The sequence below is a fragment of the Vibrio sp. Vb1729 genome (assembly GCF_033338655.1).
GTDB classification, from domain to species: domain Bacteria; phylum Pseudomonadota; class Gammaproteobacteria; order Enterobacterales; family Vibrionaceae; genus Vibrio; species Vibrio alginolyticus.
In genome coordinates this window covers 1-57,671 of the sequence record NZ_JAWOTB010000005.1, presented here as the reverse complement: position 1 = coordinate 57,671, position 57,671 = coordinate 1, and the positions used below count along the sequence as shown (strand labels likewise).

General features: G+C 44.5%; 51 protein-coding genes, 1 rRNA gene and 1 other annotated feature (1 of these 53 running past the window's edge). Of the genes, 32 read left to right on the top strand and 20 right to left on the bottom strand.

What is annotated here, in order from left to right; all coding sequences use genetic code 11:
* Nucleotides 1–42: the 5' portion of a flavodoxin FldB gene (fldB, locus tag R7E29_RS02530; RefSeq protein ID WP_005381790.1), read on the bottom strand. Its footprint begins 477 nt before the window's first position; 42 of the gene's 519 nt are visible here — the first part of the coding sequence; the start codon lies at nt 40–42; its stop codon lies beyond the left edge, outside the window.
* 157 nt (nt 43–199) lie between these two features.
* Here fldB and xerD point away from each other — a divergent pair, with 157 nt between their 5' ends.
* The 7 genes from xerD (at nt 200) to R7E29_RS02495 (ending at nt 8,930) form a co-directional block, all read left to right on the top strand.
* Nucleotides 200–1,117 carry a site-specific tyrosine recombinase XerD gene (gene xerD / locus R7E29_RS02525; protein ID WP_005381788.1) on the top strand — a complete coding sequence of 306 codons (918 nt, stop codon included), beginning with the start codon at nt 200–202 and terminating at the stop codon, nt 1,115–1,117.
* A 59-nt stretch (nt 1,118–1,176) separates the two neighbouring features.
* The gene (dsbC, locus tag R7E29_RS02520) at nt 1,177–1,965 is read left to right on the top strand and encodes a bifunctional protein-disulfide isomerase/oxidoreductase DsbC (RefSeq protein WP_017635069.1); all 789 of its coding nucleotides are present in this window, start codon (nt 1,177–1,179) and stop codon (nt 1,963–1,965) included.
* 43 nt (nt 1,966–2,008) lie between these two features.
* Entirely contained in the window at nt 2,009–3,748 is a 1,740-nt protein-coding gene (recJ, locus tag R7E29_RS02515; RefSeq protein ID WP_017635068.1) for a single-stranded-DNA-specific exonuclease RecJ, read from the top strand.
* Between the two features lie 173 nt (nt 3,749–3,921).
* Nucleotides 3,922–5,020, top strand: a protein-coding gene (prfB, locus tag R7E29_RS02510; protein WP_100068604.1) for a peptide chain release factor 2 whose coding sequence is annotated in 2 segments (ribosomal slippage) — nt 3,922–3,996 and nt 3,998–5,020 — 1,098 coding nt in all. Because the reading frame shifts where the segments join, the coding sequence is not laid out codon by codon here.
* Nucleotides 5,021–5,054: 34 nt separating this feature from the next.
* Entirely contained in the window at nt 5,055–6,572 is a 1,518-nt protein-coding gene (lysS, locus tag R7E29_RS02505) for a lysine--tRNA ligase (RefSeq protein WP_005382861.1), read from the top strand.
* 242 nt (nt 6,573–6,814) lie between these two features.
* Nucleotides 6,815–8,149, top strand: a complete 1,335-nt coding sequence (gene vpsR / locus R7E29_RS02500; protein ID WP_017635067.1) for a cyclic-di-GMP-binding transcriptional regulator VpsR — start codon at nt 6,815–6,817, stop codon at nt 8,147–8,149.
* Nucleotides 8,150–8,678: 529 nt separating this feature from the next.
* On the top strand, nt 8,679–8,930 hold the full coding sequence (locus tag R7E29_RS02495; protein ID WP_005381776.1) for a hypothetical protein: 252 nt from the start codon (nt 8,679–8,681) through the stop codon (nt 8,928–8,930).
* 131 nt (nt 8,931–9,061) lie between these two features.
* Here the strand turns inward: R7E29_RS02495 and R7E29_RS02490 are convergent, their stop codons facing one another.
* A complete protein-coding gene (locus tag R7E29_RS02490; RefSeq protein ID WP_005381774.1) occupies nt 9,062–10,096 on the bottom strand; it encodes an NADP(H)-dependent aldo-keto reductase in 1,035 nt (344 codons plus the stop codon).
* 154 nt (nt 10,097–10,250) lie between these two features.
* Between R7E29_RS02490 and R7E29_RS02485 the strand changes: the two genes are divergently transcribed.
* Nucleotides 10,251–10,562 (top strand): DUF6482 family protein, encoded by a 312-nt coding sequence (locus tag R7E29_RS02485; protein ID WP_005381772.1) that lies wholly within the window; start codon nt 10,251–10,253, stop codon nt 10,560–10,562.
* A 15-nt stretch (nt 10,563–10,577) separates the two neighbouring features.
* Here R7E29_RS02485 and mutH read toward each other — a convergent pair whose 3' ends face one another.
* Nucleotides 10,578–11,258: a DNA mismatch repair endonuclease MutH gene (gene mutH / locus R7E29_RS02480; protein ID WP_017821501.1), complete on the bottom strand. Its 681-nt coding sequence runs from the start codon at nt 11,256–11,258 to the stop codon at nt 10,578–10,580.
* 619 nt (nt 11,259–11,877) lie between these two features.
* Between mutH and rppH the strand changes: the two genes are divergently transcribed.
* From rppH to R7E29_RS02455, 5 genes are all read left to right on the top strand, one after another.
* Nucleotides 11,878–12,399 carry an RNA pyrophosphohydrolase gene (gene rppH / locus R7E29_RS02475; protein WP_005381953.1) on the top strand — a complete coding sequence of 174 codons (522 nt, stop codon included), beginning with the start codon at nt 11,878–11,880 and terminating at the stop codon, nt 12,397–12,399.
* A 2-nt stretch (nt 12,400–12,401) separates the two neighbouring features.
* Entirely contained in the window at nt 12,402–14,648 is a 2,247-nt protein-coding gene (ptsP, locus tag R7E29_RS02470; RefSeq protein ID WP_054574288.1) for a phosphoenolpyruvate--protein phosphotransferase, read from the top strand.
* 6 nt (nt 14,649–14,654) lie between these two features.
* Entirely contained in the window at nt 14,655–15,446 is a 792-nt protein-coding gene (locus R7E29_RS02465) for a sulfite exporter TauE/SafE family protein (RefSeq protein WP_005385965.1), read from the top strand.
* 87 nt (nt 15,447–15,533) lie between these two features.
* On the top strand, nt 15,534–16,355 hold the full coding sequence (lgt, locus tag R7E29_RS02460; protein ID WP_005381948.1) for a prolipoprotein diacylglyceryl transferase: 822 nt from the start codon (nt 15,534–15,536) through the stop codon (nt 16,353–16,355).
* Between the two features lie 9 nt (nt 16,356–16,364).
* A complete protein-coding gene (locus tag R7E29_RS02455; RefSeq protein WP_017636170.1) occupies nt 16,365–17,216 on the top strand; it encodes a thymidylate synthase in 852 nt (283 codons plus the stop codon).
* Nucleotides 17,217–17,286: 70 nt separating this feature from the next.
* Here R7E29_RS02455 and R7E29_RS02450 read toward each other — a convergent pair whose 3' ends face one another.
* Both R7E29_RS02450 and R7E29_RS02445 read right to left on the bottom strand, forming a co-directional pair.
* Nucleotides 17,287–18,429, bottom strand: coding sequence for a flavohemoglobin expression-modulating QEGLA motif protein (locus R7E29_RS02450; RefSeq protein WP_017636169.1), 1,143 nt, complete (start codon nt 18,427–18,429; stop codon nt 17,287–17,289).
* A 147-nt stretch (nt 18,430–18,576) separates the two neighbouring features.
* The gene (locus tag R7E29_RS02445; RefSeq protein ID WP_025768431.1) at nt 18,577–19,722 is read right to left on the bottom strand and encodes a Na/Pi symporter; all 1,146 of its coding nucleotides are present in this window, start codon (nt 19,720–19,722) and stop codon (nt 18,577–18,579) included.
* 386 nt (nt 19,723–20,108) lie between these two features.
* Here R7E29_RS02445 and nhaR point away from each other — a divergent pair, with 386 nt between their 5' ends.
* Both nhaR and R7E29_RS02435 read left to right on the top strand, forming a co-directional pair.
* Nucleotides 20,109–20,999, top strand: a complete 891-nt coding sequence (gene nhaR, locus R7E29_RS02440) for a transcriptional activator NhaR (RefSeq protein WP_005381942.1) — start codon at nt 20,109–20,111, stop codon at nt 20,997–20,999.
* 288 nt (nt 21,000–21,287) lie between these two features.
* Nucleotides 21,288–21,596, top strand: coding sequence for an ArsR/SmtB family transcription factor (locus tag R7E29_RS02435; RefSeq protein WP_005381940.1), 309 nt, complete (start codon nt 21,288–21,290; stop codon nt 21,594–21,596).
* Between the two features lie 304 nt (nt 21,597–21,900).
* Here the strand turns inward: R7E29_RS02435 and rpsT are convergent, their stop codons facing one another.
* Nucleotides 21,901–22,161, bottom strand: a complete 261-nt coding sequence (gene rpsT, locus R7E29_RS02430) for a 30S ribosomal protein S20 (RefSeq protein WP_005381938.1) — start codon at nt 22,159–22,161, stop codon at nt 21,901–21,903.
* A 305-nt stretch (nt 22,162–22,466) separates the two neighbouring features.
* Here rpsT and murJ point away from each other — a divergent pair, with 305 nt between their 5' ends.
* From murJ to ispH, 6 genes are all read left to right on the top strand, one after another.
* Nucleotides 22,467–24,029, top strand: a complete 1,563-nt coding sequence (murJ, locus tag R7E29_RS02425) for a murein biosynthesis integral membrane protein MurJ (protein WP_025998736.1) — start codon at nt 22,467–22,469, stop codon at nt 24,027–24,029.
* A gap of 69 nt (nt 24,030–24,098) precedes the next feature.
* Nucleotides 24,099–25,034, top strand: a complete 936-nt coding sequence (ribF, locus tag R7E29_RS02420) for a bifunctional riboflavin kinase/FAD synthetase (protein WP_017636167.1) — start codon at nt 24,099–24,101, stop codon at nt 25,032–25,034.
* A 64-nt stretch (nt 25,035–25,098) separates the two neighbouring features.
* Entirely contained in the window at nt 25,099–27,927 is a 2,829-nt protein-coding gene (ileS, locus tag R7E29_RS02415) for an isoleucine--tRNA ligase (RefSeq protein ID WP_017636166.1), read from the top strand.
* A 73-nt stretch (nt 27,928–28,000) separates the two neighbouring features.
* Entirely contained in the window at nt 28,001–28,507 is a 507-nt protein-coding gene (gene lspA, locus R7E29_RS02410; protein WP_005385948.1) for a signal peptidase II, read from the top strand.
* Between the two features lie 144 nt (nt 28,508–28,651).
* Nucleotides 28,652–29,083, top strand: coding sequence for an FKBP-type peptidyl-prolyl cis-trans isomerase (fkpB, locus tag R7E29_RS02405; protein WP_005381922.1), 432 nt, complete (start codon nt 28,652–28,654; stop codon nt 29,081–29,083).
* Between the two features lie 24 nt (nt 29,084–29,107).
* Nucleotides 29,108–30,073, top strand: coding sequence for a 4-hydroxy-3-methylbut-2-enyl diphosphate reductase (ispH, locus tag R7E29_RS02400; protein WP_005381920.1), 966 nt, complete (start codon nt 29,108–29,110; stop codon nt 30,071–30,073).
* A gap of 46 nt (nt 30,074–30,119) precedes the next feature.
* On the opposite strand, the gene R7E29_RS02395 is transcribed toward ispH, so the two are convergent.
* The 4 genes from R7E29_RS02395 to R7E29_RS02380 form a co-directional block, all read right to left on the bottom strand.
* Nucleotides 30,120–30,593, bottom strand: coding sequence for a low molecular weight phosphatase family protein (locus R7E29_RS02395; protein ID WP_054576673.1), 474 nt, complete (start codon nt 30,591–30,593; stop codon nt 30,120–30,122).
* A 71-nt stretch (nt 30,594–30,664) separates the two neighbouring features.
* Nucleotides 30,665–31,393: a two-component system response regulator BtsR gene (btsR, locus tag R7E29_RS02390; RefSeq protein ID WP_005381917.1), complete on the bottom strand. Its 729-nt coding sequence runs from the start codon at nt 31,391–31,393 to the stop codon at nt 30,665–30,667.
* 31 nt (nt 31,394–31,424) lie between these two features.
* Nucleotides 31,425–33,095, bottom strand: coding sequence for a sensor histidine kinase (locus R7E29_RS02385; RefSeq protein ID WP_054576674.1), 1,671 nt, complete (start codon nt 33,093–33,095; stop codon nt 31,425–31,427).
* 193 nt (nt 33,096–33,288) lie between these two features.
* Entirely contained in the window at nt 33,289–34,773 is a 1,485-nt protein-coding gene (locus tag R7E29_RS02380; protein WP_005381914.1) for a carbon starvation protein A, read from the bottom strand.
* Nucleotides 34,774–35,053: 280 nt separating this feature from the next.
* Here R7E29_RS02380 and R7E29_RS02375 point away from each other — a divergent pair, with 280 nt between their 5' ends.
* Nucleotides 35,054–35,395 carry a DUF2799 domain-containing protein gene (locus R7E29_RS02375; RefSeq protein ID WP_047103915.1) on the top strand — a complete coding sequence of 114 codons (342 nt, stop codon included), beginning with the start codon at nt 35,054–35,056 and terminating at the stop codon, nt 35,393–35,395.
* 114 nt (nt 35,396–35,509) lie between these two features.
* Nucleotides 35,510–35,782: a hypothetical protein gene (locus tag R7E29_RS02370; protein WP_005381911.1), complete on the top strand. Its 273-nt coding sequence runs from the start codon at nt 35,510–35,512 to the stop codon at nt 35,780–35,782.
* Between the two features lie 51 nt (nt 35,783–35,833).
* Here R7E29_RS02370 and murQ read toward each other — a convergent pair whose 3' ends face one another.
* Together murQ and R7E29_RS02360 are read right to left on the bottom strand one after the other, a co-directional pair.
* Nucleotides 35,834–36,763 (bottom strand): N-acetylmuramic acid 6-phosphate etherase, encoded by a 930-nt coding sequence (murQ, locus tag R7E29_RS02365; RefSeq protein ID WP_047103912.1) that lies wholly within the window; start codon nt 36,761–36,763, stop codon nt 35,834–35,836.
* Nucleotides 36,764–36,799: 36 nt separating this feature from the next.
* Entirely contained in the window at nt 36,800–37,912 is a 1,113-nt protein-coding gene (locus R7E29_RS02360; RefSeq protein ID WP_017821495.1) for an anhydro-N-acetylmuramic acid kinase, read from the bottom strand.
* A gap of 99 nt (nt 37,913–38,011) precedes the next feature.
* On the opposite strand from R7E29_RS02360, the gene nagZ reads away from it, so the two are divergent.
* The 3 genes from nagZ to tyrA all read left to right on the top strand — a co-directional run bounded on the left by nagZ (nt 38,012) and on the right by tyrA (nt 41,428).
* A complete protein-coding gene (gene nagZ / locus R7E29_RS02355) occupies nt 38,012–38,995 on the top strand; it encodes a beta-N-acetylhexosaminidase (protein WP_017821494.1) in 984 nt (327 codons plus the stop codon).
* A gap of 207 nt (nt 38,996–39,202) precedes the next feature.
* The gene (locus R7E29_RS02350) at nt 39,203–40,279 is read left to right on the top strand and encodes a 3-deoxy-7-phosphoheptulonate synthase (RefSeq protein WP_005381904.1); all 1,077 of its coding nucleotides are present in this window, start codon (nt 39,203–39,205) and stop codon (nt 40,277–40,279) included.
* Nucleotides 40,280–40,300: 21 nt separating this feature from the next.
* The gene (gene tyrA, locus R7E29_RS02345; RefSeq protein WP_054576675.1) at nt 40,301–41,428 is read left to right on the top strand and encodes a bifunctional chorismate mutase/prephenate dehydrogenase; all 1,128 of its coding nucleotides are present in this window, start codon (nt 40,301–40,303) and stop codon (nt 41,426–41,428) included.
* A gap of 77 nt (nt 41,429–41,505) precedes the next feature.
* Here tyrA and R7E29_RS02340 read toward each other — a convergent pair whose 3' ends face one another.
* The 3 genes from R7E29_RS02340 to ettA all read right to left on the bottom strand — a co-directional run bounded on the left by R7E29_RS02340 (nt 41,506) and on the right by ettA (nt 44,804).
* Nucleotides 41,506–42,507 carry a M23 family metallopeptidase gene (locus R7E29_RS02340; RefSeq protein ID WP_053304360.1) on the bottom strand — a complete coding sequence of 334 codons (1,002 nt, stop codon included), beginning with the start codon at nt 42,505–42,507 and terminating at the stop codon, nt 41,506–41,508.
* Between the two features lie 39 nt (nt 42,508–42,546).
* Nucleotides 42,547–42,906, bottom strand: coding sequence for a PilZ domain-containing protein (locus tag R7E29_RS02335; protein ID WP_017636157.1), 360 nt, complete (start codon nt 42,904–42,906; stop codon nt 42,547–42,549).
* Between the two features lie 230 nt (nt 42,907–43,136).
* Nucleotides 43,137–44,804 (bottom strand): energy-dependent translational throttle protein EttA, encoded by a 1,668-nt coding sequence (ettA, locus tag R7E29_RS02330; protein ID WP_005381894.1) that lies wholly within the window; start codon nt 44,802–44,804, stop codon nt 43,137–43,139.
* Between the two features lie 364 nt (nt 44,805–45,168).
* Here ettA and sltY point away from each other — a divergent pair, with 364 nt between their 5' ends.
* Nucleotides 45,169–47,115: a murein transglycosylase gene (gene sltY, locus R7E29_RS02325; RefSeq protein WP_031812891.1), complete on the top strand. Its 1,947-nt coding sequence runs from the start codon at nt 45,169–45,171 to the stop codon at nt 47,113–47,115.
* A 13-nt stretch (nt 47,116–47,128) separates the two neighbouring features.
* A complete protein-coding gene (trpR, locus tag R7E29_RS02320) occupies nt 47,129–47,437 on the top strand; it encodes a trp operon repressor (protein WP_005381892.1) in 309 nt (102 codons plus the stop codon).
* A 110-nt stretch (nt 47,438–47,547) separates the two neighbouring features.
* On the opposite strand, the gene yjjX is transcribed toward trpR, so the two are convergent.
* The 5 genes from yjjX to bamD form a co-directional block, all read right to left on the bottom strand.
* Entirely contained in the window at nt 47,548–48,081 is a 534-nt protein-coding gene (yjjX, locus tag R7E29_RS02315; protein ID WP_005381891.1) for an inosine/xanthosine triphosphatase, read from the bottom strand.
* 24 nt (nt 48,082–48,105) lie between these two features.
* On the bottom strand, nt 48,106–49,284 hold the full coding sequence (pheA, locus tag R7E29_RS02310) for a prephenate dehydratase (protein ID WP_054576676.1): 1,179 nt from the start codon (nt 49,282–49,284) through the stop codon (nt 48,106–48,108).
* Between the two features lie 12 nt (nt 49,285–49,296).
* Nucleotides 49,297–49,418, bottom strand: a sequence feature (Phe leader region).
* 108 nt (nt 49,419–49,526) lie between these two features.
* Entirely contained in the window at nt 49,527–49,853 is a 327-nt protein-coding gene (hpf, locus tag R7E29_RS02305) for a ribosome hibernation-promoting factor, HPF/YfiA family (RefSeq protein WP_005381889.1), read from the bottom strand.
* 313 nt (nt 49,854–50,166) lie between these two features.
* Nucleotides 50,167–51,660 (bottom strand): lytic transglycosylase F, encoded by a 1,494-nt coding sequence (locus R7E29_RS02300; protein WP_309474429.1) that lies wholly within the window; start codon nt 51,658–51,660, stop codon nt 50,167–50,169.
* Between the two features lie 148 nt (nt 51,661–51,808).
* Nucleotides 51,809–52,537, bottom strand: a complete 729-nt coding sequence (bamD, locus tag R7E29_RS02295) for an outer membrane protein assembly factor BamD (protein WP_005381876.1) — start codon at nt 52,535–52,537, stop codon at nt 51,809–51,811.
* A 136-nt stretch (nt 52,538–52,673) separates the two neighbouring features.
* Here bamD and rluD point away from each other — a divergent pair, with 136 nt between their 5' ends.
* The 4 genes from rluD to R7E29_RS02275 all read left to right on the top strand — a co-directional run.
* Nucleotides 52,674–53,651, top strand: a complete 978-nt coding sequence (rluD, locus tag R7E29_RS02290; protein ID WP_005381875.1) for a 23S rRNA pseudouridine(1911/1915/1917) synthase RluD — start codon at nt 52,674–52,676, stop codon at nt 53,649–53,651.
* Nucleotide 53,652: 1 nt separating this feature from the next.
* Nucleotides 53,653–54,381, top strand: coding sequence for a peptidoglycan editing factor PgeF (gene pgeF, locus R7E29_RS02285; protein ID WP_017636152.1), 729 nt, complete (start codon nt 53,653–53,655; stop codon nt 54,379–54,381).
* A gap of 144 nt (nt 54,382–54,525) precedes the next feature.
* Complete coding sequence (gene clpB, locus R7E29_RS02280) at nt 54,526–57,099, top strand: ATP-dependent chaperone ClpB (protein WP_005381873.1); 2,574 nt, start codon at nt 54,526–54,528, stop codon at nt 57,097–57,099.
* Nucleotides 57,100–57,604: 505 nt separating this feature from the next.
* Nucleotides 57,605–57,671 (top strand): 16S ribosomal RNA (locus tag R7E29_RS02275); the annotation flags it as partial.

The following is a 57,671-nucleotide window of genomic DNA, read 5'->3' as shown; positions in this document are numbered from 1 at the left end:
GGTGTAGCAGGTCGTTGAGCCGTAAAAGAGTCCGATTTTCATTATATTCGTCGTTATTTGTGTTGCTGTTGTGGAAGATTCTAACCATAAATTGAGGAAGATTGCAGCGAATATCCTATGTGGGATGATTTTTTATGGTATTGGATTGGCAGGTGCTTTAATCTAAATACTGTAAATATAAACAGATAAGGAAGCATTCATGACGGCACAACAGCCTGTCAATCAACAAGATTTTTCGCTTGTTGAGCAATTCTTAGATGCGATGTGGATGGAGCGTGGTCTATCAGAGAACACGTTGGCTTCCTACCGAAACGATTTAATGAAGCTGCTCGTGTGGATGGAAAAACATCGATACCGTCTTGATTTTATCAGTTTGTCTGGCTTGCAAGAATATCAAAGCCACCTTGTAGACTTAGATTACAAACAGACGTCCCGTGCGCGTATGTTGTCGGCTATTCGTCGTTTATTTCAATACCTGCATCGTGAGAAGGTGCGCGCTGATGACCCGAGTGCGCTCTTGGTTAGCCCTAAACTGCCACAACGTTTACCCAAAGATATTAGTGAAGAGCAAGTGGACGCGTTGCTCGAAGCGCCAGACCCGAATGACCCTATAGAATTGCGCGATAAAGCGATGCTAGAGCTACTCTACGCGACAGGGTTGCGTGTGACAGAGCTCGTCAGTTTGACCATGGAAAATGTTAGCTTGCGCCAAGGGGTGGTGCGCGTGACTGGTAAAGGTGGTAAAGAACGCCTGGTTCCTATGGGGGAAAACGCGGTCGATTGGATCGAGACGTTCATTCAACAAGGGCGCCCTGCGTTACTTGGTGATACATCATCTGATATTGTTTTTCCTAGTAAACGCGCAAGACAGATGACTCGTCAGACGTTTTGGCACCGTATTAAATACTATGCTTTGATAGCAGGGATTGATACTGATCAGCTGTCGCCGCACGTACTGCGTCATGCCTTTGCCACGCATTTATTGAACTATGGCGCAGATCTCAGGGTCGTACAGATGCTTTTAGGACATAGTGACTTATCGACCACGCAAATTTATACTCACGTGGCGACTGAACGATTGAAGCAGATCCACAGTCAACACCACCCAAGAGCATAACAATGGTTAGATTCATCCATGTCCTCTTGGAAAAACGATTTTACATTAAGGTGAATTTCATGAGCGTATTACGCCGACTAACTCTGCTGACTTTACCATTTTTTGTTACCGCTTGTGGTGCAGAAGAAAGTCAGGCTCAAACGGAGACTCCTGCGCAACAAGTGGCGCCAGCTGCACAAAGCGGCTTTGATGAAGCAGCATTAAAAACTAAGTTCTCAAAGCTTGGTTTATCTATCGTTGATATTCAACCATCAGACGTCGCTGGCTTATTGGAAATTCAAACCAATGGCGGGATCCTGTTTGCTTCAAATGATGGTAGCCATTTTATCGCCGGTACGCTTTATGCCATTAATGATGATGGCAGTTACAAAGATGTCATAGCAGAGCGTCAAGCGCCGCTTAACGCCGAGAAAATTGCGCAGTTCTCCGATAGCATGATCGAATACAAAGCCGACGATGAAAAGTACGTTGTGACCGTATTCACCGATATCACATGTGGTTACTGTGTGCGTCTGCATAGCCAAATGCAAGGCTATAATGAGCTAGGTATTACAGTGCGTTACATGGCTTACCCTCGCCAAGGTGCAACTGGCCCTGTGGCAGAACAAATGGCAACGATTTGGTGTGCTGAAGATCCGGCGTCGGCAATGCACAACGCGAAAGTGAATCGTACATTTGATAACCCTGCGAAAGACCTGAAACAGTGTAAAGAAACCATCCAGGCGCATTACAATCTAGGTCGCCAATTGGGTATTTCTGGTACGCCAGCAATCTTCTTACCGAATGGCGAAATGGTTGGTGGCTACCTACCACCTGCAGAGCTATTGAAACGTTTAAAGCAACTATAATCCATTAGGAGCAGAGTCGGCAAAGTTGTCGGCTCTTTTAAGCATGATAGAAATTCAACGACGTCCTGAACCTGATCTTTCCCTTCTTCCTGATTCCATTCCTCCGATTCTTAAACGTATCTACATCAACCGTGGGATAACGGATCTTTCACAATTAGAAACGTCGGCCCGTGGGTTGCATTCATATCAAAAACTCGGGGGGATTGAGCAAGCTGTCGATCTTTTGTTTCAGGGGATAAAAGAACAAAAACGCATCATCGTTGTCGGTGATTTTGACGCTGATGGTGCGACAAGCTCAGCATTATCAGTACTCGCGCTGCGTATGCTTGGTAGTCACAATGTGGATTACCTAGTGCCAAATCGTTTTGAAGACGGTTATGGGTTAAGTCCAGAAGTCGTTGACCAAGCCTTAGAGCTTGGCGCTGAGATGATCATGACGGTGGATAACGGCGTCTCATCAATCGAAGGCGTGCGTTACGCAAAAGAAAATGGCATTACTGTGCTTGTTACCGATCACCACTTGCCAGGACAAGTGTTGCCTGATGTGGATGCAATGGTGAACCCAAACCTTGAGAGCTGTAGCTTTCCATCTAAAGCGCTTGCGGGTGTGGGGGTCGCGTTTTATCTCATGATGGCACTATGCGTTCATATGCGAAAACACAATTGGTTTGCAGAACAGGGGATGCAAGAGCCCAAGTTGATGGAACTGATTGACCTTGTTGCACTGGGTACCGTCGCCGACGTCGTTCCATTGGATGAAAACAACCGCATTCTTGTACACCAAGGTTTGCAACGTATTCGTGCGGGCAAAGCGCGTCCCGGCATCCAAGCGTTAATTGAGGTCGCGAAGCGCGATGCGCGTCGTTTAGTTGCGTCCGATTTTGGCTTTGCTTTAGGTCCACGTATTAATGCTGCAGGTCGTCTTGATGACATGTCTTTCGGTGTTGAACTGCTGATGTGTAACAACATCCACGCTGCTCGTCGCATGGCAAGTGAATTGGATGGCTTGAACCAAACACGTAAAGAGATTGAAGAAGGCATGAAGCAAGAAGCGATGGCTTTCTGTGAGCGCCTTCAGTTTGGTGAAGGCAATGAGCTTCCTTATGGCCTAGCCTTGTTCCAACGTGATTGGCATCAAGGTGTGATTGGTATTTTGGCTTCGCGTATTAAAGAGAAGTTTCACCGTCCAGTCATTGCATTTGCTGATGGCGGAGAAGGGACGATTAAAGGCTCGTGTCGTTCTATTCCGGGGCTACACATGCGCGATGCGTTGGATTTCATCGACACGCAAAACCCGGGTTTGATCATCAAGTTTGGTGGACACGCCATGGCAGCAGGCTTAACGATTAAAGAGCAGGATTTTGAGCGTTTCAGTCGTTTGTTTGATGAAGTGGTAAAAAAGGAACTCGATGAAGCGGCGCTAAAAGGCGTGATCATGTCAGATGGTGAACTTAAGCCGGAAGAGTTCTCTATGCATGTTGCTGAACAGCTGCGATCGGGTGGCCCTTTTGGACAAGCTTTCCCAGAGCCAATCTTTGATGGTGAGTTTAAAGTACTGCATCAAAAGCTGGTGGGTGAGAAGCATCTTAAATTGATGTTAGAGCCGCTTTATAAAGGTCACCCTACCAATGTGATGATCGACGGCATTGCATTCAATGTTGATCTACGCCGATGGCCAGATGCATCGGTTAAAACAGTACGTCTCGCGTATAAGTTGGATGTGAATGAATTTCGTGGTAATCAATCATTGCAATTGATGATCGATCATATCGAAGCTAAGTAATACCTAGATTAACCTTTCTTATAGAGTACGGTTGCCCCGAAGTGGGTGTAAAATTTTATGACCGTGCTCTCTCTCACCGCAATCTGATTTCTCATCCGAAATTTTCCTGTATCTCGGTCACATTTTTCAGTAGAATTTCTCGGTTAAATTCTATTCTAAAATGTTGAGTAAACATGTTTGAAATCAATCCAATTAAAAACCGTCTGCAGGACGTGTCTCAGCGCACAAATGTCCTGAGGGGGTATCTTTGACTATGACGCGAAGAAAGAGCGTCTAGAAGAAGTCAACGCAGAACTTGAACAACCAGATGTATGGAACGAACCTGAGCGTGCGCAAGCACTGGGTAAAGAGCGTGCATCACTAGAAGCGGTTGTTGAAACCATTGATCAACTAGAGCAAGGTGTGGAAGATGTAGAAGGTCTTCTTGAGCTGGCTGTAGAAGAAGAAGATCAAGAAACATTTGACGAAATTGAACCAGAACTTGCTGAGTTGGAAGAGAAGCTAGAAAAGCTTGAATTCCGTCGTATGTTCTCTGGCGACCACGATAGCTCTGATTGTTACATCGATTTGCAAGCTGGCTCTGGTGGTACAGAAGCACAAGACTGGACTAACATGCTGCTGCGTATGTACCTACGTTGGGCAGAAGCGAAGGGCTTCAAAGCTGAAGTGATTGAAGTCTCTGAAGGTGAAGTCGCGGGTCTTAAGTCGGCAACAGTTCGCATCTCTGGTGAGTATGCGTACGGTTGGTTACGCACTGAAACGGGCGTTCATCGTCTTGTTCGTAAATCTCCGTTCGATTCAGGCGGTCGTCGCCATACGTCATTTGCTTCTGCGTTCATCTATCCAGAGATTGATGAAAACATCGACATCGACATTAATCCTTCCGACCTACGCATTGACGTTTACCGTGCGTCAGGCGCAGGTGGTCAGCACGTAAACACCACAGAATCTGCGGTACGTATTACGCACGTACCTACGAACACAGTGGTTCAGTGTCAGAATGACCGTTCTCAACATAAGAACAAAGATCAGGCAATGAAACAGCTTCGAGCGAAGCTATTTGAGCTTGAATTGCAAAAGCAAAATGCGGAAAAACAAGCTAATGAAGACGCTAAGTCTGACATTGGCTGGGGTAGCCAGATCCGTTCTTACGTATTGGATGACTCACGTATTAAGGACCTCCGTACGGGCATTGAAAACCGTAATACTCAAGCGGTTCTTGATGGCGATCTGGACAAATTTATTGAAGCTAGCCTGAAATCAGGTCTATAAAGCTTTTCACCGACAAAAACAGGATACATCGAAAATGACTGATGCTGTTCAAAACGAAACTGTACTAGAAGAAAATAAGCTGATTGCTGAACGCCGCGCTAAACTGGATGCAATCCGAAAGAGCTGCAAAGCGAACGGCCATCCAAACGACTTCCGTCGTGACGCACTAGCGGGCGACCTTCAGAAAGAGTTCGGTGAAAAGACGAAGGAAGAGCTAGAAGAGCTTAACCACGTAGTAGCAATCGCAGGCCGTATCATGGCTAAACGTGGTCCATTCTTGGTAATTCAAGAAACTTCTGGCCGTATCCAAGCTTATGCTGACAAAGCGGTTCAAAAAGTACTTAAAGAAAAATACCAAGGTCTAGATATCGGTGACATCATCGGTGTTAAAGGTGCACTTCATAAGTCTGGTAAAGGTGACCTATACGTGAACATGGAAGAGTACGAGTTGCTAACCAAAGCACTACGTCCACTTCCAGAGAAGTTCCACGGTCTAACTGACCAAGAGATGCGTTATCGCCAACGTTACGTTGACCTGATCGTTAACGAAGACTCTCGTCAAGCGTTTGTAGTACGTTCTAAAGTAATGTCTGCAATCCGCAACTTCATGATCTCTAAGCAGTTCATGGAAGTTGAAACGCCAATGATGCACGTTATCCCTGGCGGTGCGAGTGCGCGTCCATTTATCACGCACCACAACGCACTAGACATGCCAATGTACCTACGTATCGCGCCAGAGCTATACCTGAAGCGTCTAGTTGTTGGTGGTTTTGATCGCGTATTCGAAATCAACCGTAACTTCCGTAACGAAGGCCTTTCTCCACGCCACAACCCAGAATTCACAATGATGGAATTCTACATGGCGTACGCAGACTACAAAGATCTGATGGACCTAACTGAAGAACTACTAAGCTCAGTGGCGCAAGAAGTTCTAGGTTCAACGTCAATGCCTTACGGTGATGAAACGGTTGAGTTTGGTGGTACTTACACTCGTATGAGCATGTTCGAAGCAATCAAGCACTACAACCCAGACCACGCGCAAATCCAAGCGCTAACAGAAGAAGACCTACAAAACCGTGATCTAATGGTTTCTATCGCGAAATCTGTTCACGTTGAAGTAGAACCTTTCTGGACATGTGGTCAGCTTCTTGAAGAGATCTTTGGTGAAACAGCAGAACCTAAGCTAATGCAGCCTACGTTCATCACTGGTTACCCAGCAGATATTTCTCCACTAGCTCGTCGTAGCGACGATAACCCGTTCTTTACAGACCGCTTTGAGTTCTTTATCGGTGGCCGTGAAGTAGCGAACGGTTTCTCAGAGCTTAACGATGCTGAAGACCAAGATGCACGCTTTAAAGCACAGGTTGAAGCGAAAGAGTCTGGTGACGACGAAGCAATGTTCTACGATGCAGACTACATCACTGCTCTAGAGCACGGCCTACCGCCAACAGCAGGCCAAGGTATCGGTATCGACCGTTTGGTTATGCTACTGACTAACACGCACACTATCCGTGACGTGATCCTATTCCCTGCAATGCGTCCGCAAGCGTAATTCGATAGGATGAGTAAAAAACCACCTTCGGGTGGTTTTTTTTGCCTTTTAGTTAAGTTAATTCAAGTTGTTGCATTTGCTTTTTAATGGGATATGCAAATAAACATTCGCCAAATCTCAATCTATTGCATAGTCTTAATACTGAGACAGACGTGAGGGGGCGGAGTCTCGATAATGTTACCCGCTCGCAAAGATAAGTTTGTGGCACAAAATTTCTATTAACAATGAAAAAGGGTTAGAGAATGGCTGGGCAGTTTAAGATGGATTCCATCCCGGGATCGCTTGTGGTAGTTGGCGGTACTTATGAGCCTTGGTTATCGGTACTGGAGCAAGTGGGCTGGAAGTGTCACCAAGTAGGTGACTTACGCAAAGCTAATACGCTGTTAGAAGATATTGGTCCATGTATCGGTATTGTTGATCTCAGCCATGACGAGTTCAGCTTGAATGGTTTGGCGAACTTAGTCAGCTCTCACAAACACGTACGTTGGTTAGCGTTTATTCGTGAATCTCAGCTTGGCACTGACACCATATGCCAGTTCATTGTTAACTTTTGTATCGATTTTTTCACAGCGCCGATCCCAGATGCACAGTTATTAAGCACAATAGGTCACCAGCTTGGCATGCTTAAGTTGGAGAAAAAAGTTTGGCCTAGTTTTGGTAGCAGTTTAGATATGGGTTTGATTGGTGAATCTATCCCGATGAAACGTTTACGCGATCAAGTGAAGCGCATTGGTCCAACGGACGTCAGTATTCTGATTTCTGGGGAAAGTGGGACTGGTAAAGAGGCGGTTGCTAGGGCCATCCATAAAGTCTCTTCACGCTCTCATAAACCGTTTATGGCAATTAACTGTCGCGCACTCAATGAACAACGTTTCCAAGCTGAAGTATTTGGTATTAACGCCGATGAAGATATGGAAGCATGCCTGCTTGAACAAGCAGATGGCGGCACCGTGTTGTTTAACGACATTCTTACCATTTCAAAAGAGCAGCAAATGAATCTGCTGAGATTCTTGCAAGAAGGCACCATTGATACCAAAGATGGCGTAAAAGCGGTTAACGTGCGTATTCTTGCTGCTAACTCGTCAGATGTTGAAAAAGCTTTGATTGACGGTGACTTCAATGAAGAGCTTTACCATTACATCAACGTTTTGCGCATCAATGTCCCTAGCTTGAAAGAACGTGCGAGTGACATCGCATTGCTGGCTCGTTTCTACTTACAAGAGTTCTCAAAAGAGTACAACTCGCAAGCAAAAAGCTTTTCTGAGGATGCATTCAAGGCACTGACACGTTATTTCTGGCCTGGAAATGTGCGTGAGCTGATGAACCAAGTGAAGCGAGCGGTATTAATGTCCGACAGCGTAATGATTGAAGAGCATCACTTAGATTTACCTCAACGTAATGACTCAAAGCGCAGCTTGAAATCAATCCGAGAGAAGAGTGAACGTGATGCGTTGCTGGTTGTTTTGGAATCTCATTCTGGTCAAGTTTCAAATGCGGCGAAAGAGCTCGGAGTTTCGCGTGCAACCATGTATCGACTACTTAATAAACATAACTTGATTTCCGAACAAGCCATGTAGTTGGCCTTTCCCTGTGTTAAATAGGCGAATAAATACAATAAAAGAGAGTGGCCACAGAGCCGCTCTTTTTATTTTTTGTTTGGTTTGATTTATAAAATCCGCAAATTTATATATTCCTCAGGTGAATATGTTATACATAAAAGTATATGAAACTAAATTGCGGTGTATTGATTTGTTTTTAATCAAAAAGGCAAAAAATGTTTGATATATATTCATCAAAGCTTACAATTTAACCGTAACTCAGTGAGTTATACCTTTCATAAACGGATTAATTTTTAGCTAGGAGGCGCAAGATGAAACATTACGTTGTTAACACCACTGCTTGCGCTGATCGTATGCCTATCGCTCCGATAACCCTTAAATCGGATGATACCAATACCACTGGCTCACAAGATAAAAATTAATCCGTAACCTATCATATTTATTACTAGGCTGCGGAAAAGTAGCGGCTTAGTATCAACAGAATATTTCTGTTCATTTTACGCACTATTTTTCCCAGTCGAATACATCGATAATCGGAGAAAATATTATGCGTCACTCTATTTACCTACAATTGGCCACTTTGCTATTGAAAGCAGACCTTAAACGCGAAGAAAAGCAATGGCAGCGCACCATACGCCGAACTGCTCATGATATTCCATGGACGAATGTTCATCTATTGAGAGATATTGGTTTAGATCGCGATGGTCGTTCTACACGTGCCAATGTTCCGGATGCAGTAAAAGTTGAACGTCGAGTTCGTCACCTTCGTCGAGTCTTAACGTCGCGAATAATGACGTAATCGTTAGCGTGTTGGGCTGACTGAGTTGCTAACGAGTCATTCAACACGCTTAACTTTTTATATGAAGTATGACTTCATTGGATAAACAGCTGATCTTGAAGATCAGCTGTTTTCGTTTGAAGGTGGTACTGTTAAGGGCAAGGATTCGAGTAAGTTGTACCTATTGCTTGAATTTCAGTAAGTAGTTCGTCGCTAAGTTGCAAATCAATACTGTCGATATTGGCTTTTAATTGGTCTAGGTTTGTTGCTCCGATAATGTTAGAAGCAACAAATGGACGCTGATTGACAAACGCGAGCGCCATTTGTGCAGGGTTTAGACCATGCTCTTGAGCTAAATTGACGTAAGCTTCGGTCGCTTTAACACCTTGTGGAGTGAAGTAGCGCGCAAAACGCTCCCACTTAGTACATCGAGCGCCTTCAGGTTTTGCCCCGTTTAGGTATTTACCACTCAGGCAGCCAAATGCCAAAGGAGAGTAGGCAAGTAACTGAACGCCTTCGTAATGGCTGATTTCAGACAAGCCAACTTCGAAGCTGCGGTTCAATAAGTTATATGGGTTTTGAATGGAGACAATTCTTGGCAAATCGTGTTTTTCTGCCAAACGCAGTAGCGACATTACACCCCAAGGCGTCTCGTTGGATACGCCGATATAGCGCACTTTACCTGCATTCACTAATTCAGTAAGCGCTTCCAACGTTTCAATTAACGTGACTTCTTCTTGTTTGTCAGGGTATGGGTAGTTGAGTTGACCAAAGCAGTTGGTTTGACGCTGCGGCCAATGTAGTTGGTACAAATCGACATAATCGGTTTGTAGACGATTAAGGCTGTCATCAATTGCTGTATGGATGTGGCGACGATTAAGGCTCATGTTGTCTCTAATGTGAGGAACATTGCGAGGGCCTGCCACTTTTGTTGCCAGTACTACTTTTTCTCTTTTGCCGCTTTTTGCCAACCAATTACCGATGTATTGCTCGGTGAGCCCTTGTGTTTCCGAGTTTGGCGGTACAGGGTACATCTCTGCGGTATCGATGAAGTTCACCCCATGATCGAGGGCAAAGTCGAGCTGTTCAAAGGCGTCCTTTTCTGTGTTTTGCTCGCCAAACGTCATAGTGCCGAGGCAGATTTTACTGATCTCAAGTGATGAGTGCGGTAGTTTTGTGTATTGCATATCACGTCCTTGAAGAGTTACCGACTAAATAAGTGACTCCAATATAGGGGATTTTTAGCCGCAATCGCAAATGATTTACGTATAAAGGAAGAGCAAACTCGAAAGCTACAGTTAGCCTAACTACACTTAAATGATCGTGTGAAGGAGGTATGTTATGCAGAAGCATCAATTGGACATGTGGCTACATGGTCCACATAAAGATACTTATAAAACTCCCAAAGTATTTGTGATTGGGTGTTCTGATGTCTCTGACTATCTTTTAGCTGTGGAGTACAAGCATCAACTTGAGCCGATTAAAGACGGTGAAGACCCGATACATTTTGGCTCTCTAGACTTAGTAAAAGAAGAACTATTGAGGCTAGGGGTCGATAAAGCGTATTTAAGGCTGCGCAATGCGTATGACGAATGTGGCACTGAAGAGGCAGCCTCGTACTGCGATATTGAGTTATCGCTCGTGACGCACTAAATAGCTGATATGGTTTTATTCTGGTTGAGTGTTAATGTAGTGCTTGAGTAAGATCTGTTCAGTAAACTGTGTTCTAAGGTAAAAGCCTCGGGGCAGAGTTTTCATCGGCTTACCATTTGAGTTGTATGCTTCGGTGAGCGCTTTTGCATTTGCGGCTTTAGGGCGAAGATGCAGCGCTTCTCCGTGTCTGGCGGAAATTTGATCAAATCTTCCCAAGACGATCATCTCCATTAACTCTTCCCAGTCATTTCGCAAAATCCGCTCTTCTTCTTCATCTGGTGACCAAATGAGTGGACTGCCCACACGTCTTTCAGCGAGTGGGATTTCTCGTTCTCCTTCTACGGGTACCCAAAGCACACGAGATAGCTTGTTTCGAACATGACTTGTTTCCCATGTAAGACCATGAACACCAGTGAGGGGGGCCACAGAAACAAAGGTTGTTTCTAAAGGTTTGCCAGAATAACTGATCGGAATACTTTTCAACTCGATCCCTAGTTTTGCGAAATCTTGTTGAGGTTTACTGCCAGCTGGAGCGCCCAAGTGCCATTCGAGTAATTGACCCACCCAACCTTTATCACGTTTTAAGTTTTCAGGAACAATCATATTCGCCTCGGCGGCCAACTCAGCAAAACTGAGTCCTGCCATATCATGCGCTCGTTCCAATAGCTCTGCTTCTGTTTGTGGTTCTGGTTTCATAGTTACAAGGTGGTATTACAAAAAATATAGTTTATCAAACTCCGACCAAATCTACTGTTTAAGATTTCACCGAGGCGGTGTAAGAACGATCAATTCATAACTTATCCACAGGTGGAGGAGGTATTGATAAGATCCTGACGAGGTCTGTATGAATAAACAGGGGTTAAAATGCATTTTTGGGGTTGATTTTGTTGTAATCATCTAAACGAATAGCAGGTGAGTGTGGATAAATAGCCTGTTGGTGGATCTTTGACCGATCTGAGTTTGGTGAAAAGATCATCAAGAAACTGAAGATCGAATTATCGTTATTTTTAAAAATAAATGCTTTTTTATCAATATGTTATGTTTGTTTTTTTGTTTCTTCATTTGTTTTGCTTTTGATGGGATTGAACTGAATTACTCATTTGAATTGAATTCTTCACAAAGTTATTCACAGAAAAGGTGAATAAATGTGGGCAATGTCTCACTCTTGTGTTGATAAGGTATGGTTTGATTAAAAGATATCCAAAAATGGTGAAAAGGTAATAAATCTTGCTCATATCACATCAGTAAGTTTGCTAGTAATGGGGATATGTGGAAAAATCACGGTAATAAAAAATTTATTCATAGAGGTTAGCCAGTGATAGATGGCGATGGTTACCGACTTAATGTTGGTATTGTGATATGTAATAACCATGGTCAGGTCTTCTGGGCTAAACGATACGGGCAACACTCATGGCAATTTCCACAAGGTGGGATTGACGAAGGTGAAACCCCTGAACAAGCCATGTTCAGGGAGTTATACGAAGAAGTCGGTTTAACGAAAAAAGACGTTAAGATCATTGCAACAAGTCGTCATTGGTTAAGATATAAGCTACCAAAGCGATTGGTGCGTTGGGACTCCAAGCCTGTTTGTATCGGCCAAAAACAGAAATGGTTTCTGCTGAGATTAGAATGCGATGAGTCTCGCATTAATATGCAACGCGGAAAATCCCCTGAATTTGATGGTTGGCGCTGGGTAAGTTACTGGTATCCAGTTAGGCAAGTTGTTTCTTTCAAGCGAGATGTTTATCGACGAGCGATGAAAGAATTTGCATCCTTAGCCATGCCTTTTCGAGAGAGAAAAGCGAAAGGGAAAAGAAAAAAGCAACGTAGAGGATAATCATGCTCAGTCAGCTAAGGGAAATAGTTGAGAAAGTCTCCAGGGTCGATGATGTGCATCTGGCACTCGATATATTGGTGAAAGAGACTTGTGCTGCCCTTAGTACTGAGTGCTGTACTATCTATCTTGCTAATGAAGAAATGCAGCGCCTTGAGTTAATGGCAACTCAAGGCCTTATTTTTGAAGGTGATAGTATTCATATCAACTTCAATGAAGGCTTGGTTGGGTTGGTAAAACGAAGCGCTGAACCCCTTAACCTTGCCGAAGCCTCAAAACACCCCGAGTTCAAATTCTTTCCTCAACTCGGCGAACAGATTTACCACTCTTTTTTAGCTACTCCAATCATTCATCGTAAACAAGTTTTAGGTGTGTTGGTGATCCAACAAAAAACGCCGCGCTTGTTTAGTGAAATGGAAGAATCGTTTCTTGTTACTTTATCCGCTCAGTTAGCGGTGCTCATTGCACATGCGCAGAATCTTGGGCATTGGCAGTTAGCATCTAAACCCACGGTATTAAAAGGTTTGCCTGCGTCTACTGGTGTCGCGATTGGAGAGTTTTGGTTCGACAATACCCAGCCGAGTTTATCGGATATTTTCCCTTCGTCCACGTTAGATAAGGAACGCGAGCACGAGACACTACTGGTGGCCATAGAGCGAGCGTTAAATGACTTTCGCCGTATGCGGAAAAAACTGGACAGTGAAATCAACAAAGATGCTCTGGCGATCTTCGATCTGTTTACTCACTTACTGAATGATCCGATGCTTCGCGGTGATTTGAAGAAGCAGATTGAAAAAGGAGACAGGGCAGACTGGGCGTTACGCCAAGTTGTAGAGTCATACTCGAATCGATTTGCCAGAATGTCGGATGTATACATGCGTGAAAGAGCGCAAGATATCCGAGAGTTAGGGCAAAGGCTGCTCTATTTTCTGCACAACAGCGAGCAAGAAAATTCTGCAATTGATCGTCCCATTATTTTGGTGGCGAATGAACTCACTGCCACCTTGCTCGCTTCTGTACCTAAAGAGTTCTTGTTAGCCGTCGTATCATTAGAGGGAGGCGCTAACTCTCACGCTGCCATTTTATCTCGAGCTCTTGGGGTCCCTGCAGTCATGGGCGCCAACATTAATCCGGATGTGGTGAATGGCAAACTCGGGATAGTCGACGGCTATACGGGTGAGATCTTCTTAGAGCCAAACCGCCAGTTGTTGCGAGAGTATCGCAGCTTAGTAAGCGAAGAGTCTGAACTGTTTGCCATGGTAAACCAGGACCTCGCACTCCCTGCGGTTACGCAAGATAATCACCATATCGAAATTATGCTGAATGCGGGACTCAGTGCAGACAGTAATATTGCCATCAACACAGGTGTTGATGGTGTTGGGTTGTACCGAACTGAGATTGCATTTTTACTTCAGCATCACTTTCCTTCGGAAGATGAGCAGTATCATCAATACCAAGCAATACTTAACAGCTATCCGAATCAACGAGTAGTGATGCGTACTTTGGATATTGGTGGTGACAAACCTTTGCCGTATTTGCCCATTGAAGAAGATAATCCGTTTCTAGGCTGGCGTGGCATTCGTTTTACATTGGATCATCCAGACATTTTCTTGATCCAGCTGCGTGCAATGTTAAGAGCGAGTGCAGAAAGCGGAAACTTAAGTATCTTATTGCCAATGGTGTCAGGGGTAAAAGAGCTAGACGATGCCATTAGCTTGATTAATCAAGCTCACAGCGAAGCCGTTTTGCTTGATGATAGAATTCAATTCCCACAAATTGGGGTCATGATTGAAGTACCATCGATGGTGTATCTGTTGCCAACGATTGCTCACCGTGTTGATTTTGTTTCTGTCGGGACAAACGATTTAACTCAGTATTTATTAGCGGTAGATAGGAACAATTCGCGCGTAGCGGATGTCTATGAATCTATGCATCCTGCGGTACTGTTAGCGCTTAAGCAAATCCATGAGGTGTGTGATAAATATCAGGTGCCCGTGTGTATTTGTGGTGAGCTAGCGGGTGATCCATTTGGCGCTCTTCTCTTACTTGGGTTAGGGTATACCAGTTTGAGTATGAACACCTCCAATGTGGCTAAGGTGAAATATTTGATTCGTCATAGCCAACAAGAAGAATTAGAAAAATTAGCGGAGCAAGCAATGACAAAATCCTATGGGGAGGACATTCATCAAATGATGCATGACTTTTTCATTCAACAGGGCTTTGCGGGCTTTATCCGTGCAGGTAAAAAGTAGGAAATCGTGACCGTCTCTTTATTTTTGTTATTGTTGGCGCTAGGCGCTTTTGTGGGTGTGATGGCGGGGTTACTCGGTATCGGTGGTGGTTTGATTGTTGTTCCTGCCTTGTTGTATTTGCTTCCTCTTGCTGGGATCTCTCCAGAAATGAGTATGCACATGGCCTTAGCCACTTCGTTAGCGAGTATTATTGTCACGTCTGGCTCATCGGCGATGAATCACCTTAAGCTCGGCAATGTCGATATGTTTGTCGTAAAATGGTTGATGCCTGGTGTGGTCATTGGTGGCTTTGTTGGTGCCAATATTGCTGAGTGGATCCCTACACACTATTTGCCGAAAGTGTTTGGTGTCATTGTTCTTTGCCTGTCAGTACAAATGTTTCGTTCCATTAAAGTTACGAGCAGTAAACCTATGCCGAGCAGCCCTGTGACTGTAGTTTACGGCACGGGAATTGGTGTCGTATCAAGCCTTGCTGGTATTGGTGGTGGCTCACTGTCGGTACCATTTTTAAATAAACATGGGATAGAGATGCGTAAAGCGGTGGGCTCATCCTCCGTTTGTGGTTGCGTGATTGCTATTTCTGGTATGATCGGCTTCATCTTACATGGCTATAAAGTGGAAGGCTTACCTTCATACAGTATTGGCTATGTTTATCTTCCTGCTTTATTAGCTATTGCTATGGCCTCGATGCTCACAACAAAAGTGGGTGCGAAGCTCGCAACTAACCTTCCAACTGCGGTATTAAAAAAGATATTCGCGGTGTTCTTAATGTTTGTTGCAGCGACCATGCTGCTCTAAGTTTGTACCCAAGTCATTCTCGCTGAACCAAGCATCTAGAGGTTACTTGGGTATATTTATTTTGTTGTGATAAGAAGAGAATGATTTATGTCTCAGGGATATATTGAATTTCCCAATATTGATCCGGTTTTAATCTCTATTGGTCCTGTTTCGGTTCGTTGGTACGGTTTGATGTACCTTGTTGGCTTTATGTTTGCTCTATGGTTAGCGAACCGACGTGCGGATAAGCCTGGAAGTGGTTGGACACGAGAGCAGGTTTCTGATTTGTTGTTCGCAGGCTTCCTTGGCGTGGTGATTGGTGGCCGTGTAGGCTACGTGCTTTTCTACAATTTTGAGCTCTTCCTGGCTGACCCTTTGTATCTATTTAAAGTGTGGACCGGTGGTATGTCTTTCCACGGCGGCTTACTGGGTGTGATTACTGCGATGTTCTGGTATGCACACAAAAACGGGCGAACTTTCTTCGGTGTTGCTGACTTTATCGCGCCGCTTGTGCCATTTGGTTTGGGTATGGGGCGTTTAGGTAACTTCATGAACAGCGAGTTGTGGGGCCGAGTAACGGATGTGCCTTGGGCGATCGTTTTCCCAAATGGCGGTCCACTGCCACGTCATCCATCGCAGCTTTATGAAATGGCGCTTGAAGGTATCGTCCTTTTCTTCATCTTGAATTGGTTCATCAAGAAACCTCGTCCTCTAGGTTCTGTTTCAGGGCTATTTTTAGCTGGATATGGTACATTCCGCTTCTTAGTTGAGTACGTGCGCGAACCAGACGCTCATTTGGGTTTATTCGGTGGCTTTATTTCCATGGGACAGATTTTATCCCTGCCAATGGTGGTTATCGGTGTCCTCATGATGGTTTGGGCATACAAACGTGGTCATTACAAAGACGAATTACCACAAAAGACGAAGTAAGGTATTGGTGTGAAACAGTATTTAGATTTGTGTCAACGCATCGTTGACCAAGGTGTTTGGGTTGAAAATGAGCGTACAGGCAAGCGCTGCCTGACCGTAATCAACGCGGATTTAACCTACGATGTTGCGAACAATCAATTTCCGTTGGTCACCACACGTAAAAGTTTTTGGAAAGCAGCCGTTGCAGAGCTACTAGGGTACATTCGTGGTTACGATAATGCGGAAGATTTTCGTAAGCTGGGCACGAAAACCTGGGATGCCAATGCCAACCTAAATGATGCCTGGTTGAATAACCCATACCGTAAAGGCGAAGACGACATGGGCCGTGTCTATGGGGTTCAAGGGCGCGCCTGGGCGAAACCTGATGGTGGTCATGTTGACCAGCTACGTAAGATAGTGGATGACTTAACGCGTGGCGTTGATGACCGCGGTGAAATCTTGAACTTCTACAACCCGGGTGAGTTCCACATGGGGTGCTTGCGTCCTTGTATGTACAGTCACCATTTTTCATTGCTGGATGATACGCTTTACCTGAATAGTACTCAGCGTTCGTGTGATGTACCGCTTGGCTTAAACTTCAATATGGTTCAAGTTTACGTGTTCTTGGCGATTATTGCGCAAATTACGGGCAAGAAACCTGGTCAGGCATTTCATAAGATTGTGAATGCTCACATTTATGAAGACCAGCTTGAACTGATGCGCGATGTTCAGTTGAAACGTGAGCCATTAAAAGCGCCGACGTTCCATATCAACCCAGAGATTAAATCTCTAGAAGATTTGGAAACATGGGTCACACTGGATGACTTTTGGGTTGAAGGGTACGAGCATCACGATCCTATTCGTTACCCATTCTCAGTGTAACGAGTATCGTTCTTCAAGATATAGAAAAAGCTCCGAATGGAGCTTTTTTCTTTTTTGTACTTAGAAGGTATTATTTTAGTGCACTGACAATATAACGGTGAATTGGGTTGGTCTGCATCGGTTTGGACAGTGCCGGGCTAATAAACTTAGGTTGAGTGAATATTTCTTTACTCACTAATGAACGGATAAGCTCAAAGTACTTCAGCTCCGTTTTCCCGCACAACAATAGTGAAAAGTCATCGCCCAATTTATCATAGGCATTGAGCACCTCTCGGAATCCTCTAAGATACAAGTAATCCTTCGTTAAACCTCCACCTCGATACACTCGGGCAGTCGTTGTAAATGCTTGAAGATCAGAAGCTTTATACTGTTCTTTTAATAGCATGAACGTATGGCGGAAATCGCGATCCTTGATCATCGACTCTACTGCCAGAACTCGTAAGGCTAAGGTTCTTAGGCGCTTGATACTGAAATGTCCTGACAGATACTCACATAATATAGCCAGCCCTTCTTGAGTGTTGGTATTGGCAGGACAACCTAAGCTCAGGACTTTTAGCGGTTGTTGACGACCGTTAAGCGTAGTCAGGAGATGTACTCCCATTTCATGATGTGCAAGAGCCTCCAGCTCATCAGTGGTGATGTACGCCGCGTGGTTAATTTTGACTCGAGACCCTGAAACTAGTGCGTTTGCTAACATCCCGTCCAACACCTGTATTTCACATTCATACCCATTGCGTTGAGCAAAATTTTGCATGAAACGTGCTATTGCACGGCTATCGTGCTGAGGTTCTTTTTCTTCTTCTGTAGGAAGGTGCAATATGAAATGGGCGTTGGCAATATCTTTGGCGCTCGGTTCCCCATAATAGCGTAAGGAGTTATAAAGAAACTCTTGCGTGCCGATGGTATTCACTTGATCCAGTTTATCTGCATAAGACTGAATTACATCCGCGTATAGCCTCTGCAGTTGGGTGTCTTGAATGTTTTCTAGAGGTAGCTCATATAGGCGTCGCTTTGCGCTGTGGGTATCTACGTTAGTAATTGAATATTGAAAATTAGGCTCTTGAGAATATTTGTTTTTAATGAAACGTTCTCTTTCTTGAGCATAATTAAGAGGATTCACGCTACTGAGGATATCAATATCAGCAACCAGTTGGGTTAGGTTTTCGTCTATTGCGAGTAGCTGATCAGAAATAGCGTCATTAAGCTGCGTCATGTTGTCGACTCCAAATGAGATAGCTCAGCATAAGCATGCTGATGTGGCTCAAATTATCACCGGACAATCGATTTGAACAGTTTAATTATCATAAAAAAGGCTCCACGATGTGGAGCCTAAACAATAAGCGATGGTATGTCGTTGTTGTTACGTTGTTAGGGCTAGAATTGCACCTGGTAGAATAACGAATACTGACATTAGGTAACCACCAACAACAGCTTTATTCTTAATAGCCATTTCAGAAATCATCTCAGCGCCTTTAACCGGAATCTCACGTAGGAATGGAATTCCAAAGATAAACAGCGTCGCCATGATGTTAAACACTAAGTGGACTAGAGCGATTTGTAGTGCGAATACTGCGAACTCTCCAGATACCGCTGTCGCTGCTAGTAGTGCCGTAATACAAGTACCAATGTTAGCACCCAGAGTGAAAGGGTAGATATCTCGTACTTTCAACACGCCAGTACCAACCAACGGAACCATTAAACTTGTCGTGGTTGAGGAAGATTGTACTAGAACGGTCACGATTGAGCCTGATACGATGCCGTGAATAGGGCCACGACCGATGGCGTTTTTCAAAATTTCACGTGCGCGACCAACCATTAGGCTCTTCATCAATTTACCCATCACTGTGATTGCAACGAAGATAGTCGCAATACCCAAAGCAATAAGCATGACGCCGCCAACAGTATCACCGAAGGTAGAAAGTGGCTCTTTAATTGCGCCTACGACTGGCTTTGTAATTGGTTTAATAAAGTTGAAGCCTTTAATGCTCATATCACCAGTAGCAAGCAGTGGAGAAACAAGCCAGTGAGAAACTTTCTCTAAAATGCCGAACATCATTTCCAACGGAAGGAAAATAGCGACAGCAAGCAAGTTGAAGAAGTCGTGAATGGTTGCACTTGCAAATGCACGTTTGAACTCTTCTTTACAGCGCACGTGGCCAAGAGATACAAGCGTATTGGTCACTGTGGTACCAATGTTAGCACCCATCACCATAGGGATAGCGGTTTCTACAGGTAAGCCACCTGCAACCAAGCCTACAATAATAGACGTTACAGTACTTGAAGACTGAATTAAGGCTGTTGCCACCAAGCCGATCATTAGACCTGCAACTGGGTGTGCGGCAAATTCAAATAGCACCTTAGCTTGATCGCCAGTTGCCCATTTAAAGCCACTACCAACCATAGATACTGCTAGAAGAAGCAGATATAACATGAATGCCAAGTTAGCCCAGCGTAACCAACGAGCTGTGCTCGAAATTGGTGCCACTGTTGAAGTAGCTTGGTTCATCATAATTTTCTCCGTTGACCTTTCAGTTCATTTTTCGGTCTGTAGTTGAATCTGCGGGCGATGTTAGAGAATAAATATTTCAGTAATATTACAGATTTCTTGCTGTGAGAGATTTTTATTGTTCTTTTTGATAATGGCGTAAAAGAAGAAGAAAATTAATTTTTAACTTGTTGATTTTAGTGGTTAAATTTTGGTTTCGTTTTGTTTGGTTTTTGCGTTTTTTTTGTAGAGAAAATGCGCCTCAGTTCAACTTTTATGACAGTATTGACTTTATACTTTCGGTAAAACTTATGCTTTTGTAAGGTATTGTATGGTTTTGTCGAGTTTATTGTTTGTCTCTGTCACATTTGGTATAAAAAGTATCACTTTCTTTTCGGGACTCGATCATGTCACATCTAAACTACAACCATCTCTATTATTTCTGGATGGTGTGCAAACAGGGCTCTGTAACTAAGGCGGCTGACGCGCTCTTCCTGACACCGCAAACCGTGACAGGACAGATTAAAGCGCTTGAAGAGCGCATGAAAGGAAAGTTAACCAAGCGCAATGGTCGTACAGTTGAGCCCACTGAGTTAGGTCAGCTTGTGTTTAAGTACGCCGACCGGATGTTCGGTTTGAGCTATGAGATGTTAGATATCGTCAATTACAGCCAGCACTCGAACATTCTATTTGAAGTTGGTGTAGCCGATGCATTATCTAAACGCTTGGTCAGTAAAGTACTGATGACGACCGTCCCGGAAGATAACAGTATTCATTTACGCTGTTATGAATCGACCCACGAACTGCTACTTGAACGCCTTTCTCAGCACAAGCTAGATATGATCCTTTCGGATTGTCCCGTTGATTCTACTCAAAGTCCTGGCCTTTATAGCAAAAAGTTGGGTGAAAGTAGCATGAGCTTTTTTGCTTCTTCTGAAATTGAAAATGTGCGATTCCCTGAGATCTTGGAACAAAAAAAACTTCTGATTCCCGCGAGCCGAACGGCTATGGGGCGTAAAGTTATTCAATGGTTTGATCGTCAAGGCCTTCAACCCAATGTGCTAGGGGAGTTTGATGATGTTGCGTTGATGAAAGCTTTTGCTCGGTACCACGATGATGTGATTTTCTTGGCACCGACCGTATACATGTCGGAGATTGAAGACGACCGAAATTTACAGCTAATTGGCCATGTCGATGGGCTAAAAGAAGAGTACTACGTGATTTTTGCGGAACGAATGATCCAACACCCCGCGGTAAAAAATGTTTGTGATGCTGATTTCAGTCAAATGTTTGAGTAAACCCGTATCGTTGCGTAAATAAATAGATTACTATCAATAAAAATATAATTCTAAATAATATCTAAGTAAGCAAGATACTTGTTTTAGTGAGCAAAACTATTAATTATTGATGGCGCACCAATTAAAATCCTTGGTGGATAATATTGGTGTATCACTAACAACTAAATTAGAGGTTCTAATAATGAAGACTCTGGAAGTGTATCTTGATTTTCTTAGATATATAAATCAGTGCAACACAACAAGCTGGCCAGGGTTGGAATAAGTAAGTTGTAGCTAGAGGTCCAACACATGAATCTACAAGAAATGGAGCAGAACTCCGCAAAAGCCGTCGTGTTGCTCAAAGCGATGGCAAACGAGAGACGCCTACAAATCCTTTGTATGCTGCATAACCAAGAGCTGTCCGTGGGAGAGCTGTGTGCAAAGTTAGAGCTAAGCCAGTCGGCATTATCTCAGCATCTTGCTTGGCTTCGCCGTGATGAGTTAGTCACGACAAGGAAAGAAGCACAGACGGTGTACTACACATTAAAGAGTGATGAAGTGAAAGCGTTAATAAAAACACTGCATAGTCTTTATTGTGCTGAGAGTGCTCAACATTAATTAAATAGTCCTAATATACTGCTCATCTTAGAGTGTGAATCTAACTTGTTGGAATATTTGAGAGTGGCGTTAAACTTTTGATGATAGGGTACTACTCATCGACCAATTTGCTTTGTTCTCAAGTGTTTTATTAGTGCTTTCTAGTTTGAGCGTTATATGGGTAATGAATAAGCTGATGTCTTTAAATGGGACATTCAGAAAAAGAAAAGCTGGCATTGCCAGCTTTTTTTATTAAGAAAACTTTGTAGATATAAAAAAACCGACACAAGGTCGGTTTTTTCTTCACTGTAAAATCAGGACTCTATTAAAGAGCTTTGATTTGTGCAGCGAAACGAGACTTATGGCGAGCTGCTTTATTCTTGTGAATAAGGCCTTTAGTTGCCATGCGGTCTAGGATAGGTGTAACTACAGCGAATGCAGCAGTTGCAGCTTCTTTGTCGCCTGCTTCGATAGCAGCAACAGTTTTCTTCATGTAAGTACGCATCATTGAGCGACGGCTAGCATTGTGCTGACGACGTTTCTCAGCTTGGATAGCGCGCTTCTTAGCAGATTTACTATTTGCCAAGGGTCTAACTCCCAAAAACTTAGTTCTGTGACAATTTAAGGGCGAGGAATATCCCTCATTTGCGCTTAAATGTCAAATGATTTGTGCAAAAACCGATCTAAGCCAAAACAAATTTTGGTAAGAGAGGTTATCGCGGTTAAGATGGCGGGGATTCTAACAGCATTTTTATACCAATGCTAATAATTATCCGCGAAAGGCACACTTATTCCTTACAACCCGCGGATAGATTTTTGACGTCTATTTACAGCACCTGTCAGAGAAACAGTATAGGGTTAGCTGTCTTATGGTGATATTCCGAGGTTACAGTGAGTAAACGACTACTCAAGTCTGGCATGATCGTCAGTGCTATGACATTTATTTCCCGCGTTCTTGGCCTAGTTCGTGATGTTGTAGTGGCAAATTTAATGGGGGCAGGAGCAAGCGCAGACGTCTTTTTCTTCGCCAATAAAATTCCTAATTTTTTACGACGTTTGTTTGCTGAAGGTGCTTTTTCCCAAGCGTTTGTACCTGTTTTAACGGAAAGCCATGCTCAAGGCGACATGAATAAAACTCGGGAGCTCATTGCTCGTGCGGCGGGTACATTAGGGGTGATAGTCTCAATTGTTACCATCTTAGGTGTTCTAGGTTCCGGAGTGGTGACTGCACTGTTTGGTTTTGGTTGGTTCCTAGACTGGATGCATGGTGGTCCCGCGGCTGAGAAGTTCGAACTTGCTAGCGTGATGCTCAAGATTACCTTTCCTTATTTATGGTTCATCACTTTTGTTGCCCTATCGGGAGCCATTCTCAATACACTAGGTAAGTTTGCGGTTTCTTCGTTTACTCCTGTCTTCCTCAATGTGATGATCATTTTGGCAGCATGGTTTATCTCGCCGCAGATGCCACAGCCAGAGATTGGTCTTGCCATCGGTGTTTTCCTTGGTGGTTTGGTTCAGTTCTTATTTCAAATCCCTTTCCTTATTAAAGCGGGGGTTATGGTTAAGCCGAAATGGGGCTGGCGCGATCCGGGCGTGGTGAAGATCCGAACCTTAATGATTCCTGCTTTGTTCGGTGTGTCGGTAAGCCAAATCAACTTGTTGTTTGATACTTTTATTGCCAGCTTTCTGCAAACCGGTTCGATCAGTTGGTTGTACTATTCAGATCGCTTGTTGGAATTCCCGTTAGGTCTGTTTGGTATTGCTATTGCAACGGTGATTTTACCAGCATTATCACGCAAACATGTTGACGCACAAAATGAAGGATTCGCACAAACCATGGACTGGGGGGTGCGCATGGTGATCTTACTTGGCCTTCCTGCAATGCTTGGTTTGATGGTACTGGCAAAACCTATGTTGATGGTGTTATTCATGCGAGGTGAGTTTTCGCCACAAGACGTACATCAAGCATCATTGTCACTCTTTGCTTACGCTTCAGGCTTGTTGAACTTTATGCTGATTAAAGTGCTCGCTCCGGGTTATTACTCGCGTCAAGACACTAAAACGCCAGTGAAATACGGCATCATTGCGATGGTGACCAACATGGTATTTAATGCAATTTTTGCGTACTTCTATGGCTACGTTGGCTTGGCTATCGCGACGGCACTATCGGCATTTGTGAATATGGCACTGCTGTATCGTGGCCTGCACATCGCAGAGGTATACCAAATCACTAAGCGAACCGTCTTCTTTATTATACGTTTAGCTATTGCTGGCGCGGCGATGGTGGCGGCAATCTTATGGCAACTGGAAGATATGTCAGTATGGCTGGGCTGGAGCTTTGCTCACCGAAGCGCGGTGCTAGGGATGTTGATCGGTTTAGGAGCCGTAGTTTACCTAGTGGTTCTATTTTTAACTGGTGCGCGTTTAAAAGACCTAAAAGCTGGGACAGACTGAGGGTGATTAGTATATAATCCGTCAGTTTCACACAGTGTAAAGTAAAACAGAGGCAGAAAGCAGTATCCAATGGAACTGATTAGAGGCATTCACAATATCAACCCGCGACATCATGGTTGTGTGCTGACTATTGGCAATTTCGATGGTGTCCATAAAGGCCATCAACAAGTATTGCAGCAAGTGTCTGAGCAAGCGGACAGGCTATCCTTGCCTTCTGTTGTGATGACCTTTGAACCTCAGCCGATGGAGCTGTTTGCCAAAGACAAGGCACCTGCAAGGTTGACTCGATTACGCGATAAGTTCGTGCAATTGAGTAAGCTCGATATTGACCGCTTACTGTGTGTCAATTTCAATCGCCATTTTGCAAATTTAACCGCGGAAGAGTTTATCCGTGACTTGTTGGTCGAGCGTTTGGGTGTTAAGTTTCTTGTCGTTGGTGATGATTTCTGCTTTGGCAAAGGCCGTACAGGTAACTTTGCAATGCTGCAGGAAGCAGGGGAAAAATACGGCTTTGATGTAGTAAGTACCCAGAGCTTTTGTTTACAACAATTACGTGTCAGCAGTACGGCTATCCGTCAAGCGCTGGCGCGTGACGATTTGCATTCCGCGCAACAGATGCTGGGAAGAAACTACAGCATCAGCGGTCGTGTTTCTCATGGAAGAAAGCTAGGTCGAACCATTGGGTTCCCTACTGCAAATATTCCTTTGAAACGCTGTGTTTCTCCGGTTTCCGGAGTCTATGTTGTTCAAGCGCTTGGCTTAGGAAATAAGCCAGTTGGTGGTGTTGCTAATATTGGTCAAAGACCAACCGTCAATGGTGTTCGCCAACAGTTAGAAGTGCACTTATTCGACTTTCATGCCAATTTATATGGCAAGCAACTAGAAGTGGAACTTTTGCATAAACTTCGAGATGAGCAAAAGTTTGAGTCGTTTGAAGCACTTAAACAACAAATTGAATTGGATGCTGAAGCAGCAAGGGTGTGGCTGCGTCAGCTTAAGCGTTGAGCGGTTTATTCCACCGTTCAACATAATGTCTAATTTTCGCCCAATATAACGGAATTAAGAATCGATGAGTGAGTATAAAGATACCCTGAACTTACCTGAAACAGGGTTTCCAATGCGCGGCAACCTGGCCAATCGTGAGCCAGAAATGCTTAAGCGTTGGTACAAAGAAGATCTTTACGGTGAAATCCGTAAAGCTAAGAAAGGCAAAAAGTCATTCGTATTGCACGATGGCCCTCCTTACGCAAATGGTGACATTCATATTGGTCACGCACTAAACAAGATTCTTAAAGACATTATTATTAAATCCAAAACACTTTCAGGTTTTGACGCACCTTACATCCCAGGCTGGGACTGCCACGGTCTACCAATCGAATTAATGGTAGAGAAGAAAGTAGGTAAGCCAGGCCAAAAAGTGACAGCAGCGGAATTCCGCGAGAAATGTCGTGAATACGCAGCAGGTCAGGTTGAAGGTCAGAAAGAGAGCTTCAAACGTCTTGGCATCATGGGTGAGTGGGACAAGCCATACCGCACTATGGATTTCGCAACTGAAGCGAACATTATTCGTGCTCTTGGTAAGATTGCAAGCAATGGTCACCTTCTAAAAGGTTTCAAACCTGTTCACTGGTGTACAGACTGTGGTTCTGCTCTTGCTGAAGCGGAAGTAGAATACAAAGATAAAGTATCGCCATCTATCGACGTTCGTTTTAAAGCGGCTGACGAAGCGGCACTGCTATCTAAATTTGAACTGACAGAAGGTCATGAAGGTCACGGTGACGTATCTATCGTTATCTGGACAACAACACCTTGGACACTGCCTGCAAACCGCGCAGTATGTCTACGTGATGATCTAGAGTACGTGCTTATCCAAACAGAAGGCGACAACGCTGAGCGTATCATCGTTGCTGCTGAGCTAGCGAAAGACGTAATGGATCGTGCGGGTATCGAGCACTTCCACAACCTTGGCTTTGCTAAAGGTGCGGACCTAGAGCTTTCTCAATTCCAACACCCATTCTACGATTTCACTGTACCGGCGATCCTTGGTGATCACGTTACGACTGATTCAGGTACTGGTGTTGTTCACACTGCTCCTGGTCACGGTCAAGAAGACTTCGCGGTTGGTAACAAGTACAACCTAGAAGTAGCAAACCCAGTTGGCTCAAACGGTGTTTACCTACCAGATACAGAGCTATTTGCTGGTCAGCACGTATTTAAAGCGAACGATGCAGTAGTAGAAGTACTAAAAGAAAAAGGTGCACTACTACACCACCACGCTTACGAGCACAGCTACCCACACTGTTGGCGTCATAAGACCCCAATCATCTTCCGTGCTACACCTCAATGGTTCGTTTCTATGGACCAAGCTGGCCTACGTGCTAAAGCATTAGAGTCAATCAAGAATGTAGAGTGGATGCCTGAGTGGGGTCAAAGCCGCATCGAAGGTATGATCGAAGGTCGCCCTGAGTGGTGTATCTCTCGTCAACGTACTTGGGGTGTGCCAATTGCTCTGTTTGTTCATAAAGAAACAGCAGAACTTCATCCAAACACGCTAGAGCTGATCGAGAAAGTCGCTAAGCTGGTTGAAGAGAAAGGCATCCAAGCATGGTGGGATGTAGATGCCGCTGAACTACTAGGTGCTGACGTTGACCAATACGAAAAAGTGCTAGATACGCTAGACGTATGGTTCGATTCAGGTGTCACTCACTTCTCTGTTGTTGATGCTCGTGAAGAGTACAACGGCAACAGTGCAGACCTATACCTAGAAGGTTCTGACCAACACCGCGGTTGGTTCCAATCTTCTTTAATTTCATCTATTGCGATGAAAGACGAAGCACCTTACAAACAAGTACTGACACACGGTTTCGTGGTTGACGGTCAGGGTCGTAAGATGTCTAAATCTATCGGTAACGTGGTTGCGCCAAAAGACGTAACCAACAAGCTAGGTGCTGACATTCTTCGTCTATGGGTTGCTTCTACAGACTACACTGGTGAAGTTGCGGTTTCTGATGAAATCCTAAAACGCAGCGCAGATGCGTACCGTCGTATCCGTAACACAGCGCGTTTCTTCCTTGCTAACCTAAGCGGCTTCAACCCTGAAACAGACATCGTTCCTGTTGAAGAGATGGTTGCGCTAGATCGCTGGGCGGTTGGTCGTGCACTAGCAGCACAAGAAGAGATTGTTAAAGCATACGAAGAGTACAACACACACGGTGTAACTCAGCGTCTAATGCAATTCTGTTCAATCGAAATGGGCTCTTTCTACTTAGACGTAATTAAAGACCGTCAGTACACAGCAAAACGTGGCGGCAACGCTCAACGTAGCTGTCAGACTGCACTTTACTACATCGTAGAAGCGCTAGTTCGTTGGATGGCGCCAATCATGTCGTTCACTGCAGATGAAATCTGGAACGAAATGCCAGGTCAACGCGACAAGTTCGTATTCACTGGTGAGTGGTTCGACGGTCTATTCGGTCTTGCTGAAGGTGAAGAGCTGAACAACGAATTCTGGTCTGAGATCCAAGCGGTTCGTGGTGCGGTAAACAAACTTCTAGAAGATGCGCGTAAAGAGAAAACCATTGGTGGTGCACTACAAGCTGAAGTGACTCTATTTGCTGATGACGCACTAGCGGCGAAGATCAACAAACTTGAAGATGAACTGCGCTTTGTTCTACTAACCTCTGCGGCGAAAGTTAAGCCTCTAGGTGAGAAGACGGATGCAGCACAAGCCACAGATATCGAAGGCTTGTTTGTAGAAGTAGCAGCAGCTGAAGGCGAGAAGTGTGACCGTTGTTGGCACCACACGCCAGACGTAGGCACAATTGAAGGTCACGAGAAGATCTGTGGTCGTTGTGTGTCTAACGTAGACGGCGAAGGTGAAGTACGTAAATTCGCGTAATTGCCTAGAACGACTGAACTTTTTTTAAAATTAACAGCCCCAGTATTTACTGGGGCTGTTTGTAGGTAAAGTAATGAGTGAAAAAGCACTGACGTTAAAGCAATCTGGAGTTCGCTGGCTGTGGTTAGCAATTCTGGTATTTATTGCAGATATTGGCATCAAATTGGTGGTGATGGACAACATGGGCTACGGATGGGCAAACCGAATTGAGGTGTTGCCATTCTTCAACCTACTTTACGTTCATAACTACGGTGCCGCTTTCAGCTTCTTGAGCGATCAAGCTGGTTGGCAGCGCTGGTTATTTACAGGTATCGCGTTTGTTGTTACGGGTCTTTTGACCTACTGGATGAGTAAGCTTCCAGCAAAAGAAAAATGGAACAACATTGCTTATGCACTGATTATTGGTGGTGCAGTGGGCAACGTGTTTGACCGCGTCGTTCATGGCTTTGTTGTTGATTACCTAGACTTCTTCTGGGGTAACTACCACTGGCCAGCATTCAACCTTGCTGACATGGCGATCTGTATTGGTGCGGCAATGATTATTCTGGATGGCTTCCGTAAAAAAGACGCTGACAAGTAATCTTTTGCGGTATATCGAATAACCCTAAGCGTCGTCCGTTGATTCGAGCGATGCTTTTTATTATGTTGGAGCGCCAATCAGCATATCAATGTATAAAAAGACCAAGCTGACAGCGTAATAACCCAAGAACAAGGAAGCATTAACGTGACAACAATAACCAATGAATCTGTAGTAACCCTTCACTTTACGATTAAAATGAAAGACGGATCGGTTGCAGATAGTACTCATAACATGGGTAAACCAGCGAAATTTGTTATGGGTGATGGCAGCTTGAGTGAAAACTTTGAGCAGTGCTTGATAGGCCTCGAAACAGGCGCACAAAAAGCGATTGAGCTAAAGGCAGAAGACGCGTTTGGTATGCCAAACCCTGATCATATTCACTATATGGATCGCACTAAATTTGTAGGTGATGCAGAAGTGGAAGTTGGTACAATCATGGCCTTCAGTGGCCCTGATGGCATGGAAATCCCGGGCATTATTACAGAGATTGCAGGCGATTCAGTCACTGTGGACTTCAACCATCCTCTAGCGGGACAAGACGTGACTTTCGAAGTTGAAATTTTGTCAGTAGAATAGCGAACCAAATAAAAGATAACTTCCATGAGCAATGAAATGAAAATCCTGTTAGCTAACCCACGTGGTTTCTGTGCTGGTGTTGACCGCGCGATTAGCATCGTAGAGCGTGCGCTAGAGATGTATCAGCCACCGATTTATGTGCGTCATGAAGTGGTGCATAACCGTTTTGTGGTTGAAGGTCTAAAACAGCGTGGTGCTATCTTCGTTGAAGAACTGCACGAAGTGCCAGACAACAACATTGTGATTTTCTCCGCTCATGGTGTATCGCAGGCAGTTCGTCAGGAAGCCAAGCAGCGTGATTTGACCGTATTTGACGCAACGTGTCCTTTAGTAACCAAAGTGCATATGGAAGTGGCGCGTGCGAGCCGTCGTAATATGGAAGTGGTTCTGATTGGTCACGCAGGTCACCCTGAAGTCGAAGGTACGATGGGGCAATACGCCAGTGAAACCGGTGGTATGTACTTGGTTGAAACTCCAGCCGATGTTGAGAAACTGAAGGCGATTGTGAAAGATCCATCCGATCTTCATTACGTAAGCCAAACGACGCTTTCTGTCGATGAAACTGCCGATGTTATCGAAGAGCTACGCCGCGTGTTCCCAGATATCCAAGGTCCACGTAAAGACGATATCTGTTATGCGACACAAAACCGCCAAGATGCCGTACGTGAACTAGCTGGTGACGTAGATGTGATGGTTGTGGTGGGTTCTAAAAACTCATCAAACTCTACACGTCTTAAAGAGCTAGCTGAAAAGCTAGGGACACCTGGCTACTTAACCGACTGTCCGGAAGATATCAAACCTGAGTGGTTCGAAGGCAAAACAAAGGTCGGCGTGACTGCGGGAGCATCTGCTCCGGAAGAGCTCGTTAATCAGATTCTAGAGCGAATCAAAGAACTCGTTGGTGCCGAAGCGGTTGATGAAGTACTTGGCCGTGAAGAGAATATGTTCTTTGAAGTACCTAAAGAACTTCAAATCAAGCAAGTGGATTAGTCTCTATTTATCGAATATTCAAAAGGCGACCTGTGGGTCGCCTTTTTTACATCTCTCTTAACTCATTTAGGTAATCACGAATTTGGTCTTTTCCTAAACCATCGATAATCATATCAGACATCTTCGTGATTCTTCGCTCAAGCGATTGAGCAACCTTTTCGCAATGTGCGTACATGTCTTCATCAGAACCATAGGTCGGAAAAGCATCAACTTGCCAGTTTACTCGAACGCCCCCCGCAAGCCACTGAGGAGCGGTTTCTTGATGTAAAGAATCACAGAGAATAATAACGATGTCGGGAAGAAACTGAGTTCGCTCCTCCCATGAATGCGTGTGGATATGCGGAATGGGGAGTCGGTGGTCATCTAAATATTTTTGCACCACTGGGTGCACCTTGCCTGTGGGATGTGAGCCTCCACTGGTGACACTAAAATCTGCTGGCAGGATATTGGTTGCGATTGACTCCGCGAGGACGCTTCGTCCAGCGTTGTGCTTACATATGAATAAAACTTTATACATCATCGCCTCGTCTTTTCAGAGCGTCCTATTTATACGCTAGCGGAAACTCAGCGATGATGTGTGAAGTTTTTGTGTTAGTGGCTAATGCCGAGCATCTCTTTGAGCACCTTTAAGTAGCGGCGGCTTACTGGTATCTCAAAGCCTGTTTTGGTGATGATTTCCGCTAACCCATTTTCCAGTAACTTGATTTCGCTAATCGCTTTAATACTGACTAAGTATTGACGATGGCAGCGGACTAGAGGGGTTTTCTCTTCCAACGTTTTTAATGTCAGTTGGGTGCTCGCGGTCTGGCTGGTGGAGCGTACATGTACGCCGCTGATATCACTGTAAGCACATTCCACCGTGTCGGTGGCCATGATAACGATGCGGTTGTGTCCGATGCACGGTATCTGATCTAAAGTGTCAGGCGTAATAGCAGACAGTTGTTGCGTTAGGGCGGATTGGCTAATGACTTTGTTTAGTCGTTTGACCGTTTTAGTTAACCGGCATGGGTCGACAGGTTTGAGCAAGTAATCAAAGGCATTGTCTTCAAATGCTTGAATCGCATACTGATCATAAGCCGTGACAAAAACCACATAAGGCATGGTTTCTGGATCAAGCATCCCAAGTAGTTCAATCCCCGTGACTTGAGGCATTTGGATATCGAGAAACACCACATCAGGCTTAAGTTCATTGATTTTTTTTAGGCCAAGGATTGCGTTTGAGGCATCGCCCACGACCTCAACTTGGCCTGTTTCATCCAGTAACTCTGCTAGCTCTTCACGAGCAAACTGTTCATCATCAATGACGAGTGCGGTTAACATCCAACATTACCTTTATTGCTTCAGCGTGCTTTTATGATTTTGGGGGAATGATAAAGCTCATTTTAGTAAATTGATGTGGCTCGCACGTAATTTTTAGCGCTGCATCACGTCCAAATTGATTAGTGAGACGTTTGTCGACAATTTCTAAACCTAGCCCTGAGTGGTTTTCTTTTGGCGGTTCAAAACTGCCTGCGTTGTCTTCGACGGTAATCAAGTGACCTTGTGAGTGTGCTTCGCTGTATATATGAACTTTACCACCTTCAAGCATGTTTGAAATGCCATGCTTAATGGCGTTCTCAACCAAAGGCTGGAGTGTAAAGCTTGGTAATTTGATGTCCAGCAATTCAGGTTGAATATCGATTTCAACCTCTAAGCGGTCCGTAAAACGCGCTTTTTCGATGCTCAAGTACGAGTTCACATGTGCAAGCTCTTCCTTTAGCGTCACGGTATTAATGTTCTGCTTTAAATTGCTGCGGAAGAAGTGCGATAAATTTTGGATTAGCTCGCGCGCTTTGTCAGGGTCACGACGAGTAATCGCACTAATAGTATTGAGTGCATTAAACAAAAAGTGTGGATTCACCTGAGCGTGAAGCAATTTTATTTCTGCTTGGGCGAGTAAGGCTTGTTGTTGTTGGTAATCGCCATAAAGGATTTGGCTAGATAGAAGCTGGGCTATTCCTTCCGCCATCGACATGTTGGCCGTCGAGAACAATTTACGCTTCGGTTCATACAGCTTTATGGTACCAATGACCTCTTTCCCTGCACGCAGTGGGATGATCAGCGCAGATCCGAGCTTGCAATCTTTTGCAATGGAGCATTGGTATGGACGCTCCGCACCATCAAGATAAATGATGTCGTTTTTCTCCATGGAGTCTAATGTGCTTTGCGATGAAATCGGCGTGTTCGGTTTATGGTGATCATCGCCAATGCCCACAAACGCCAAGATCTTTTCTTGGTCAGTAATCGCGACAGCGCCCACTTTGGTTTCTTCGTAAATAATACGTGCGATTTTCTCTGCGTTTTCGGTGTTGAAGCCGTTGCTTAGAATTCCCACTGAGCGATCAGCAATGGTGAGCGCTCGACGCGAAAACGTCGCAGAAAACTTTTCAAAGATTGCTTTTCTGTCTTGCAGGATACTCATGAACAACGCTGCACCAAATGAGTTCGCGATGATCATAGGCGCTGCAATAGCGGACACCAGTTCATAGGCTTGATCAAAAGGTTTCGCGACGGCGAGCAGCAAAATCATTTGCACCACTTCTGCAACAAACGTGACGCTGAATACGACGCTTGGATTAAACAGCAATGCGCCTTTATTTCGCTTGATAAGGTAAACGTGGAGCAAGCCACCAATTACGCCCTCGGCGGTGGTTGAAATTGCGCAGGCTAGGTCAGTAAAGCCACCAAGAGAGTATCGATGGATGCCACCAGTAAATCCGACGGCGAAACCTACAACAGGTCCACCAAACAGCCCGCCCATAACTGCGCCGATCGCACGAGTATTGGCAATAGCATCGTTGATGTGCAGACCGAAATAGGTGCCGAGAATACAAAAGCCAGAGAAGAGTACGTAACAAATTAGGCGGTGGCTTAAGCGCGAAGAAATACTCAGCAAAGGTAAGATGATTGGCGTTTTACTTAGCATGTAAGCCAAAACTAAGTACACACACATCTGTTGTAAAAGGGAGATGACCAGTTCCATAGTGAACCTAACCTAGAATCAATGTTGTTATTGTATACCTAAGTAACCTCAAGATGCTTGGCTCAGATAGATAAGAACAGCTAAGTAAATGATGCTGCGCTGTGCTTTCTGAGTCTTAAAGTGACTTGGGTATAAAACAAAAAGAGCCTGCAATTGGCAGGCTCCTATCTTAGTCACTCAGATGTGACGAGTATTACGCTGTTTCTGATACGGCTTGTGGTTTCTCTTCGTCAGCCAGTTCAGTTTCACCTTTACCCTTAGAGGTTTTGATAACGTAACCTGTCACAGCTAGGGCAAACACAATACCTACGATAGTTGATAGTTGCATTGGCAGACCAAAACCTAGCGAGCTGTTGTTTAAGATGAACGTGACACATACCGTGGTCATGAAGATAGCTGGGATAGTGGTAATCCAGTGCAGCTTGTTGTGACGCAGTAGGTAAGCGGACGCAGTCCAAAGCATCATTACCGCTGTTGTTTGGTTTGCAAAACCGAAGTAGCGCCAGATAATGCCGAAGTCTACTTGAGTTAAGATACCGCCGATAACGAACAGTGGAAGTGCCATCAGTAGACGGTTACGTAGCGTTTTTTGTTCCATGTTGAAGTATTCAGCAAGGATCAAGCGGCTTGAACGGAACGCTGTATCGCCAGACGTAATTGGTAGGATAACCACACCCAGGAACGCAAGGATACCACCGAACACACCTAGCAGACCAAATGATGCGCTGTATACCACGTTACCAGGGCCACCGTTTTTCACAGCTTCTGATAGAGCGTCTAGAGAGCCGAAGAAAGACAGAGCGATAGCACACCAAATTAGCGCGATAACACCTTCACCAATCATTGCACCGTAGAATACGAAGCGACCGTTTTTCTCATTTTCCATACAACGCGCCATCAGTGGAGACTGAGTTGCGTGGAAGCCAGAGATAGCGCCACATGCGATAGTGATGAACAATGCAGGCCATAACGGCATGTCATTTGGGTTGAGGTTAGAGAACATGTCCGAAACTTGGAAGTCACCCATTACTGTGTGTTCGCTAGAGAAAGCAACGGCTGTCATTAGGCCAACAGACATAAAGATAAGTAGGGCGCCAAACAGTGGGTAGAAACGACCAATGATTTTATCGACAGGAACAATCGTCGCAATGATGTAGTAAGCAAAAATAGCAATAACCATTGTAGTCATGCTTACGCTCAAGCTTGTTTGATCATTGATGAGGTTAGTAATCATGCCAGCAGGGGCTGAAACGAACACTACGCCAACTAGAAGCAATAGGACAATGGCAAAAATATTCATAAAGTGTTTTGCGCCATTACCTAGGTAGCGACCTGTAATGGTAGGTACAGATGCACCGCCGTTACGCACTGAAAGCATGCCTGAGAAGTAATCGTGTACTGCACCAGCAAAAATACAACCGACTACAATCCAAAGCATCGCCGCAGGACCGTATAGTGCCCCCATGATCGGGCCAAAAATTGGACCAACACCTGCGATGTTAAGTAGTTGAACTAGGTAAACTTTCTTTGTTGACATTGGAACGAAGTCAACACCGTCCGATTTGGTGTGAGCTGGCGTTTGGCGTTTTTCATTGATGCCGAAAATCTTCTCGACGAAAGCGCCGTAGATGAAGTATCCGCCGATTAGGGCTGCGACACAGGTTAGAAACCACATCATAGCAATTGTCCTTGGTCTTAGTTGGGTAGGGTAATTTTTTAATCTCAGGATGCATGTTATGCGTCACTTGTGTTAAATGCATTCGGTTAGTAGATGAGTGGTCGAATAGAGCACTGAGTGGTCGATATGCTGCTTGAGCGGTTTTTAAAAATGGCGAAAGGTTGATGACAGTCTTGAGCGGCTGATTTGAGTCATCAGTGGTTAAATCTGCAAGCTCAGCGGCAAGCGCCAATAATTAGTGGTAAGCTTATTTTTGAAAACAATTACTTAAGGAAGAACCATGAAAAAGGTAACGGTAGGTCTGGCACTGGCTTTACTTGTAGGATGCACAGCAACGACAGCAGATCTTGCCAAGTCGGGAGATTGGCATCAGATCGGATATCAAGATGGCATAACCGGACACACATCGCGCACGATGAGCGAGCTTCGTGAGTTGGGTAGTGTTAAGCAAAGTGACTACGACCAAGGTTATTTAGAAGGTTTACGTGAGTACTGTAATCCTGCTTTTGCGTATCAAATGGGGTTATCTGGTCAGTATTACGAAGGGGTTTGTGAAGGTACTGAGCAAGCGCAAAAATTCCGCATGGAATGGCAACGTGGTTGGAATGAATACTCAAATTAATAGTCAATAAAGCCGTTGTTACACTGTCTGCATCACATAAATGTGGCAAAATTTTCCTTATTAAACTATGTTCATATTGCTTGATAGTGAGCACAGAAAAAAAGGAATCACATTATGTCAACGCAAATGGCTGGTGGCTGGAGTCCATTTCATGAACTCACAGCAGAGAATAAAGAAGTATTTGCTAAAGGTATCGAGGGGTTTGTCGGTGTCAAATACTCCCCTTTGGTTGTGGCTACTCAAGTCGTAGCCGGACAAAACTATGCGTTTTTCTGTAATGCAGAAGTTGTCTACCCTGGAGCACAACCATACCCAGCAATGGTTCATATGTTCAGTGACCTTGAAGGTAAAGTCGGTATTACTCACATTGAACGATTGAACTACTAAATTGAGCCATAAAAGGCGCCTGACTTTTAAATAAGTGAGGCGCTTTATTGATTAAGATTGATTAGTTTGCGCGATCACGACTTTTCTTAAATATCCTTGCTTGGCGTTCAGTTGCTCAGTCGCGCTTTCTCTATCCAGCCCGGTTAAAATCATCAAAATCGCTAACTTGGCGTCGTAGTCCGTTTCTTTGAGCGCCGTTTTAGCCTCTTGGTTAGTACAATCTGTTGCTTGCATAACAATACGAGTCGCTCTTGCAACTAGCTTTGCATTCGTCGCTTTCACATCTACCATTAAGTTCTGATAACTTTTGCCCAGGCGAATCATGCTTGCGGTAGTGAGCATGTTTAGTACGAGTTTTTGTGCCGTCCCTGATTTTAAGCGAGTGGATCCCGTTAACGCTTCAGGTCCAACAACGGGGCTAATCGCAATATCAGCAATATCTGCAATCGGAGAGTCAGGGTTACAAGATAGTGCTACAGTGGTGGCACCAAGCTCGTTCGCATACTCTAAGCCACCAATCACGTAAGGTGTTCGTCCACTTGCCGCAATACCAACGACGACATCGCGTTGTGTTAGCGTATTCTCTTTAAGATCTTGCTCACCCAATGCTGGATCGTCCTCCGCCCCTTCTTTTGCACGGAACATTGCCTCTTTTCCACCAGCAATAATACCAACGACCATCTCTGGATCTGTGCCAAAAGTTGGTGGGCATTCTGAAGCGTCCAAAACGCCAAGTCGACCACTGGTACCCGCACCGATGTAAAACAACCGACCTCCGACCTTAAATGCTTCCGTGATCTTATCAACGGCTTCAGCGATCTCAGGCAACACTTTTTCAACGGCAAGAGGAACGAGTTTGTCCTGTTGGTTGATGCGTTGAACAATATCGAGAGAAGGCAGCAAGTCGATGTCCATGGTGTCTGGGTTTCGCCCTTCAGATACCAGATGGGATAAAGCTGCGATAAGTGCATCGTTCGTCATAATGAATTAAGCCTTTTTGTTTAGGATCTATTGCCCTTAATTTTTTGAATAGAGTACACCCAGTGAAGCGAGACGACTTGCCCCCGTAACTTCCGGTAAGTTGCTAGGGAGGCCGTGAATATGGCGCTGCGCAAGCCAAGCAAACGCCATTGCTTCCATGTAGTCGCCATCAACGCCTTTTTCTGCCGTTGTCGCAACGCTCCATTGTGGCAATAACTTAGCTAGTCGCTGCATCAAAAGTGGGTTTCTTGCTCCACCGCCACAGACCAATAGTTGAGGTGTGATGCCATGAGAAAACTTGTCGACTTCGTTGGCAATGGTAATTGCAGAATACTCGCAAAGTGTACGTTGTACGTCTTCGATTGGTAAATTGTGATGGGCCAGTTGTTGATGCAGCCAGTCAATATTGAACAGTTCTCGTCCGGTACTTTTAGGGGCTGGCATGGCGAGGTAAGCTTCTTTGAGTAATTGAGTCAACAAAGTAGCGTTTACCGTTCCTTTAAGTGCAAACTGTGCATCTTCGTCGAAGCTTTGCCCAGTATGCAGCGCACACCATGCGTCCATCAACATATTGCCCGGGCCTGTGTCATAGCCAATGACTGGTTGTTCTGGATGCAGTACCGAGATATTGGCAATGCCTCCAATGTTAAGTACCACAGTTGTGGAATCCTGCATCGCAAAAATGCTTTTATGGAAAGCAGGGACGAGTGGGGCACCTTGTCCACCTAGCGCCATGTCTTTACGACGAAAATCCGCTACCGTATCAATGCCTGTTTTGACCGCGATAATGTTTGCATCGCCCAATTGAGTGGTAAACGGCAAGTTTCCGGTAGGCTGATGGAATACTGTTTGACCGTGATTACCAATCGCACGAATTTGCTCTACGACGTAACCAGACTTATTGAGCAGCTGTAACACAGCATCTGCAAATAGGTGGCCGAGCTGGTGGTCAAGTTCACCTATGGCTTTTAAATTTGTTGCTTGACCGGTACAAACAGATAACAGCATGTCTTTTAGTGCTGCGGGCATTGGGTAGTCGTCATGCGCAATCAGGCGAACATGCTCATCGCTTATTTCAACTAGAGCGGTATCAACACCATCCATACTCGTTCCAGACATCACACCAATGTACAGTTCGTTAAATTTCATAGCCGATCTCGTCAATTCTTCATTCACTTATTGTAAAGCAAATCTGAAGCGAATAACCTCATCGAATACGAGATATTCAGCCGATTTTGAGGAGAAAACATGGGACCGTTATGGGTTGACGTTGCGGGGTATGAACTGACCGCTGAAGACAAAGAAATCTTGGAGCATCCTACGGTTGGTGGCTTAATTCTATTTGCTCGCAACTATCATGATAGCAAACAGCTTCAAGCACTTACTCAATCCATCCGAAAGGCGGCTAAGCGCCCGTTTTTGATCGGTGTGGATCAAGAGGGCGGCCGAGTGCAGCGCTTTCGCGAAGGTTTCTCATTAATTCCTGCTGCTGATGAGTACGCTAAACATCAAAATGGTGAAGAGCTTGCTCGTATGGGCGGTTGGTTAATGGCAGCAGAGCTGATTGCCCATGATATTGATTTAAGCTTTGCCCCGGTACTTGACCAAGGCCATCAATGTAAAGCGATCGGTAACCGTGCATTCGGTGAAGATGCCGATACCATTCTTCGCTATAGCACTGCATATATGCAGGGAATGAAGAGTGTTGGCATGGCAACGACAGGCAAGCACTTCCCTGGACATGGTGGCGTGATTGCAGACTCACATCTAGAAACACCATACGACGAGCGCAGTGATATTTTTGAACAAGATATGGCGATCTTCAAAGCGCAAATTGATGCCGGTATTTTAGATGCCATGATGCCTGCTCACGTGATTTTCCCACACTATGATGCTCAACCAGCCAGCGGTTCTGAATACTGGTTAAAACAGGTCCTGCGTCAGCAATTGGGTTTTAAAGGTTTGGTTTTTTCGGATGACTTGACCATGGAAGGCGCTGCGATCATGGGCAGCCCTGCCGAGCGAGGTGCTCAAGCATTGAGAGCTGGCTGCGATATGTTGTTAATGTGTAATAAACGAGAAGCGCACGTTGAGGTATTAGACAACTTACCGGTTTCAACCGTGCCACTCGCGGATGGATTACTGAAAAAACAGTCATTTTCTCCAAGCGAACTTAAGCTATCTCAAGAGTGGAAAGCGGCGAGTGAAGCGATGAAACGCTTGACTAGCTAAACCTCTTGTAAAAGATTCAAAACAGCGATGAGAAGCCAAAGTTAATTATATTTTGGCTTTTTATTTAACTGTAAACCTAGGTTTACACTAAATGTTTTTTATTCTGTACGCTTGTTTTTCTTTTTTAGCCTGTTATCTTGTCGTTAAAGCTTAGTTGTCTCACCAAAGGTTTGGTTGGGTGTAAAAATAAATATACAGGTTAGAGTTATGCAGAAAAGTGAGTTGAGCAATATTAATATTATCGAAGAACAGGTTCTTATTACTCCGGAGGAACTAAAAACCAAGCTTCCTTTGAGTGAAAAAGCACGTCGCTTTATTCAAGAGTCTCGTCAAACTATCGCTAATATTATTCACAAGAAGGATCACCGCCTGCTTGTTGTATGCGGTCCATGTTCTATCCACGACGTAGAAGCGGCGAAGGATTACGCAAAGCGACTTAAAGCACTCTCTGAACAACTAAGTGACCAACTGTATATTGTTATGCGTGTTTACTTTGAGAAGCCGCGCACCACGGTCGGCTGGAAAGGCCTGATCAATGACCCACACCTAGACGGCAGTTTCGATATTGAACACGGTCTGCATGTTGGACGCGAACTTCTGGTGGAGTTGGCAGAGATGGAAATCCCGCTCGCGACTGAGGCTCTAGACCCAATTAGCCCACAATACTTGGCGGATACTTTTAGCTGGGCAGCCATCGGTGCTCGTACGACGGAGTCACAAACTCACCGTGAAATGGCAAGCGGCCTGTCTATGCCAATCGGTTTTAAGAATGGCACCGATGGCAGTTTGGCAACCGCAATTAACGCGATGCAAGCTGCGTCCTCTAGCCACCGTTTTATGGGAATTAACCGTGAGGGACAAGTCGCACTGTTGACCACCCAGGGTAATGCTAATGGACATGTGATCTTACGTGGCGGCAAGCAAACTAACTACGATTCGGTATCAGTCACTGAGTGTGAGCAAGAGATGGCGAAATCTGGTCTTGATGCTTCATTAATGGTGGATTGCAGTCACGCCAACTCACGTAAAGATTACCGTCGCCAGCCATTAGTCGCGGAGGATGTGATTCATCAAATCCGTGAAGGCAATAAATCTATTATCGGTCTTATGATTGAAAGCCATATCAATGAAGGAAATCAATCTTCTGACTTAGCTCTTGAAGAGATGAAATACGGTGTATCTATCACTGACGCATGTATCAATTGGGATTCAACTGAGGCACTATTACGTCATGCACATGAAGAGCTAGTGCCTTTCTTAGAAAATCGTCTAAAGGCTAATTAATACAGGATTTAAGGAACATCAATGGCAGTTGAACTTAACGCATTACGCGATCAGATTGATGCAGTCGACAAGCAAATGTTGGAGCTATTGGCTCAGCGTTTAGCGCTCGTAGAGAAAGTTGGGGAAGTAAAAAGCGAACATGGTTTGCCAATTTATGCTCCAGACCGTGAAGCGGCGATGTTAGCTTCTCGTCGCGCTGAAGCTGAAAAAATGGGAATTCCTCCACAGCTTATTGAAGATATTCTGCGTCGAACAATGCGTGAATCTTATGCCAGCGAGAAAGATTCCGGTTTTAAGTGTTTGAACCCTGATTTACGCTCAGTTGTTATTATTGGTGGTAATGGTCAATTGGGTGGCCTGTTTGGGCGTATGTTCAAATTGTCGGGCTACCGGGTCAAAGTTCTCGGCAGTAAAGACTGGGATCATGCGGATGAGATTCTAGACAACGCGGGTTTAGTCGTGGTCACGGTGCCGATTCATCTAACGGAAGGGGTGATCGAAAAACTGGGGAACTTGCCGCAAGACTGCATTCTGTGTGACCTGACTTCTATCAAGTCGAAGCCTCTGCAAGCAATGTTGAATGTGCACCAAGGTCCTGTGGTTGGTTTGCACCCAATGTTTGGCCCAGATGTTCCGAGCCTTGCCAAGCAGGTTATTGTGTACTGTGATGGCCGTGGTCACGAGCATTACCAATGGCTATTGCAACAGTTTGGGATTTGGGGCGCAAGCTTGTGCCAAATCGATGCACAAGAGCACGATCATGGCATGACGTTGATTCAGGCGTTGCGCCACTTCACGTCGTTTGCTTACGGTATGCACCTTAGCAAAGAGAATCCGAACATCGATCAGTTGTTGAAGTTAAGCTCGCCAATCTACCGCCTTGAATTGGCGATGGTGGGACGACTGTTTGGTCAGGATCCGAACTTGTACGGTGATATCATTTTCTCTTCTCAAGAGAATATCGATATGATCAAGCGATTCCATCAGCGTTTAGGTGATGCGGTAGCGATTCTGGATAGCGGAGACAAAGCGCGATTCATCGAAAGCTTTAAGCAGGTGAGTGATTGGTTTGGTACTTATTCTCAACAATTTATGAATGAGAGCCAAAACTTACTCAAACAGGCGAATGATAATATTCATCGCGGTTAATCACGGGTTATTTAGTCGTGCAGAGTCCGAAACAAAAAGAGCAGCGTAAGCTGCTCTTTTTCGTGTTGATGGACAAATCAGTTCGTCGCAGTATTACTCGTATCTTCACTTGATACTGTGTTGATACTGGTATCGCGATAGGGTGAATTGGTTAAATTGACTTGTAGGCGTACAACGTTATCAATCAATTGAACCAAAGGTCCCCATTTCACTTTTTTCTCTTTTTCAAAGACGTCGTTGAAGTTTTCTGGCGTCCACTCCATTAAGTATTGAGGGTTGAGTGCTCGTCCGAGGAAGCGTACTTCATAGTGCAAGTGTGGCCCTGTGGAGTTGCCAGAGTTACCGCATTGAGCAATGATGTCGCCTTTACTAACAAACTGACCGCTTTTCACTTTGAAGCGTTGTAGATGAGCAAAGGAGCTCATAAAGCCAAATGAGTGACGAATGGTGACATAGTTACCATAACCACGATTGCTCGGGCGAACGGTTTCCACCACACCGTCAGCCGGTGCCAGGATCTCTTCTCCTCTTTTACAAGTCAGATCGATACCAGTATGAACATGTCTCTTACCTGAAATCGGATTAATACGACTGCCGTAAGAAGAAGAAATACGTTGGTATGTGACTGGACTGTCATTTGGTATCAAACGGAACATCGTCGCTCGAACAGCAGAATCGATAGCGGCTGCGTCAATTCGCTCCTCTAACCCCATGCTGTTCTCATCGATCATCAACTCTTCGTCTGCGAGACCTAAAACCGATTCAACGTCGAATACCCGTTTGCCCAATAGCTGAATTTGATTGTTTTTGTCAGTCAAAGACTGGGAAAGTGAATGATTGGTATCAAGCTGCTCTTCGTAAAGAGCCGTCACTTCGGCCTTTTCACTTTCCAGTTTGGCGATGATTTGTGTTAGTTCGTCTTTATTGTGCATCTGCTGCTGATTAAGGTACCACGCGCCACAAACGACGGCGGGTAATGCCAATACTGAAGCAAATACTGCTAGGACCGAACTGCGGCCCAAATAGAACTGCTGATCGCCGTCTTTCGTCGGGATCTGCATGATGATTTTTTTAGACATAGTTATTGTTACTTAAATAGGCGTTCATTTATTTTTCTCCTAAAAACCAGAGAGGTGCTCTAACTCTCGATTCAGAAGGTCGTTATTGCCTACATTCAATTCTATAAATCGTTTTAGTTGGCTAATGCTTTCGATGTCTATCTTAGCGATCTTCAACCTCACCTCACACTTAGAGACATTCACAATTTGCGCTTTTAACGTAATCACTTGTTCGGATTGATCAAATGAAAAAGTCACATGGACTGGAAGGGTTGGATCCAAAGCCTCAGTCTCTTCCACTTTCATGAGTAAACCATGCAAGGAAAGATCTTGAATCCTAGCTTCAATTACCAAGTCACGTTGTTCTATCTTAGCTGGAGCTTGATGGAGAATACGTGAAAAGCGTCGTCTCTCTGTCATATGAATATTCTCGTCAGGTCGTCAAACAGAATTGAATAGTATATCAATACGAACAAAAAATGTTCGATTGTTGTTTGAAAAGTGTCGAGGTCGCTACAGAGTGACGTAAGTGCTATGTCATGTTCTTAACGAACGAGACGGGCTAATGAGCTCTTTTTATAACAAAGAAAACAAAGGCCGCTATGATAGCGGCCTTTGTACAAATTACAATCAAACTTTGTGGGTTGCGATTACTTCGCAATACGCTTGTATTTGATACGGTGTGGTTCTGCGGCTTCAGGACCCAATGTTTTCTTCAACCAATCCATGTACTCTGTGTAGTTACCTTCGTAGAAGTTAACTTGGCCTTCGTCACGGTAGTCAATGATGTGGGTTGCGATACGGTCAAGGAACCAGCGGTCGTGCGAGATAACCATTGCACAACCAGGGAACTCTAGTAATGCTTCTTCTAGAGCACGCAGTGTTTCAACGTCAAGGTCGTTGGTTGGTTCGTCGAGTAGCAACACGTTGCCGCCCGCTTTAAGAAGCTTCGCAAGGTGGACACGGTTACGCTCACCCCCCGATAGTTCACCAATAATCTTTTGTTGGTCACTGCCTTTAAAGTTAAAGCGTGAACAGTATGCACGAGCTGGGATTTCGAAGTTGTTGATCTTAATGATATCAGCACCTTCAGAGATCTCTTGGAATACGGTTTTAGAATCGTCCATGCTGTCACGGAACTGATCGACAGATGCTAGTTTTACTGTATCGCCCATCTCAATTGTGCCCGAGTCTGGTTGTTCAGTACCACTTAACATCTTGAATAGCGTCGATTTACCTGCGCCGTTAGCACCGATGATACCAACAATTGCACCTTTAGGGATGCTGAATGACAGGTCATCAATTAGAACTCGACCGTCAAATGACTTGGTCAGGTTCTTCACTTCAATAACCTTATCACCTAGACGCTCACCTGGTGGGATAAATAGTTCATTGGTTTCATTACGTTTTTGATGATCAGAGCTTTGCAGTTCTTCAAAGCGAGCCATACGTGCTTTTGACTTCGCTTGACGACCTTTAGGGTTTTTACGTACCCACTCAAGCTCTTTCTCGATAGTCTTTTGGCGAGCACTCTCTTGGGAGGCTTCTTGTTGTAGACGAGCGTCTTTTTGCTCCAGCCATGAGGTGTAGTTGCCTTCCCATGGGATACCTTCACCACGGTCCAGTTCTAAGATCCAGCCCGCAGCGTTATCTAGGAAGTAACGGTCGTGGGTGATGGCTACTACGGTACCAGTGTAATCCACTAAGAAGCGCTCTAGCCAAGCCACTGATTCTGCATCTAGGTGGTTGGTAGGTTCATCAAGCAGTAGCATGTCTGGCTTAGAAAGTAGCAAGCGACAAATAGCCACACGGCGGCGTTCACCACCTGATAGGTGCGCAATTTTTTGGTCCCATTCAGGTAAACGAAGTGCGTTTGCCGCACGCTCAAGCGCATTTTCTAGGTTGTGGCCATCTTTCGCTTGGATAAGGGCTTCTAGCTCGCCTTGCTCTTTTGCAAGTGCGTCGAAGTCTGCATCTGGTTCAGCGTATGCTGCGTAGACTGCGTCCAAACGTTTCAGAGCGTCAGCAACGTCAGCAACCGCTTCTTCAACAACTTCACGAACGGTTTTTGATTCGTCTAATACTGGTTCCTGAGGTAGGTAACCTACGTTTAGACCAGGTTGTGGACGCGCTTCACCGTCGATATCCGTGTCGATACCTGCCATGATACGTAGCAGTGTGGATTTACCTGCACCGTTCAGACCTAAAACACCGATTTTCGCACCAGGGAAGAAGCTCAGAGAGATGTCTTTAAGAATTTGACGCTTAGGTGGCACAATTTTGCTCACCCGCGACATGGTATATACGTATTCAGCCATTGCCGATCGTTCCTAAATTAACTGTCATTCAAACCCATCATTTTATACCAAGTGCTTTGTTTTTGTTACCGCATTGCAAGAATTTCCCTAACGAATGGATTTCTTATTTTGAGCTGACCGGAAACTTACACGGTTAGGGTATACACTTTTGTTATTCGTTAAGAATGACGAAGTGTTTTCTATGTGAGTTAGAAACGCTTTGTCTCCATCGTCTTAAAAGTTTGACGAGTACAATTTTTAATACACTAAGTTGCTTTACATGGACATCTGCATTCTGTGTAAATAGATGCATGTGTGAAAATTGCCTTAACATCACATGAACTCTAACAAAACTAGGCTTTAGGGCAGTATATGTCTGGGGAAAATGACACAAATGAGATTCAACGTATCTGAATTGGCTAAAAACGTATGCTGCGCCGCCGCGTTGTGTGCTATGAGTTTGAGTGCTAATGCCGCGCTGAGTTTGGAAAAGCAGCGCGAAGTATATGAGCAAGCTCAAGATTTATTAGATAAAAATGACATCGACGGATACCTTTCGATTCGTCCTAAAATTTCTGACTATCCACTAACGCCTTATGTGGATTACCGCACTTTTATTAGACAGTTACCGGAAAAGTCACCACAACAGGTGAACGAGTTTATTTCTGAGCACGAGTCTTTTCCATTTTCTCGTCGAGTTCGCGCTCCATACCTCAATCATCTTTATAAGCAAAAAGATTGGAAAACCATTACTGAGTTTCAAAAAGTCATTCCTAGTGGTGAGCGTTACCAATGTATTTTCTACGTCGCTCAATTAAAGCAAGGCAAGAAAGTCGCGGCGTTTAAAGGGGCTGAACATATGTGGTTACGTGGCATCAGCATTGCTGATGAGTGTGACCCATTATTTGAAGCATGGGACAAGGCGGGTGAGCGTACCGATGAACTGATTCTACAGCGTATGTTACTGGCGTTTGATGCTCGTAATGGCGGTTTGATGAGTTACTTGCTCAAACTGCCTAAATCAGCGCAGGCAAAGCAACAAGCCAAAGAAATGAAAGCGTTGTTTGATAATCCTTCAAGTGTTGCGGAATTCGCGAAGAAAAAACCTGCGAATGATTTTAATCGAGCGCAAAGTGAATATGCGTTAGAAAAGTTGGCTCGTATGAACACTAGCCAAGCTCAAGGTGCGTACGATGCTGTCATTAAAGGACAGAAGTTTTCTCCAGAAAAAGCGCAAGAACTTGCCGACTATATTGCATTTCGATTGACTCGTACGGAGTCTGAGTCATTAGCTAAATGGCGCGATGATAAAACGAAAACCAGTCAGTACTTACCGTTGATTGAAACACGTATCCGCTTAGCGATTCAAAATGCAGATTGGAAAGGCGTACAAGAGTGGATTGCTGTTCTAAATAAAGAAGAACAAGCCACGCTACGCTGGCAATATTGGCTTGGAAGAAGTGAAATAGCGTTAGGTGATGACATCGCGGGGAAACAGCGTTTAGCAACTCTGCTTGGGCAACGAAACTTCTACAGTGTGGCTGCCGCCAATGCAATCGGACAATCAATCAAATACCCAACGCATACGGTTAAGTTGGATAAGAAAGTTGTTCAACCCTATCAAGACTCGTTAGCTCGTATCGAAGAGTTGATCGCGACGGATAAAATCGCAGCAGCGAAGAGTGAATGGGCACACTTACTGCGCCGCGTAGGAAAAGATGAAAAGGCGATGTTGGCGGCTTATGCATCATTTAAACGTTGGCATCACCTAACGGTGACCGCGAGTATTCAAGCGCAGATGTGGGATAATATCGAACTTAGGTTCCCAATAGCACACCGCTGGTGGTTTAACTTTTATGCGAAAAAGCACAACATTGATCCCGTCACGATGATGTCTCTCGCTCGACAGGAAAGTGCGTTAGATGTTGAAGCCCGCTCTCCAGTTGGCGCTCGTGGTCTTATGCAGATCATGCCTGCGACGGCGAAGTACACGGCACGTAAATATAAGTTGAGTTATCAAGGTACGCAGGATCTCTACAATGTAGGAAAAAATATCGAAATTGGTAGCCATTATTTGCAAGGTTTATTAGAGGATTACGATAATAATCGTATTTTTGCTCTTGCTGCTTATAATGCAGGTCCTAACAGAGTAAAAACGTGGCGAGAGCGTACCCAAGGAAAAGTGGATGCTTATGCCTTTATTGAGGCAATTCCATTTAAAGAGACGCGCGGTTATGTACAAAACATCTTGATGTTTGAAACATACTATCGTGATCTTTTGGGTATCGATGGCGCGTTCTTGAATCAACATGAGATCAATACCAAGTATTGAGTGAGGTAACTTGATGTCGCACGAACCCGAGTACAAAGACTGGCAACAGATTATTGAGCTAATTCGAACAAGTATGGGCACCCAGCAAGATGACATGCTGTTAACTATGCTGATGTCACGTGATGAGAGAGAGTCATTAATATCACGCGTTAATATAATTAACGAACTTCTTAAAGGAGAATTATCTCAACGTCAGATCAGTCAGATGCTTGGTGTGGGCATTGCCACCATTACTCGTGGCTCTAACGAACTAAAGTCGAAATCTGATGAAGAAAAAGACAAGTTGAAAGTCTTGTTAGAACAAGTTGCGGTATCTAAGTAGACAGTATATCCAATTTGCTTTTAGGCCTTGGTGTTACAAGTGACTAAGATAACGTATTACAAAGGGCGGAAATATCCGCCCTTTTGCGTATCTAGAGAATAGGCTGAGTGTTATAAATTTGAAGGAAAGTGCTCAGGGTTTGTGAATGGAATTAAAGCCAGAATCAAGGCTTGGTGATAGACCGAGCTTCGAGTTAGCTGGTTTTGGGTTAGCAGGCTAATAGCGCCACCTTTCTGTTTGATGTTATCAGTACCAAACACTTCGTCCATTACATCTCCCAATTCATTCGCATCCTTGAGTTTTTCCAAGACTTTTGGCGGCAACATTAAGCTTGCAGAACGAGATTCACCGCGGTGAGTCTCTGATTCAACCACCATCCAAGCAAACGTCACGTTTGCTTCAATTCCCGCTTCGAGACCGACATAGTAATCCGCGTTTGGCATCTCTACTTTTGCGTTTTTAACGCGGTTTAGCGCACCACGATGAGTTTCTTCATTCGTCATGGGCTGATCTGCGACCTCACTCGGTACACTGATGCCAACGAAGTTGAATTCTTGATGCGGAAATGCATTACGAAATGCACTTTGAACTGCATTAATTTTGGCTGGGTTTAGCGATGCGATTACGACTTTTTGGGTTGCCATGATCTTTTTACTCACTGGTGTCTATTAACTCAATTTTACTTGCGTAGGCTTTACGTTCTCACTCGGGTAACAGCCTAATACTTTCAAGTGCTTAGTGATTTTTGTCAGCTCTTCAAGTGCCTGTTGCATTTCTGTCGAAGCAAGATGTGATGTCAAGTCTACGTAGAACATCTCTTCCCACGGGTTCCCCATAATTGGGCGTGATTCCAGCTTGGTCATATTGATGCCGTAACGTTGCAGCACTAATAGTGTTTCAACCAATGAACCTGCCTCTTGGGAGGTCGACATGATCAATGTGGTTTTTGCTGGAATCTGAGTAGAAACTTCAACCGGTTTACGAGCAACCACGATAAAGCGAGTATGGTTTTCGGTTTGGTTTGCGATGTTGCCTTGAATTGCTTGCAAGCCATATAGCTTACCGCTTGATGCACTACCAATTGCAGCCACATCATCACGATCCATCTCTTGGACTTTCTGCATTGCATCTGCTGTGCTCGCGCAGGACTCCAGCTTTACCCCTTTCATACGGCTTAAAAACTCACTGCACTGTTGGTGTGGCTGAGGGTGAGAATACAGCGTTTTAATATCTTCCAGACGAATGTCTTTTTTCGCAACCAAGCAGTGTTCGATTGGTTGAGTTAGCTCTCCAACGATGTAAAGCGTCGTGTGTTGTAGTAAGTCATACACTTCATTAATAGAGCCTGAGCTGGTGTTTTCGATTGGCAGAACGCCATAATCAGCATGGCCAGATTCAACCGTTTGAGTCACTTCTTTAAAGTGCTCGCAGTTGAGCTCGATAAGCTCCGTATTTTTACGACTGAAGTATTCGCGACTTGCCAAGTGCGAATAAGAGCCTTTGGCTCCTAAAAAAGCGACGCGAGCAAGTGGCTTACGGCTTTGCTGTGGGTTAACGAGATTTTGCAGATAACTTTGTTGAAGCAGAACTGAGTCTTCAATGATGGTATGGAAAAGCTTGGTGATGTACTGCGCGTCAAGTTCGTATTTATCTTGGCCATTAGAAATCAGCTTGACCAATAATTGCTGTTCACGGACGGCGTCGCGAACAGGCTTTGAGGTTTGTACTTTGCTTTTGGCTACTTCAATGCTGAGTTTACGGCGCTCAGACAATAAGCTGAGAAGTTGGTCATCCAACTCATTCAAGCGTAAACGAATTTCTTCGAGGGAAATAGGTTGGTCAGTCATCAATTCTTTCCTTATAAAAAAGCCTCCCGATTTGGGAGGCTTTCTGTTTGTTTTTGACTTTTCTTTCACAAACGAGTTCGCCCCTCCAACTATGGGAGGAAAAAGAAGTCAAAAATAAACAGTGAGGTTAAATGCATAAATAGTGCTTAATTTATGAGTGTTTAAACACAATAAGCAAGGCTGGGGAGAGCGTCAAGCAAAAAAATAGCGCCTTTCGGCGCTATTTCCTCAATCTGTTCAGTTTACTCTTCTTCTTCCACTAGCTCAGGCTTACTTGCACGTCGAGCTTCAGGTTTGTGGGTCAGCTTGTTCAATTGTCGTTCTAGTTTTTGCTCCACTTCGTTGATAGCTGCGTAAAGATCTTCGTGAGTTGCTGAGGCAATGAGCTGGCCTTTAGGAACTTTGATAACCGCTTCGAATTTCTTCTGTTTGTTTGGTTCCTCACTGAAAGTTGCTTGGCAACCAATTAGGTCTACTTGCCATTTCTCCAGTTTTTTAAATTTGCTCTCAATATGAGCTCGGATTGCAGAGGTGATTTCGATGTTTTTGCCAGTGATATTCATTGTCATAAGTGTTTTTCCTCTGTTGCATCCCTCATGGGTTGAGTTCAGATTACCGCTTTAAGCATAAAAAAATGTGATTCAGATCATTATTTTGCTCGGGTTTTTTATGATGAAAAATGAATGTGATCTCACTCAAGAACTTCTGAGATTTATCGTGAAATTGCTTGTTATCGGTTAGTAAATCCGTAGATTGGATAGAGTACTCAGCTGAAAACGGCCTCGTTTTTAGGGAAGTTTTACGGCCTAATATTTGAGGTGGTTAAAATTTAACTACACGTAAGGTGTGATGACGATCACTGAGTCTCTCCAATGAATCCATTTAAAAAGCCGCTTGCTGTACAAGCGGCTTTTTACTGTCTGGCATTTGGCTGACTTTTCGTAGCGGTATCATGAAAATGGGGTCTTTTGGGGCTAGTGAAACCCCTTCTAAACTTTTGACTTGGTCCAAACTTTCTAGTTGTTTGTATATTATGTAGTAGCGATTAATGCTTGTGACGTACCCAACCGTTGAGCTTAAACTTTTCCGCATAACGACTTCCACGTTATTAAACCAAACATTAGGATCGTAACCTTGTTGGGCTGCACGCTTACGAATACGCTCTACATTGCCGGGGCCCGCATTGTAAGCCGCCAATGTAAAGTAGAGTTTATTTTGTGCAGTAATATCAGGATCACTGAAGTACTGCTTACGCAAAAAAGCTAAGTATTTCACTCCAGCATGAATGTTGTTTTCTAATTGTCGAACATTTTTGATATTGATATTCGGATCTTGAGCGGTGCTGGGTAGGACTTGCATTATGCCAACGGCACCTCGGCTTCCAACTAGGTCGTTATTAAATCCTGATTCCTTGTAAGCGATTGCAGCGATCAGTAAATAGTCGATATCGTATTTCTCACCATAGCGTGAAAATAGCGCCGCGAGTTTTTCTAGTTGAGCAATTTTCTTAGGGTTAAGAGCTCTGTTCAACCATCCCGTGTTATCGATGTATTTACCGTAAATAACGTTACCGAGTAGTGTCCCAGAGCGAGACTTCTGGATGAACTTATTCACGACGGCTTTTAATTTGGGACTATTTTCTCGCATTGCCCAAGCAATTTTGCCATTTTTGCGGATAGGGATTTTTTTATGCACCCGAATATCATCCATCACTTTCAGCCAAAGCTTGGCTTTATGGCTATCGAGAACAATGGCTCTGACGTAACCATTGTTGAGCATTCCGACCAGCTCATAATCTTGAAGTGTTTCTTCAATAAAGTGCACGATAACAGGCGGTAAGCCTTTTTTGTTTAGTTTCTTATTTAGTGTCTGAATGCTTTCAAAGTAGCTAGAGCTGGCGCGCACCCAAATCTCTTTGCCGCTCAGTTGTTCGATTTTCGTCATCGTTGGTGTGCTTTTGTTTGTCACTACCCACTCATGAATGTCAGTGAGAATGGGTGAACTGAACTCCACTTTCTGTTTGCGCGTGTCGGTAATAGTCAGGTTGGCGACAACTAAGTCACCTGAACCGTTTTCTAAAGCTGGCAGTAGCTGGTCGCGGGCAACAGGAATAATTTGTACGTTAAGTTTTGGTTTGAGTTTACGAAGGTCTTTTTCGAAATGCGCCAGCAATTCCGCGCCTATGCCTTTTGGTGTGCCGCCCTCAATGTAGTAAAAGCCTAAATCAGCAGAAACTAAGACGCGCAGTACATTCTTCTCCTTGATGACATCGAGGTCTCCGGTATAAGGAGGCTGTTTGAGCGGCGAGATTTGCAGTGCGCAAACGGAAGTAGACAATAGGAGCAGCATAACTGCGCAAAGCTTAGATATCGTCACGTTCACATCCTTTTTATAAAGGGGGGAGGAGAACTTTAAGCATATGTGGAGCTAGGAAGATCATCAAGAAAGGGCTGAATACACTATTGAGAGTAATAAAAAACCGCCACGGTAAAAACGGTGGCGGTTCAGTTTAAAGCAAGTTCAATTACTTCACAGGGTTGAGCTCTATAAGCTTTTCAGTTCTTGCTACGGCGTCTTCCAAACCAAGTTGCTTGTAGGCCTCTAGCTGGATAGTCAGTGACTTACGTGCAGCTTCTGTGTCTGGATACGCTTTTTGTAGCTCTTGGCTGCGATTAATAGCAGCGACCCAAGCTTCACGGCGAAGGTAGAAGTCAGCAGTCGCTAAATCATAGTTCGCTAGACGGTTTTTCAGCGCAACCATACGTTTTTGTGAATCTTCTGCATATGGGCTATTCGGGTAGCGTTGAAGTAGTTTTTTGAAGTCATCAAACGCTTTTTTTACCGGTTCAGGATCGCGATCGCTTCGATCTACGCTGAATAAATCATGCATAAAGTTACGATCTTGCGCCATGTGGCTTAGACCTCGCATGTACAGCACCCAATCCATCTTTTCATGGGTTGGGTTTAAACGCATAAAGCGAGAAATGGTTGCCAAGCCCAAAGCAAGGTCGTCGTTTTTGTAGTACGCATAGATTAGGTCAAGCTGCACCTGTTCAGAGTAGGCACCGAATGGGTAACGTGAGTCTAATGCTTCCAGTTTCTCAATTGCAGAAAGCCAATTACCACTTTGAAGAGAAATCTGTGCGTCTGCATACAGTTCCGAAGGCGGCACATCAGGAACGATTTCTTCTTTGCTTGCACATCCAAACAGAAGGGATACCGCTAAAAGGCCTGTTAAAGTCTGACGTTTCATATCAGGAGTCTGTTCCTTGAATCTAAATATTTCTTAAGCTGCCGTTACTTTCTTTCCAGTAACAGATACAATGACGTAATAGTCTATTTTTTCACAGTCGTGAGCATTAGTCTCACAGTTTTTAAAAAAGTTCGATATGGCTCAGCAGATTGTATTAACAAATACCGTAAAAGATAGCCAGTTAGGTCAACGTTTAGACCAAGCTATCGCCGAATTATTCGCGGACTTCTCTCGCTCGCGCCTAAAAGAGTGGCTGCTTGATGGGAAAGTTCAAGTTGATGGTGAAGTTGTCACTAAACCTCGTACCAAAGTAATGGGTGGCGAGGAAATTACATTGCAAGCCGAGTTAGAAGATGAAGAACGCTGGGAAGCGCAAGATATCCCGCTAGATATCGTCTATGAAGATGAAGATATTATCGTTATCAACAAACCTCGTGACTTTGTGGTTCATCCGGGCGCTGGTACGCCTGATGGCACTGTACTTAATGCGTTGTTGCATCATTACCCTGATATTGCAGAAGTACCTCGTGCAGGTATCGTGCACCGTTTGGATAAAGACACAACGGGTTTGATGGTGGTGGCGAAAACTGTTCCTGCACAAACTCGTCTGGTTCGCGCACTGCAAAAACGTAATATTACTCGTGAGTACGAAGCGATCGCTATTGGTCGTATGACTGCGGGCGGTAAAGTGGATCAACCGATTGGTCGTCACTCTACTAAGCGCACGCTTATGGCGGTAGCACCAATGGGCAAACCAGCAGTAACGCACTACCGTGTTGCTGAACGCTTCCGCGAACACACGCGTATTCGCTTGCGTCTAGAAACGGGTCGTACGCACCAGATTCGTGTGCACATGTCTTACCTTCAGCATCCGTTGCTCGGTGATATTGCATATGGTGGACGTGCTCGCATCCCGACAGGTGCGTCTGAAGAGCTAACGGCAATGATCCGGGGTTTCGATCGCCAAGCATTGCACGCAGTAATGCTGCGCTTTGAGCACCCAATTACGGGCGAAGTTCTTGAGTTTCATGCTCCAGTGCCTGATGACATGGTTGTGATGACTGAAGCGCTTCGTCAAGATACAGAAGAGCACGGCTTACCGGAAGAGTTCTAATATGAAGAGAATCATTCCGAATTGGCCAGCGCCTAAAAATGTCAAAGCTTTCGCCTCAACACGCATAGGCGGATTTTCGACAGGCCCTTACCAAGGGCTAAATTTAGGTGCTCACGTTGGGGATGATTTGTCTTTAGTAGAGAAGAACCGAGCTTGGTTGGCGCAACAGGCAAGCATGCCAAATGCGCCAATCTGGTTAAACCAAACGCATTCAACCGTTGTGGCTCAAGCAAATGAACCAACAACACAGGTGCTTGATGCGGATGGTGTATTTACTTCTTCAAGCCATGTTATTTGTTCAGCGATGACCGCCGATTGTTTACCTGTATTATTGACTAATACACAAGGTACGCAAGTAGCCGCTGTTCACGCAGGTTGGCGCGGCTTAGCAAATGGCATTGTCGAAAATGCGTTAGCGTTGTTTTCTGGTGAAGTGATAGCGTGGCTTGGCCCCGCCATTGGCCCTCAAGCCTTCGAAGTGGGTGAAGATGTTCTGCAAGCTTTTGTTGATTTTGATTCACAGGCGAATCAAGCATTTGCTCCACGCGATATCGACGGTAAATGGTTTGCTGACATGTCGGTGCTGGCAACGCAACGTCTAAACCGGGCTGGTGTGACACAAGTGTTTGATTCTGGACTTTGTACTTACCAAGATAAAGCCTCTTTTTACTCTTATCGCCGTGATGGTAAGACTGGTCGACAAGCAACCTTTATTTGGATCGAAGACTAGCTATAAGCACCAAAGTGCTAAGATGCATACTACTATTTTTGCAAAGCTATCTTTATTCATTCACTCCCTTGAAATTCCCCACCCGAGTATCCATCTTTCTAACTGTCAAAAGAATTTCCTTTAGTTGAGGTTAGGAAGGTAGATATGCGTCTTGATCGATTCACAAGTAAGTTTCAAATCGCTATCTCTGATGCTCAATCACTAGCGTTAGGGCGCGATCATCAATATATCGAGCCAGTTCACCTCATGGTGGCTTTGCTTGATCAAAATGGCAGTCCAATTCGTCCATTGCTTACTATGCTGGATGTGGACGTAACGCATTTACGCTCTAAATTGAGTGAAATGTTAGATCGATTACCAAAAGTCAGTGGCATCGGTGGGGATGTTCAGCTCTCTAGCTCGATGGGCACATTGTTTAACCTGTGTGACAAAGTGGCGCAAAAGCGTCAAGACTCCTATATCTCGTCTGAAGTCTTCCTGCTTGCCGCTTTAGAAGATCGCGGACCATTGGGGCAATTGCTCAAAGAGATCGGCTTAACAGAGCAAAAAGTCAGCCAGGCAATCGAAAAGATCAGAGGTGGTCAAAAGGTCAATGATCCGAATGCAGAAGAGCTTCGTCAAGCATTGGAAAAGTTCACCATAGACCTTACCGAACGTGCAGAGCAAGGTAAATTGGATCCGGTTATCGGCCGTGATGATGAAATCCGTCGTACTATCCAGGTATTGCAGCGTCGTACTAAAAACAACCCTGTGATTATCGGTGAACCAGGCGTAGGTAAGACAGCAATTGTTGAAGGCTTAGCGCAGCGCATAGTTAACAATGAAGTACCTGAAGGTCTGCGTGGTCGCCGTGTGCTATCACTGGATATGGGCGCACTGGTTGCTGGCGCGAAATACCGTGGGGAATTTGAAGAGCGTTTAAAATCAGTATTGAATGAACTTGCTAAAGAAGAAGGCAACGTCATCCTCTTCATTGATGAACTACACACTATGGTCGGTGCTGGTAAAGGTGAAGGCTCAATGGATGCGGGCAACATGCTAAAACCGGCATTAGCTCGTGGTGAGCTGCACTGTGTTGGCGCAACAACATTGGATGAATATCGTCAGTACATCGAAAAAGATGCAGCATTAGAACGTCGTTTCCAAAAAGTGCTGGTGGATGAGCCGACCGTTGAGGATACCGTGGCGATTTTACGTGGCTTGAAGGAGCGTTATGAGCTTCATCATCACGTCGAAATTACTGACCCAGCGATTGTTGCTGCGGCGAGCTTGTCACATCGCTATGTCTCCGACCGTCAGTTGCCGGATAAAGCGATCGACTTAATCGACGAAGCGGCTTCAAGCATTCGTTTACAAATTGACTCTAAGCCGGAGTCCTTGGATAAGCTTGAGCGTAAAATCATCCAACTCAAAATTGAGCAGCAAGCACTAAGTAACGAGCACGATGAAGCGAGTGAAAAGCGTTTGAAAGCGCTTAATGAAGAACTCAATGAAAAAGAACGTGAGTACGCTGAACTAGAAGAGGTTTGGAATACAGAAAAAGCAGCTCTTTCTGGCACTCAACATATTAAGTCTGAGCTTGAACAAGCTCGTATGGACATGGAGTTTGCTCGCCGTGCTGGCGATCTAAACCGTATGTCGGAGCTTCAATATGGTCGTATTCCTGAACTTGAGAAGCAGTTAGATCTTGCAACCCAAGCTGAAATGCAGGAAATGACGCTATTGCGTAATAAAGTAACCGACAACGAGATTGCAGAAGTACTTTCTAAGCAAACCGGCATTCCGGTATCCAAGATGCTAGAAGCGGAAAAAGAGAAACTACTTCGTATGGAAGACGTGCTGCATAATCGTGTGGTAGGGCAAAGCGAAGCGGTCTCTGTTGTATCGAATGCCATTCGTCGTAGTCGAGCTGGGCTTTCTGATCCAAACCGACCAATTGGCTCCTTCTTATTTTTAGGTCCAACTGGTGTGGGCAAAACAGAGCTTTGTAAGACACTTGCGAGCTTTATGTTCGACAGTGAAGATGCGATGGTCCGTATCGATATGTCTGAGTTCATGGAGAAACACTCAGTGGCAAGGTTGGTTGGTGCACCTCCAGGCTATGTCGGATATGAAGAGGGTGGTTACTTAACTGAAGCGGTTCGTCGCAAGCCGTATTCGGTAATTTTGTTAGACGAAGTAGAGAAAGCGCATCCGGATGTATTTAACATTCTGCTGCAAGTTCTCGATGATGGGCGTTTAACGGATGGTCAAGGTCGTACTGTTGACTTCCGTAATACGGTTGTGATCATGACATCTAACTTGGGTTCATCTCGTATCCAAGAGAATTTCGCAACATTAGACTATCAAGGTATCAAGAGTGAAGTGATGGATGTGGTTAGCAAACACTTCCGCCCAGAGTTCTTGAACCGTGTTGACGAAATCGTGGTGTTCCATCCACTTGGTCAAGAACACATTAAGTCCATTGCTTCTATTCAATTGGAACGTTTGGCGAAACGACTAGAGGAGAAAGGCTATCAACTAGAAGTTTCCGACAAAGCGCTCGATTTGATCGCTCAAGTTGGTTTCGATCCTGTGTATGGTGCGCGTCCTTTAAAACGTGCAATTCAGCAGAATGTCGAGAACCCGTTAGCCAAATCAATTCTTTCTGGTGAAATCGTTCCAGACAAGACAGTGCAGCTAATTGTTACTAATGACCAAATTTGTGCTCATCAATAATTGTATGGATACAGTAAAATTGAGATAAAAATCACACTAAAGGGGCCGTTTGGCCCCTTTTCTATAGTTTTTTAGAGTCTTTTGTCTGTTTTCTATACGAATAAACTAAAAAGGTGAGTTTTTTTAAAAAATGCACTTGTGTTCTTTAATGAACTCCCTATAATGCGCCTCCGTTGTCACGGGAAAGCAAGTGAAGCGGAACCTAAACAACTACGGTTAGTGAGTTAAAATTAACTCGCAGATAAATAACTTAAAAAAGTGTTTGACACGATAAGTTATCTAGCTAAAATAGCCGTCCACTTTGAAGAGAACTTCGAAGTGTGCTCTTTAAAAATATAAACCTATCAATCTGTGTGGGCACTCGTTGATGATAATCCAATTAGAAGCTTAGGCTTCAAATTAGGTTTCAATGATACGAAGTGACCATTGAATCTTCGGATTCAGCACAGTCAATTCAAACATTACTTATGTAATGTTCAGTATTCATTGAGCCGAACAAAATCTTAAATTGAAGAGTTTGATCATGGCTCAGATTGAACGCTGGCGGCAGGCCTAACACATGCAAGTCGAGC

Bases quoted from the DNA above. Each gene is read 5' to 3' on its own strand.
- xerD (WP_005381788.1), top strand. From the start codon at position 200: ATGACGGCACAACAGCCTGTCAATCAACAAGATTTTTCGCTTGTTGAG.
- dsbC (WP_017635069.1), top strand. From the start codon at position 1,177: ATGAGCGTATTACGCCGACTAACTCTGCTGACTTTACCATTTTTTGTT.
- recJ (WP_017635068.1), top strand. From the start codon at position 2,009: ATGATAGAAATTCAACGACGTCCTGAACCTGATCTTTCCCTTCTTCCT.
- lysS (WP_005382861.1), top strand. From the start codon at position 5,055: ATGACTGATGCTGTTCAAAACGAAACTGTACTAGAAGAAAATAAGCTG.
- vpsR (WP_017635067.1), top strand. From the start codon at position 6,815: ATGGCTGGGCAGTTTAAGATGGATTCCATCCCGGGATCGCTTGTGGTA.
- R7E29_RS02495 (WP_005381776.1), top strand. From the start codon at position 8,679: ATGCGTCACTCTATTTACCTACAATTGGCCACTTTGCTATTGAAAGCA.
- R7E29_RS02490 (WP_005381774.1), bottom strand. From the start codon at position 10,096: ATGCAATACACAAAACTACCGCACTCATCACTTGAGATCAGTAAAATC.
- R7E29_RS02485 (WP_005381772.1), top strand. From the start codon at position 10,251: ATGCAGAAGCATCAATTGGACATGTGGCTACATGGTCCACATAAAGAT.
- mutH (WP_017821501.1), bottom strand. From the start codon at position 11,258: ATGAAACCAGAACCACAAACAGAAGCAGAGCTATTGGAACGAGCGCAT.
- ptsP (WP_054574288.1), top strand. From the start codon at position 12,402: ATGCTCAGTCAGCTAAGGGAAATAGTTGAGAAAGTCTCCAGGGTCGAT.
- lgt (WP_005381948.1), top strand. From the start codon at position 15,534: ATGTCTCAGGGATATATTGAATTTCCCAATATTGATCCGGTTTTAATC.
- R7E29_RS02450 (WP_017636169.1), bottom strand. From the start codon at position 18,429: ATGACGCAGCTTAATGACGCTATTTCTGATCAGCTACTCGCAATAGAC.
- R7E29_RS02445 (WP_025768431.1), bottom strand. From the start codon at position 19,722: ATGAACCAAGCTACTTCAACAGTGGCACCAATTTCGAGCACAGCTCGT.
- nhaR (WP_005381942.1), top strand. From the start codon at position 20,109: ATGTCACATCTAAACTACAACCATCTCTATTATTTCTGGATGGTGTGC.
- R7E29_RS02435 (WP_005381940.1), top strand. From the start codon at position 21,288: ATGAATCTACAAGAAATGGAGCAGAACTCCGCAAAAGCCGTCGTGTTG.
- ribF (WP_017636167.1), top strand. From the start codon at position 24,099: ATGGAACTGATTAGAGGCATTCACAATATCAACCCGCGACATCATGGT.
- ileS (WP_017636166.1), top strand. From the start codon at position 25,099: ATGAGTGAGTATAAAGATACCCTGAACTTACCTGAAACAGGGTTTCCA.
- lspA (WP_005385948.1), top strand. From the start codon at position 28,001: ATGAGTGAAAAAGCACTGACGTTAAAGCAATCTGGAGTTCGCTGGCTG.
- ispH (WP_005381920.1), top strand. From the start codon at position 29,108: ATGAGCAATGAAATGAAAATCCTGTTAGCTAACCCACGTGGTTTCTGT.
- R7E29_RS02395 (WP_054576673.1), bottom strand. From the start codon at position 30,593: ATGATGTATAAAGTTTTATTCATATGTAAGCACAACGCTGGACGAAGC.
- btsR (WP_005381917.1), bottom strand. From the start codon at position 31,393: ATGTTAACCGCACTCGTCATTGATGATGAACAGTTTGCTCGTGAAGAG.
- R7E29_RS02385 (WP_054576674.1), bottom strand. From the start codon at position 33,095: ATGGAACTGGTCATCTCCCTTTTACAACAGATGTGTGTGTACTTAGTT.
- R7E29_RS02380 (WP_005381914.1), bottom strand. From the start codon at position 34,773: ATGATGTGGTTTCTAACCTGTGTCGCAGCCCTAATCGGCGGATACTTC.
- R7E29_RS02375 (WP_047103915.1), top strand. From the start codon at position 35,054: ATGAAAAAGGTAACGGTAGGTCTGGCACTGGCTTTACTTGTAGGATGC.
- R7E29_RS02370 (WP_005381911.1), top strand. From the start codon at position 35,510: ATGTCAACGCAAATGGCTGGTGGCTGGAGTCCATTTCATGAACTCACA.
- murQ (WP_047103912.1), bottom strand. From the start codon at position 36,763: ATGACGAACGATGCACTTATCGCAGCTTTATCCCATCTGGTATCTGAA.
- R7E29_RS02360 (WP_017821495.1), bottom strand. From the start codon at position 37,912: ATGAAATTTAACGAACTGTACATTGGTGTGATGTCTGGAACGAGTATG.
- nagZ (WP_017821494.1), top strand. From the start codon at position 38,012: ATGGGACCGTTATGGGTTGACGTTGCGGGGTATGAACTGACCGCTGAA.
- R7E29_RS02350 (WP_005381904.1), top strand. From the start codon at position 39,203: ATGCAGAAAAGTGAGTTGAGCAATATTAATATTATCGAAGAACAGGTT.
- tyrA (WP_054576675.1), top strand. From the start codon at position 40,301: ATGGCAGTTGAACTTAACGCATTACGCGATCAGATTGATGCAGTCGAC.
- R7E29_RS02340 (WP_053304360.1), bottom strand. From the start codon at position 42,507: ATGTCTAAAAAAATCATCATGCAGATCCCGACGAAAGACGGCGATCAG.
- R7E29_RS02335 (WP_017636157.1), bottom strand. From the start codon at position 42,906: ATGACAGAGAGACGACGCTTTTCACGTATTCTCCATCAAGCTCCAGCT.
- ettA (WP_005381894.1), bottom strand. From the start codon at position 44,804: ATGGCTGAATACGTATATACCATGTCGCGGGTGAGCAAAATTGTGCCA.
- sltY (WP_031812891.1), top strand. From the start codon at position 45,169: ATGACACAAATGAGATTCAACGTATCTGAATTGGCTAAAAACGTATGC.
- trpR (WP_005381892.1), top strand. From the start codon at position 47,129: ATGTCGCACGAACCCGAGTACAAAGACTGGCAACAGATTATTGAGCTA.
- yjjX (WP_005381891.1), bottom strand. From the start codon at position 48,081: ATGGCAACCCAAAAAGTCGTAATCGCATCGCTAAACCCAGCCAAAATT.
- pheA (WP_054576676.1), bottom strand. From the start codon at position 49,284: ATGACTGACCAACCTATTTCCCTCGAAGAAATTCGTTTACGCTTGAAT.
- hpf (WP_005381889.1), bottom strand. From the start codon at position 49,853: ATGACAATGAATATCACTGGCAAAAACATCGAAATCACCTCTGCAATC.
- bamD (WP_005381876.1), bottom strand. From the start codon at position 52,537: ATGAAACGTCAGACTTTAACAGGCCTTTTAGCGGTATCCCTTCTGTTT.
- rluD (WP_005381875.1), top strand. From the start codon at position 52,674: ATGGCTCAGCAGATTGTATTAACAAATACCGTAAAAGATAGCCAGTTA.
- pgeF (WP_017636152.1), top strand. From the start codon at position 53,653: ATGAAGAGAATCATTCCGAATTGGCCAGCGCCTAAAAATGTCAAAGCT.
- clpB (WP_005381873.1), top strand. From the start codon at position 54,526: ATGCGTCTTGATCGATTCACAAGTAAGTTTCAAATCGCTATCTCTGAT.